The sequence below is a fragment of the Aeribacillus pallidus genome (genome assembly GCF_050478865.1).
Classification (GTDB): domain Bacteria; phylum Bacillota; class Bacilli; order Bacillales; family JACDOC01; genus JACDOC01.
In genome coordinates, this window is record NZ_JBCNBW010000005.1 from 1 (window position 1) to 57,671 (window position 57,671).

The 57,671-nt window shown below is 38.0% G+C and carries 53 protein-coding genes, 2 pseudogenes and 2 riboswitches (1 of these 57 running past the window's edge); of the genes and pseudogenes, 8 read left to right on the plus strand and 47 right to left on the minus strand.

Going from position 1 to position 57,671, the window contains the following annotated elements; genetic code table 11:
* Positions 1–154: 154 nt before the first annotated feature.
* The 4 genes from ABES52_RS01360 to ABES52_RS01375 all read right to left on the minus strand — a co-directional run bounded on the left by ABES52_RS01360 (position 155) and on the right by ABES52_RS01375 (position 4,193).
* Positions 155–802 carry a methylthioribulose 1-phosphate dehydratase gene (locus ABES52_RS01360; protein ID WP_429648167.1) on the minus strand — a complete coding sequence of 216 codons (648 nt, stop codon included), beginning with the start codon at positions 800–802 and terminating at the stop codon, positions 155–157.
* A complete protein-coding gene (locus ABES52_RS01365) occupies positions 799–1,461 on the minus strand; it encodes a 2-hydroxy-3-keto-5-methylthiopentenyl-1-phosphate phosphatase (protein WP_429648169.1) in 663 nt (220 codons plus the stop codon). Before ABES52_RS01365 ends, ABES52_RS01360 begins: the two co-directional genes overlap by 4 nt.
* A complete protein-coding gene (locus ABES52_RS01370) occupies positions 1,458–2,687 on the minus strand; it encodes a 2,3-diketo-5-methylthiopentyl-1-phosphate enolase (RefSeq protein ID WP_429648171.1) in 1,230 nt (409 codons plus the stop codon). Before ABES52_RS01370 ends, ABES52_RS01365 begins: the two co-directional genes overlap by 4 nt.
* 72 nt (positions 2,688–2,759) lie before the next feature.
* Positions 2,760–2,907: riboswitch (SAM riboswitch) on the minus strand.
* A 98-nt stretch (positions 2,908–3,005) separates the two neighbouring features.
* Positions 3,006–4,193 carry a pyridoxal phosphate-dependent aminotransferase gene (locus ABES52_RS01375; protein WP_429648173.1) on the minus strand — a complete coding sequence of 396 codons (1,188 nt, stop codon included), beginning with the start codon at positions 4,191–4,193 and terminating at the stop codon, positions 3,006–3,008.
* A 159-nt stretch (positions 4,194–4,352) separates the two neighbouring features.
* Between ABES52_RS01375 and ABES52_RS01380 the strand changes: the two genes are divergently transcribed.
* A complete protein-coding gene (locus ABES52_RS01380; RefSeq protein ID WP_429648175.1) occupies positions 4,353–5,135 on the plus strand; it encodes a carbon-nitrogen family hydrolase in 783 nt (260 codons plus the stop codon).
* Positions 5,136–5,181: 46 nt separating this feature from the next.
* Here ABES52_RS01380 and ABES52_RS01385 read toward each other — a convergent pair whose 3' ends face one another.
* From ABES52_RS01385 to ABES52_RS01395, 3 genes are all read right to left on the minus strand, one after another.
* Positions 5,182–5,760 carry a DUF2087 domain-containing protein gene (locus ABES52_RS01385; protein WP_429648177.1) on the minus strand — a complete coding sequence of 193 codons (579 nt, stop codon included), beginning with the start codon at positions 5,758–5,760 and terminating at the stop codon, positions 5,182–5,184.
* A 118-nt stretch (positions 5,761–5,878) separates the two neighbouring features.
* Positions 5,879–6,358 carry a methylated-DNA--[protein]-cysteine S-methyltransferase gene (locus ABES52_RS01390; protein WP_429648179.1) on the minus strand — a complete coding sequence of 160 codons (480 nt, stop codon included), beginning with the start codon at positions 6,356–6,358 and terminating at the stop codon, positions 5,879–5,881.
* A 12-nt stretch (positions 6,359–6,370) separates the two neighbouring features.
* Positions 6,371–8,548: a PAS domain-containing sensor histidine kinase gene (locus ABES52_RS01395; protein WP_429648181.1), complete on the minus strand. Its 2,178-nt coding sequence runs from the start codon at positions 8,546–8,548 to the stop codon at positions 6,371–6,373.
* Positions 8,549–8,982: 434 nt separating this feature from the next.
* Here ABES52_RS01395 and ABES52_RS01400 point away from each other — a divergent pair, with 434 nt between their 5' ends.
* The gene (locus ABES52_RS01400; protein WP_429648183.1) at positions 8,983–10,740 is read left to right on the plus strand and encodes a B12-binding domain-containing radical SAM protein; all 1,758 of its coding nucleotides are present in this window, start codon (positions 8,983–8,985) and stop codon (positions 10,738–10,740) included.
* Positions 10,741–10,781: 41 nt separating this feature from the next.
* Here ABES52_RS01400 and ABES52_RS01405 read toward each other — a convergent pair whose 3' ends face one another.
* The 3 genes from ABES52_RS01405 to ABES52_RS01415 form a co-directional block, all read right to left on the minus strand.
* Entirely contained in the window at positions 10,782–10,934 is a 153-nt protein-coding gene (locus ABES52_RS01405; protein ID WP_429648185.1) for a protein YkzE, read from the minus strand.
* Positions 10,924–11,088 carry a protein YkzP gene (locus ABES52_RS01410; RefSeq protein ID WP_429648187.1) on the minus strand — a complete coding sequence of 55 codons (165 nt, stop codon included), beginning with the start codon at positions 11,086–11,088 and terminating at the stop codon, positions 10,924–10,926. Before ABES52_RS01410 ends, ABES52_RS01405 begins: the two co-directional genes overlap by 11 nt.
* 107 nt (positions 11,089–11,195) lie before the next feature.
* Positions 11,196–12,551 carry a TrkH family potassium uptake protein gene (locus ABES52_RS01415; protein ID WP_429648189.1) on the minus strand — a complete coding sequence of 452 codons (1,356 nt, stop codon included), beginning with the start codon at positions 12,549–12,551 and terminating at the stop codon, positions 11,196–11,198.
* A 458-nt stretch (positions 12,552–13,009) separates the two neighbouring features.
* Here ABES52_RS01415 and ABES52_RS01420 point away from each other — a divergent pair, with 458 nt between their 5' ends.
* Positions 13,010–13,210, plus strand: a complete 201-nt coding sequence (locus ABES52_RS01420; RefSeq protein WP_429648191.1) for an alpha/beta-type small acid-soluble spore protein — start codon at positions 13,010–13,012, stop codon at positions 13,208–13,210.
* Between the two features lie 20 nt (positions 13,211–13,230).
* On the opposite strand, the gene ABES52_RS01425 is transcribed toward ABES52_RS01420, so the two are convergent.
* The 10 genes from ABES52_RS01425 to ABES52_RS01470 all read right to left on the minus strand — a co-directional run bounded on the left by ABES52_RS01425 (position 13,231) and on the right by ABES52_RS01470 (position 26,177).
* Positions 13,231–14,346 (minus strand): anti-sigma factor domain-containing protein, encoded by a 1,116-nt coding sequence (locus ABES52_RS01425; protein ID WP_429648193.1) that lies wholly within the window; start codon positions 14,344–14,346, stop codon positions 13,231–13,233.
* A complete protein-coding gene (gene sigI / locus ABES52_RS01430; protein WP_429648195.1) occupies positions 14,343–15,092 on the minus strand; it encodes an RNA polymerase sigma factor SigI in 750 nt (249 codons plus the stop codon). Before sigI ends, ABES52_RS01425 begins: the two co-directional genes overlap by 4 nt.
* Positions 15,093–15,205: 113 nt before the next feature.
* A complete protein-coding gene (locus ABES52_RS01435; RefSeq protein WP_429648197.1) occupies positions 15,206–16,375 on the minus strand; it encodes a DUF5667 domain-containing protein in 1,170 nt (389 codons plus the stop codon).
* A 211-nt stretch (positions 16,376–16,586) separates the two neighbouring features.
* Positions 16,587–17,342: a TerC family protein gene (locus ABES52_RS01440; RefSeq protein ID WP_429648199.1), complete on the minus strand. Its 756-nt coding sequence runs from the start codon at positions 17,340–17,342 to the stop codon at positions 16,587–16,589.
* A gap of 67 nt (positions 17,343–17,409) precedes the next feature.
* Positions 17,410–17,555, minus strand: a riboswitch (yybP-ykoY riboswitch).
* Positions 17,556–17,603: 48 nt separating this feature from the next.
* Positions 17,604–19,145 carry an aldehyde dehydrogenase family protein gene (locus ABES52_RS01445; RefSeq protein ID WP_429648201.1) on the minus strand — a complete coding sequence of 514 codons (1,542 nt, stop codon included), beginning with the start codon at positions 19,143–19,145 and terminating at the stop codon, positions 17,604–17,606.
* A gap of 13 nt (positions 19,146–19,158) precedes the next feature.
* On the minus strand, positions 19,159–20,253 hold the full coding sequence (locus tag ABES52_RS01450; protein WP_429648203.1) for an SDR family oxidoreductase: 1,095 nt from the start codon (positions 20,251–20,253) through the stop codon (positions 19,159–19,161).
* A gap of 80 nt (positions 20,254–20,333) precedes the next feature.
* A complete protein-coding gene (locus tag ABES52_RS01455; RefSeq protein ID WP_429648205.1) occupies positions 20,334–23,396 on the minus strand; it encodes an efflux RND transporter permease subunit in 3,063 nt (1,020 codons plus the stop codon).
* A gap of 157 nt (positions 23,397–23,553) precedes the next feature.
* Positions 23,554–24,972 (minus strand): Na+/H+ antiporter NhaC, encoded by a 1,419-nt coding sequence (gene nhaC, locus ABES52_RS01460; protein ID WP_429648207.1) that lies wholly within the window; start codon positions 24,970–24,972, stop codon positions 23,554–23,556.
* A 372-nt stretch (positions 24,973–25,344) separates the two neighbouring features.
* Positions 25,345–25,818: a GNAT family N-acetyltransferase gene (locus tag ABES52_RS01465; RefSeq protein ID WP_429648209.1), complete on the minus strand. Its 474-nt coding sequence runs from the start codon at positions 25,816–25,818 to the stop codon at positions 25,345–25,347.
* Between the two features lie 119 nt (positions 25,819–25,937).
* Positions 25,938–26,177, minus strand: coding sequence for a YueH family protein (locus ABES52_RS01470; protein WP_429648211.1), 240 nt, complete (start codon positions 26,175–26,177; stop codon positions 25,938–25,940).
* Positions 26,178–26,349: 172 nt separating this feature from the next.
* On the opposite strand from ABES52_RS01470, the gene ABES52_RS01475 reads away from it, so the two are divergent.
* Positions 26,350–27,567 carry a NupC/NupG family nucleoside CNT transporter gene (locus ABES52_RS01475; protein ID WP_429648213.1) on the plus strand — a complete coding sequence of 406 codons (1,218 nt, stop codon included), beginning with the start codon at positions 26,350–26,352 and terminating at the stop codon, positions 27,565–27,567.
* A gap of 39 nt (positions 27,568–27,606) precedes the next feature.
* On the opposite strand, the gene ABES52_RS01480 is transcribed toward ABES52_RS01475, so the two are convergent.
* From ABES52_RS01480 to ABES52_RS01535, 12 genes are all read right to left on the minus strand, one after another.
* Entirely contained in the window at positions 27,607–28,095 is a 489-nt protein-coding gene (locus ABES52_RS01480; protein ID WP_429648215.1) for a glutathione peroxidase, read from the minus strand.
* 251 nt (positions 28,096–28,346) lie between these two features.
* Positions 28,347–29,645, minus strand: coding sequence for a YheC/YheD family protein (locus ABES52_RS01485; RefSeq protein WP_429648217.1), 1,299 nt, complete (start codon positions 29,643–29,645; stop codon positions 28,347–28,349).
* Complete coding sequence (locus tag ABES52_RS01490) at positions 29,642–30,988, minus strand: YheC/YheD family endospore coat-associated protein (RefSeq protein ID WP_429648219.1); 1,347 nt, start codon at positions 30,986–30,988, stop codon at positions 29,642–29,644. Before ABES52_RS01490 ends, ABES52_RS01485 begins: the two co-directional genes overlap by 4 nt.
* Positions 30,945–32,348, minus strand: a complete 1,404-nt coding sequence (locus ABES52_RS01495) for a YheC/YheD family endospore coat-associated protein (protein WP_429648221.1) — start codon at positions 32,346–32,348, stop codon at positions 30,945–30,947. The genes ABES52_RS01490 and ABES52_RS01495 overlap by 44 nt, the downstream gene beginning before the upstream one ends.
* Positions 32,345–33,394: a YheC/YheD family protein gene (locus ABES52_RS01500; protein ID WP_429648223.1), complete on the minus strand. Its 1,050-nt coding sequence runs from the start codon at positions 33,392–33,394 to the stop codon at positions 32,345–32,347. Before ABES52_RS01500 ends, ABES52_RS01495 begins: the two co-directional genes overlap by 4 nt.
* 153 nt (positions 33,395–33,547) lie before the next feature.
* Positions 33,548–34,255: an NlpC/P60 family protein gene (locus ABES52_RS01505; RefSeq protein ID WP_429648225.1), complete on the minus strand. Its 708-nt coding sequence runs from the start codon at positions 34,253–34,255 to the stop codon at positions 33,548–33,550.
* Positions 34,256–34,272: 17 nt separating this feature from the next.
* On the minus strand, positions 34,273–34,680 hold the full coding sequence (locus ABES52_RS01510; RefSeq protein ID WP_429648227.1) for an NUDIX hydrolase: 408 nt from the start codon (positions 34,678–34,680) through the stop codon (positions 34,273–34,275).
* Positions 34,667–36,538 carry a 2-aminoethylphosphonate aminotransferase gene (locus tag ABES52_RS01515; protein ID WP_429648229.1) on the minus strand — a complete coding sequence of 624 codons (1,872 nt, stop codon included), beginning with the start codon at positions 36,536–36,538 and terminating at the stop codon, positions 34,667–34,669. The genes ABES52_RS01510 and ABES52_RS01515 overlap by 14 nt, the downstream gene beginning before the upstream one ends.
* Positions 36,531–37,658: a phosphonopyruvate decarboxylase gene (aepY, locus tag ABES52_RS01520; RefSeq protein WP_429648370.1), complete on the minus strand. Its 1,128-nt coding sequence runs from the start codon at positions 37,656–37,658 to the stop codon at positions 36,531–36,533. Before aepY ends, ABES52_RS01515 begins: the two co-directional genes overlap by 8 nt.
* Positions 37,654–39,252, minus strand: coding sequence for a phosphoenolpyruvate mutase (gene aepX / locus ABES52_RS01525; RefSeq protein WP_429648231.1), 1,599 nt, complete (start codon positions 39,250–39,252; stop codon positions 37,654–37,656). Before aepX ends, aepY begins: the two co-directional genes overlap by 5 nt.
* A 47-nt stretch (positions 39,253–39,299) precedes the next feature.
* The gene (locus tag ABES52_RS01530) at positions 39,300–40,697 is read right to left on the minus strand and encodes a Mur ligase family protein (RefSeq protein ID WP_429648233.1); all 1,398 of its coding nucleotides are present in this window, start codon (positions 40,695–40,697) and stop codon (positions 39,300–39,302) included.
* Positions 40,698–40,710: 13 nt separating this feature from the next.
* Entirely contained in the window at positions 40,711–42,111 is a 1,401-nt protein-coding gene (locus tag ABES52_RS01535; protein WP_429648235.1) for a UDP-N-acetylmuramoyl-tripeptide--D-alanyl-D-alanine ligase, read from the minus strand.
* Between the two features lie 178 nt (positions 42,112–42,289).
* Here ABES52_RS01535 and ABES52_RS01540 point away from each other — a divergent pair.
* A pseudogene (locus ABES52_RS01540) lies at positions 42,290–42,492 on the plus strand (NAD(P)/FAD-dependent oxidoreductase); the annotation flags it as partial.
* A gap of 178 nt (positions 42,493–42,670) precedes the next feature.
* Positions 42,671–43,624, plus strand: coding sequence for a peptide-methionine (R)-S-oxide reductase MsrB (gene msrB, locus ABES52_RS01545; protein ID WP_429648237.1), 954 nt, complete (start codon positions 42,671–42,673; stop codon positions 43,622–43,624).
* A 44-nt stretch (positions 43,625–43,668) separates the two neighbouring features.
* Here the strand turns inward: msrB and ABES52_RS01550 are convergent, their stop codons facing one another.
* From ABES52_RS01550 to ABES52_RS01565, 4 genes and pseudogenes are all read right to left on the minus strand, one after another.
* On the minus strand, positions 43,669–43,896 hold the full coding sequence (locus tag ABES52_RS01550) for a sulfurtransferase TusA family protein (RefSeq protein ID WP_429648239.1): 228 nt from the start codon (positions 43,894–43,896) through the stop codon (positions 43,669–43,671).
* A 24-nt stretch (positions 43,897–43,920) separates the two neighbouring features.
* Positions 43,921–44,092: pseudogene (locus ABES52_RS01555) on the minus strand (MBL fold metallo-hydrolase); the annotation flags it as partial.
* Between the two features lie 68 nt (positions 44,093–44,160).
* Positions 44,161–44,736, minus strand: a complete 576-nt coding sequence (locus ABES52_RS01560; RefSeq protein ID WP_429648241.1) for a sulfurtransferase TusA family protein — start codon at positions 44,734–44,736, stop codon at positions 44,161–44,163.
* Between the two features lie 62 nt (positions 44,737–44,798).
* Positions 44,799–45,278 carry a DsrE/DsrF/DrsH-like family protein gene (locus tag ABES52_RS01565; protein ID WP_429648243.1) on the minus strand — a complete coding sequence of 160 codons (480 nt, stop codon included), beginning with the start codon at positions 45,276–45,278 and terminating at the stop codon, positions 44,799–44,801.
* Positions 45,279–45,494: 216 nt separating this feature from the next.
* Between ABES52_RS01565 and ABES52_RS01570 the strand changes: the two genes are divergently transcribed.
* Positions 45,495–45,974 carry a peptide ABC transporter substrate-binding protein gene (locus tag ABES52_RS01570; protein WP_429648245.1) on the plus strand — a complete coding sequence of 160 codons (480 nt, stop codon included), beginning with the start codon at positions 45,495–45,497 and terminating at the stop codon, positions 45,972–45,974.
* A 57-nt stretch (positions 45,975–46,031) separates the two neighbouring features.
* On the opposite strand, the gene ABES52_RS01575 is transcribed toward ABES52_RS01570, so the two are convergent.
* From ABES52_RS01575 to ABES52_RS01625, 11 genes are all read right to left on the minus strand, one after another.
* On the minus strand, positions 46,032–46,382 hold the full coding sequence (locus ABES52_RS01575; protein WP_429648247.1) for a rhodanese-like domain-containing protein: 351 nt from the start codon (positions 46,380–46,382) through the stop codon (positions 46,032–46,034).
* A gap of 484 nt (positions 46,383–46,866) precedes the next feature.
* Positions 46,867–48,333, minus strand: a complete 1,467-nt coding sequence (lpdA, locus tag ABES52_RS01580; RefSeq protein WP_429648249.1) for a dihydrolipoyl dehydrogenase — start codon at positions 48,331–48,333, stop codon at positions 46,867–46,869.
* Positions 48,334–49,641 carry a dihydrolipoamide acetyltransferase family protein gene (locus ABES52_RS01585; protein ID WP_429648251.1) on the minus strand — a complete coding sequence of 436 codons (1,308 nt, stop codon included), beginning with the start codon at positions 49,639–49,641 and terminating at the stop codon, positions 48,334–48,336.
* A complete protein-coding gene (locus ABES52_RS01590) occupies positions 49,641–50,636 on the minus strand; it encodes an alpha-ketoacid dehydrogenase subunit beta (RefSeq protein ID WP_429648253.1) in 996 nt (331 codons plus the stop codon). The genes ABES52_RS01585 and ABES52_RS01590 overlap by 1 nt, the downstream gene beginning before the upstream one ends.
* On the minus strand, positions 50,633–51,703 hold the full coding sequence (pdhA, locus tag ABES52_RS01595) for a pyruvate dehydrogenase (acetyl-transferring) E1 component subunit alpha (protein ID WP_429648255.1): 1,071 nt from the start codon (positions 51,701–51,703) through the stop codon (positions 50,633–50,635). Before pdhA ends, ABES52_RS01590 begins: the two co-directional genes overlap by 4 nt.
* Before the next feature lie 23 nt (positions 51,704–51,726).
* Entirely contained in the window at positions 51,727–52,833 is a 1,107-nt protein-coding gene (locus ABES52_RS01600) for a Leu/Phe/Val dehydrogenase (protein WP_429648372.1), read from the minus strand.
* A 76-nt stretch (positions 52,834–52,909) separates the two neighbouring features.
* Positions 52,910–53,305, minus strand: coding sequence for a thioesterase family protein (locus ABES52_RS01605; RefSeq protein ID WP_429648257.1), 396 nt, complete (start codon positions 53,303–53,305; stop codon positions 52,910–52,912).
* A gap of 101 nt (positions 53,306–53,406) precedes the next feature.
* Positions 53,407–54,201: an ABC transporter ATP-binding protein gene (locus ABES52_RS01610; RefSeq protein ID WP_429648374.1), complete on the minus strand. Its 795-nt coding sequence runs from the start codon at positions 54,199–54,201 to the stop codon at positions 53,407–53,409.
* Entirely contained in the window at positions 54,176–55,195 is a 1,020-nt protein-coding gene (locus ABES52_RS01615) for an ABC transporter permease (RefSeq protein ID WP_429648259.1), read from the minus strand. Before ABES52_RS01615 ends, ABES52_RS01610 begins: the two co-directional genes overlap by 26 nt.
* Before the next feature lie 21 nt (positions 55,196–55,216).
* Positions 55,217–56,233 carry an ABC transporter substrate-binding protein gene (locus tag ABES52_RS01620; RefSeq protein WP_429648261.1) on the minus strand — a complete coding sequence of 339 codons (1,017 nt, stop codon included), beginning with the start codon at positions 56,231–56,233 and terminating at the stop codon, positions 55,217–55,219.
* A 301-nt stretch (positions 56,234–56,534) separates the two neighbouring features.
* A complete protein-coding gene (locus tag ABES52_RS01625) occupies positions 56,535–57,512 on the minus strand; it encodes an NAD(P)H-dependent flavin oxidoreductase (RefSeq protein ID WP_429648263.1) in 978 nt (325 codons plus the stop codon).
* Positions 57,513–57,585: 73 nt separating this feature from the next.
* Here ABES52_RS01625 and ABES52_RS01630 point away from each other — a divergent pair, with 73 nt between their 5' ends.
* Positions 57,586–57,671 carry the beginning of a gamma carbonic anhydrase family protein gene (locus ABES52_RS01630; RefSeq protein WP_429648265.1) on the plus strand. 433 nt of this gene lie beyond the right edge of the window, so only the first 86 of its 519 coding nucleotides appear in the window; its start codon is at positions 57,586–57,588; its stop codon lies off the right edge, out of view.

Sequence of the window (57,671 nt, forward strand, 5' to 3'; positions counted from 1 at the left end):
CTTGCCCGCGGAAAACGTCCGCCACAAGCGAAATGGATAAATATCAACAGTATCATTTAACAGACATTCATGCCAATTGCCATTGGCACATCGATGAATAAAATAACAGCAAAAGTTATCCACAGTTATTTTAGGGTAGAGCCTTAAAATTAAATTAAAGAGCTAATTTAGAAGAAGCAAAAGAAACGTTCGAGCGAACTTGGTGTAACGCTAATTGATATTGAAACAAAAACTCGCAAGCTTCTAATATTTTTTTTGCTTCAAACCCATTTTTGCCCCAAGTGGTAATCCCGTGATTACGAATTAACACCGCCCCTTTATCTGCTGATACGTGTTGACTAAATTCTTTCGCAAGCCTTTTTAGATCGGCATAATTATAAATAATCGGAATGGTTAACACGGCGTCTTCTTCCCACATGTCAAACGCTTTAATTAATTCTTGGCCACTAAAAGAAATATGACCTTGATTTCCGTATAATTCGGAAATCACATTGTTAGCGATGGTGTGCACGTGCAAACTGCATCCAGCATTTGTTTTCCGATAAATCTCGCAATGAATCAACGTTTCTGCTGATGGACGTAAATGCGTTTTTTCGACCGCTTTTCCAAATTCATTGACGAGTAAAAAGTCTTCATCGGTCCGCTTGCGCTTATCTTTACCGCTTGCTGTTACATAAAATAAGAGAGGGTCATCCGTCACTTTGATAGACAAATTTCCACTTGTCCCCATAAACCAATCCCGTTCCGCTAATTCATCTTTGATATCAGCTAACTCGTTCCATTTTTCTTGAAAGATGGTCATATGTTCACCTCCAACAACTGTTCAATAACATAAATACAATCAAAGAAATTTTCAAACGGGGCATGAGGAAGCTCATGCTCTCTACATTTTTCTAACAATAATCCTCTCGCTAAAACAAAATCGGCTAATTGGGCAGCTTTCCAATCGGTGATGGAATCGCCAATAACTACTCTGTAGGTTGAATTTTGACTAATGGAACGAATAAGGGACGGTTTACAACAACCGCACCCACCTAAACAATCGTCATCACATGGATACGGCCACTCAATTCGAATCGTATCTCCAGTAAAATTTCCTCGATTGCAATAAATGTTGGTAATCCCTTTATAAGGGGACAGTAACGGATTCACGAAAAAGTCGATACCTCCGCTTACAACATAGAAGGGAATATTACGTTTGTTGGTAAAGTGAACAAATTCAGCAAACCCTTCACGAATCGTAGCTTTTTCTAACAAATATTGAACAATGTCCTCTTTTAGTGACGTAGGAAGAAGGGAAAACATTTTTCCAACTCCTTCTTGTATGGACATTTGTTCGGATAGCACCGCGTTTTTTAACGATTCCCAAGAAGAAGGGGCAAATTGTTCCATGAGGGAGATTATGTTGTCCTGTTCAGTAATCGTTCCATCAAAATCACAGAATATAGCTATAGAACTCATGATGATGTCACCTCCACTGTCCCCCAAAGGGATAACGCTTCTTGCAATTCTGGATGCTCATTTGCTGCTTCCTGTAACGGCTTATTTTGCAAAACAGCCTCTATCGCTTGTCGAAACGCCCTTCCACCTCCTTGTGCTCCTTGTGGATGACCATGGATGCCACCACCTGCATTAATGACTTGATCATACCCAAAATCATGGATTAGAGCAGGTACCAAACCGGGATGAATCCCTGCCGATGGGACCGGGAATGTACGTTTATACACGTGATTTTTCACTAATTCATCTCTAATGTGGAGCGCTTCCTCTTTTTTGAGCGCAACCGAACCATATGGAGATGGAAAGAGGGAAAAATCTGCTCCGGCATAGCGCAACAACTTTCCAAGTAAAAGAGAATGGGACAAACCATAAATGAGGGAAGAAGTCAATGCTCCGCTAAAAGCAGGATGTGCCATAATTGGGACGTTCACTTCATCGTCTTCAGTTAGCTGCTGTAAAATATCCAACCCATACGTAAATACATTGAATAACAACACATCTGCCCCTAATTCAGATGCACGTCTCGCCCGGTCAATGATGTCTTTTGTCCGACCAGAAAGATGAACCGCATACCACGTTCGATGTCCTGTTTCTTCATACACATGATTTAGCACCTTCTTCCCTTCAACAATCCGCTGTTCAAAAGGCGTAAGGTCATTTTGGAACAAAATTTCATCATCTTTTACTAAGTCCACACCACCAAGCGCTTGTTCTTTTAGTTGCGACAACAGGTATGGTAAGTCGCGGCCAATCACCCCTTTAAAAATGCTCATCACAAGTGGTCGATCCAATACTTGTAACCCTTCTCGAATTTTCTTGATTCCAAAACGCGGGCCTGGGAATGACGGAAATAATTCATCCGGAAACGATACATCCACTAATTTGATTTCTCCGTCTAATGAAAGCTTCCCAAACACAGTCGTTAAGATGGAAGGAAAATCGGTCGTAATATTAACGATAGGATACCCAATTCGGACATAACCAGTTACTTTTTCTGTCTCTCCTTTCTCAAGTCCAACTTCTTCCACTGAAAGAACTTCACCTTTGTGCTTTTTCAGTTGTTCTTTTTCAAGCAAAGGTAAATTCGTCCAAGAACCAACTGTCATACCAAGTGCAATCTGTTCGGCCTTTTTCAAAAACGAACCGGGCTTTCCCCTCATTTTGTAAGTAGCAATAAGATAGGACATCTTGCTCCTCCTTTTTCAAATCAAATAAAAAAACCTCTTCGATAAGAAGAGGTTGCGTTTCTATCCACCATCTTCTTATCTCTCAGCATAACGCTGCAAGAATTAGCACCGTGCCTTGCGGATGTTACATCCGGCGCCTTAAGCGCCCCACCTCGCGATGGTATTACGGTCGGTTGCCGGGTTTCATCGGGCTCGTCCCTCCACCTACTCTTGATAAGAAATTCTTACGTATTCAATTTTCATATAATTTAAATTAATTCGAATTATGCCATCTCCTAGAAAAATTGTCAATATTTTTTTCACCAATTATCTTAATTGCTACGATTTAAATAAACGGAGTGCATCCATTCGTTCAATGGCTTCCACTAGTCGTTTTTCTTCTGCTAACAGTCCTACACGCACGTACCCTTCCCCATATTGTCCAAATCCAACTCCCGGAGCCACAGCGACATGAGCTTTTTCTAATAACAATTGGAAAAACTCCATAGAAGTATAGCCATTCGGCACATTCAGCCAGGCAAAAAAAGTGCCTTTCGGTTGAGTTACATTCCAGCCAATTTGATGAGCAGCTTCAATCAACGTATTTCTCCGTTTTTCGTACGTTTGTACCAGGTCTCTCACCGCCTGTTGGGAGGAAAGAAGCGCGTGGGCGGCAGCTTCTTGAATCGCACCGAAAAGACTCACATACATATGGTCTTGATATTGCTCAAGAGCTTGAATGACGGAGCGATTGCCAATTGCAAAAGCGACCCGCCAGCCAGCCATATTGTATGTTTTTGACAATGTATAAATTTCAATGCCAACTTCTTTCGCCCCTTCTGCCTGTAAAAAGCTAATCGGCTTTTGTCCATCAAAGCCGATCGCTCCATATGCGAAGTCGTGCACAACACAAATTCGATGCTTTTCCGCTAAGCGTACCGTTTCTTCAAAAAAGCTGAGATCAGCGGTCGCCCCTGTTGGATTGTTCGGATAGTTTAAAAACATGAGTTTTGCTTTTTCAAGTACATGAGGATTTATAAAATCAAATTCCGGTAGAAATTGAGACTCTTCCCGAAGAGGCATCAACTCGTAAGATGCTCTGGCCATCGCTAGTCCAGATAAATAGTCTGGATACCCGGGGTCCGGAAGAAGGGCAATATCGCCAGGGTTTAATAGACAAATAGGTAATTGAACGAGTCCAGCTTTCCCTCCAAAAAGAACAGCCACCTCATGTTTCGGATCGATCTTTACCCCATATTCTTGTTTGTAAAAGGTCGCCACTGCTTCTTTCAAATAATCAAATCCTCGAAAAGGTGCATATTTATGATTCAATGGATTTTGAACCGCTTCTTGCATTTTTTCGACGATATGCGCTGGAGTTGGTAAATCAGGATTCCCTTGGCCTAAATTTATGACATCATGCCCTTGGGCAACCTTTGCGCTTACTTGTTTCACTAAATTAGCGAAAAATTGCTTCGGTAATTGTTGGATTATTTGTGATGGTTCATAAATAGTCAAATTTTCCACCTTCTTCACATTCCATTCGCTATTTTAATCAAGGTAACTCTTTTGCTTTTCATTTCTAGTGAAACATGATATAACGATTGTTAAGAAATGTAAAGAGCAAAAATTTATTATTTTTATACTTTTTAAACATACTTGAAGAAAATATGAGGAGGACAGAAAGTGAACTATCGACTTGCTTTATTCCAAATGGATATCCAATTGGGAAAACCAGAAGAAAATATAAAAAAATTACAAGAAAGTCTCCCTGTAATCGTCGAACAAGGCTGTGATATATTGGTTTTACCAGAACTTTGGACAACAGGTTACGATCTTTCGAGATTGCGAAATATTGTTCAAGAAGAAGGTGCCGATGTCCGGCAAATGATTCAACAGTTAGCAAAAATATATGGTATTCATATCATTGCAGGTTCGATTCCTTTTAAAAAAGGGGAAACGATTTCAAACACGCTGCTTGTCGTCAATCGAGATGGGGAAGAAGTGAAGCATTATAGTAAACTACATCTCTTTCAACTGATGGACGAACATAAATTTTTAACGAGTGGAGATACAGACGGTCTGTTTTCTTTAGATGGGGAGACATTTGCTGGGGTCATTTGTTATGACATTCGCTTTCCTGAATGGATTCGAAAACATGTATTACTTGGAGCAAAAGCAATCTTTGTCGTAGCAGAGTGGCCTTTACCACGACTGGACCATTGGCGTACCTTACTTCAAGCACGAGCGATTGAAAACCAATGTTTTGTGATTGCTTGCAACCGGGCAGGCAATGATTCTGCTAATACGTTTGCTGGCCATTCCATGATCGTCAATCCGTGGGGAGAAGTGATTGTTGAAGCAAGCGAAATAGAACAATGCATCTATGGAACGATTGAACTAGATGATGTAGAACGCATTCGTCAAAAAATTCCGGTATTCCAAGACCGGCGTCCGGAATTTTATTAATTATAAGATCGGCTGACGTTTCTATTTGAAAGTCAGCCTTCTTCACTTATTCAAGTGTTGCCCACATTTCTTTTGGATTCAATTCATAAATACCATTTTCCCGATACATGTAATGATTAATGATGAACTCACGACGAATGGTCGCATAGTCTTCATGAAACCTCTTAATATACTCATTAATTTCTTTTTCCTCGTACTTTCTTCCTATTTCTAGTCCTCGAATGATGTGTTCAAACACGATTAATTTCTTCTTTCGCTGCGCTGGAATAGCCTTTAATTTCCCTTCTGGTGTAAAGAAATTTTGAATAACTTTTTGCTTTTCCAATTCAAGTGACGTCATATCTCTTTCCTCCTTTTGTTTGGCTAACTGGAGGAGCGCCATTCCGTGGTGCGACAGGACGGAACGGTTTAAATGGTAATAAATCGTGTTTTTATCTCTTCGTTGGAATACTAAATTCACTTCTTTGAGCTTTTGCAGATGATGCGTAATTGTTGGTGCCGTTAAACCTAATTTACCGGCAATCGCCTGACCATGTAGCGGACCATTGGCCAACAATGTAACAATTCGAATGCGTGTCGCGTCCCCGATTGCTTTAAAAAAAGCAATAGATTTACCTAGCTGCATAACACCCCTCCTATTTCGATATATATCTAATTTGACAAATATCTAATTAGATGATAATAAAAATTATTTTAATTGTAAATATTTTTCAGAAATGTTCAAGAAATAAAAAGAAAGAGGCTTACTTTAAAGCCCCTTCCAACTGTAACAATATTCGTTTTTTCTCCACTTCTTTTCCGGCGTAACCGGTTAAAGCACCATTTTTTCCAATAACTCGGTGACATGGAACGATAATCGGCAACCGATTTTTTCGATTTGCTTGGCCGACGGCTCGGACAGCTTTTTCATTTCCAATCATCTTGGCAATGTCCTTGTAACTTCGTGTTTCTCCATAAGGAATCGCTTGTAACGCTTCCCACACTTTTTGTTGAAAAGGGGTCCCTTCGAAATGTATGGGGAGCTGGAACTGTACAAGTTTTCCTTGAAAGTATAAATCTAATTGACAAATGGCTTCCTGAATGATTGAATGGGACGGTTCATATATCGCCTCTTCCAACAGTTCCTTCTCTTTACCAAAAGTAATATCAGTTACTTGATGGTCGTTGACAAAGATGTATAATTCCCCAATCGGACTTGTCATTGTTGCATAATATCGGCTCATACGAAAAACTCCTTACATTGTTCCTGAATACGGTAAATATATGTGGAACGTTGTGCCTTTTCCCACTTCGCTTTCGACTTCTACTTTTCCATTATGCTCTTTAATAATTTTATAACTAACCATTAACCCAAGACCAGTCCCTCGATCTTTCGTCGTATAAAAAGGTTCCCCTAATCGTTTGATTTTATCTTCTGGTATGCCGACACCTTCGTCTTTAATGGATACTTTTAAGTAACCGTTTTGGTCATCGTTAATTGTAATTGTAATCGTTCCACCTTTAGGCATTACTTCAATCGCATTTTTAATAATATTGATAAACACCTGCTTTAATTGATTCGGTTCACTATAGACTTGTGGTAAATTTTTTGGAAAAGAATATGAAAACTGAACATTGTGCATCATTGCTTGTGCATTTAATAGATCAATCGTATCTTTCATAATTTTCGTGACGTCGGCATGAACAAATTGAACCGCTTGAGGCTTCGCTAAAATTAAGAATTCTGTGATAATCGTTTCAATTCGCTTTAATTCTGAAGTAATCACATCAAAATACATCGAATGATCATCGTTCATCTTATTTTGAAGTAATTGAATAAACCCCTTTAAAGCCGTCATCGGATTTCGAATTTCGTGGGCAATACCGGCAGCAAGCTCTCCAACAACTGTTAACGTATCTGATTTTCTTAATTGCTCTTGCATTTCAAGTTTTTCGGTGACATCGCGAATAACCGTATAGTTTAAATTCAACATGACATTTTTTTTCGATGATATCTCTAAATGACGCGTCTCGTTTTTGGATAACTTAAACGATAATAACATATCCGCCTGGCCGTTTTTTTCTAGCTCCACTTGGTAATGCTCGAATTTTTTCTTTTGCTTCGTACTTTTCGATAACCATTCTTGCAAATTTTCCCCGATCAGTTGTTCTTTTTCTTTTTGAAAAATGCGACAAATTTCAGGGTTAACATCGACAATTTGGAACTGTTGGTCCCATAATATCATTCCATCATTTGAACCTTCAAATATTTTTCGAAACCTCGCTTCACTTTCTCGCAATTCTTGCTCCATTCGATAACGTTCACTAACGTTACGAAAAATCGTCATATTGTAGCCATCAACGGAATGCATTTTCGATGTAAATTCTAAATGTTTTCTTTGACCATTCGGCATTAAAAACAACAATTCATCACGAATAGCTCCCTTTTCGTAAAACTCTTTTTGGATGGCCGCGTATTGTTCATCTTTCTGTTCTACATAATCCCATAGTTTCTTTCCAATTAATTCGTCTAAAGGAGTTTCAAATATACGAGAGGCAGATTCATTTGCTTTAATGATGCTCCCATCATGGTCCCAAAACACAATTGCATCAATGGCTTCTTCAAATAGATCTTTAAACAATTCCTCACTTCTCTTCAATGTTAATTCAATTTGTCGCTTTTCCGTAATATCACGTAAAATGGCCATATGAAACTTGTTGTCAACAATCGGACTTGCCGAATATTCAAAAATGGACATCCCTTTGGAATGGATAACAGGAATTTCCCCCCATGATTTTTGACGTTTTTTTAATGCTAGTTTAACTTTATTTAACCGTTGATGAAATGGTCGTGGAATGTACTTTTCTAATTTTTGGTGAATCAGTTCTTCTTTTGGGACTCCAAATATACGGCAAAAAATCGGATTGGCATCGATAATTTTTCCATGATGATCGAAAATGAGAATCGCGTCAGCTGCCTGCTCAAACATTCCTGTAAACAAATTGCGATTCAATAGCCCGATTTCTTCTAATTGTTTATTAAAGGAAATATCGCGTATGAAAAATAAATAGATAGAAGGATTAAACTTCACCGCTTTAATTTTTACGTATTTAATCGTTCCGTCTTGGCCTACATATTGCGCTTCTGTCTCAGCTTTATGATTTAAACTAAGGGAATCTTTAAATTGGTGCTTGAAAACAATAGACGGAAATTGAAACAGTCGAAAAAAATTTTTTCCTTTCCAATTCGATTCTTCCAATTGGAATAATGTAGAAAATGTTCGATTTCCGGATTGAATAGAAAATTCTTCATTGGTGGATATAATTGCTTCAAAAGTTTCATCTATCATTAATTGAAAAAAGGCAAGTTCTTGTTCTTTAGAACAAACTCCTGTATTGTGCATCATACTATCGAAGAAAGAATGTTTAATCAAAACTTTCTCTCCTTTCATATCATACGAATTCTCCGTTTACTACTGGAATGATTTGTAGAACTAATGGAAACAAATGATAAATGGGAGATGATGTTTTCATCTAACTCTACTCATTTATATATTCAACTTGCTAGACACAGCATAGGAACTTTTCACATTTGGATAGATGAATGGAATAGGAAAGAGAAATCTAGTGAATTCATCCGAGGAAGTGGAATGAACTAGAAAAGAATGTTTTAACTACTGGTCCTATTCACTGCAAATAGAAGTACAAAAACCGTTTCACATACAATATTCGTAAAAAACCTTCAGATTCCTGCTGTATTTTTGGAAGAAAATCCTTGTCTGAAGTCATACATTGTACTTTTTCTTTCCGTTCGATACAATAAAATGATGGAATAACGCATGAATGAACTAAAGGAGATTATGTCGGTATGAAAGTGGTGCTTAGTACACTGAACGCAAAATATATTCATATGAACATTGCCATTCGCTATTTGAAAGCATATGCCCAACCAGATTACGAGATCGAAATTGCCGAGTATACGATTAAAGACCCAGCGATGAATGTTGTTTCCGATTTATTTTCTAAGTCTCCCGATTTGATTGGATTTAGTTGTTATATTTGGAATATCGAAGAGACAATCAAAGTTATTAAAATGTTAAAAAAAGTGAATCCAAACTTGATCATCGTCCTTGGTGGGCCTGAAGTTTCTTACGATGTTCCGGAATGGTTAGAAAGACTTCCGGAAGTTGATTTTATCGTCATTGGCGAAGGGGAAGCTACTTTTAAACAATTATTGGATGAACTTCATGGCGAAAGAAACTTTGAGCAAGTGCCAGGTCTCGCCTACAGGAAAAAGGGAAAACCGGTGATTCAACCGCAAACGAATAAACTCGACTTACGGCAAATGCCATCCCCGTTTCGATTTAAAGAAGACATTCCGCATTTATCTAAACGGGTGGTCTACATCGAAACGAGCCGTGGTTGCCCGTTTCGTTGCCAATTTTGTTTATCCTCAATCGAAGTAGGAGTCCGCTACTTTGACCGGGAAAAAATTAAAGAAGACTTACGTTATTTAATGAAAAACGGTGCGAAAACGATCAAATTTGTCGACCGAACCTTTAACATTAGCCGAAGCTATGCAATGGAAATGTTTCAATTTTTAATTGACGAACACGTCCCAGGAACCGTGTTTCAATTTGAGATTACGGCTGATATTATGCGCCCAGAGGTGATCGAGTTTTTAAACGAACATGCACCGCCTGGCCTATTCCGCTTTGAAATTGGTGTTCAATCGACGAACGACTTAACAAACGAACTGGTTATGCGCAAACAAAATTTTGAAAAGCTGGCTCGAACCGTTACGATGGTCAAAGAAGGTGGAAAAATTGCTCAACATCTTGACTTAATTGCCGGTCTTCCTGAAGAAGATTATGAATCGTTTAAGAAGACTTTTAACGATGTGTTTGCGCTTCGCCCGGAAGAACTGCAATTGGGCTTTTTAAAAATGCTTCGCGGGACAGGCCTACGTATTCGTGCGAACGAACACGATTATGTATATATGGACCACGCCCCGTATGAAATATTAAAAAATAATGTGTTAAGTTTTAAAGACATCATCCGGATTAAGCAAGTAGAAGATGTTCTTGAAAAGTATTGGAACGACCATCGGATGGATGAAACGATCGAATTTTTAGTATCAAAAGGTTTTGCTACACCGTTTGACTTTTTCCAACAGTTTGGTACGTATTGGGATGAACAAGGCTGGGCCCGAATTGGCCATCAACGGGAAGATTTATTTAAGCGTCTACATCAGTTCTTATCTGATAATCAATTTAACCAGCTAAATATTGTCGAAGGTTTAATGAAATACGATTATTTAGTTAACTCACGCTTCCGGCCTCGTAAGCCTTGGTGGGAAAAAACTTCTGCTTCTGACCAACGATCACAAGTGTATAAACAAATTGCCGAACACCCTGAACTACTCGGGGAAAAATTCGTTCAATTTGAACTGACAGAAAAAGATTTACACAAACATACGATTTTGGAAGAAATTCCGTTTGACTTAGCCCACTATTTAAATTCGAAAGAAATCATTCTAGAACCGTCCATCCTGCTTGTTTATTATGACCCATCAACCGGACAAGCCGAAGCGTTTACAAGTCAACATACCTATCTTTCCTTATAAAATAAAGGGAACTTCCAATAGTCGGAGGTTCCCTTTACCTTTTACTCTTTATTTTCAACATTTTTTTTCGTATCTTGTTTATTTTTCCTTTTTTCTTGTTGAAGAAACAGTTCATATTGTTTTACTGCATTTATATCCCCAAATTCAATTCCAAATTCTTCTCTACTTGATGTTGAGGACTTTCTATTCCTCATGTCCTGCCCTTCCCTTGTTCGAATTGCGATTCGCTCCTTTGGCTGGAGATTCACCAAGAGCAAATTCAGCAGAAAATTCTGTTTCCTGTAAATTTTTGTTTGGCGTTTTATTATGTTTTTCAGCTGCGTCAAACTGAGCTTTTCGCTTCGTCATATTCTCTACTCCTTTACTAATAAAATCATTTATAGTTTTTTCATTCACAGGCTCTTCATACGGAAAAAGCAGTCACTTCCTGAAACAGGAAATCACTGCTTCATATGTTATCCAATAATGATTCTTTCTTTTGGATAATGGTAATGAACTTTTTTCTCTTTCCCTCCGATCATGAACATGAAGGATAATATTCCTACTCTACCAATAAACATCAAAGTCATTATTACCCACTTACCTGTAGTGGAAAGGTCTTGAGTAATCCCCATTGATAATCCTGTTGTCCCGAAGGCTGAGGTTACTTCGAAAATGATAGCCACTAACGAATGATTCTCGGTAATCGATAAAATAATGACGGAAATGGCACATAAAATCATAGCTAGTAACGTAACAGCTAACGATTTTAAGATGTCGTTCTCATGAATTTCTCGCTTAAAAATTTTAATATGGCGATTGCCTCTTGCAAAGTGAAATAAAAATAGCAGATTAAGCGCAAACGTCGTTGTTCGGATTCCCCCTCCGACTGAACTTGGGGATGCCCCAATAAACATTAATCCACTCAGTAACAATTGAGTCGCCTCGGTTAGTTGATTCATATCCACTGTTGCTAAGCCACTGCTTTTCGTAGTCACAGATTGAAACAACGCATAAAAAAGTGCTTCATGCCATACTTTATCCGCAAAGAATGCCTTATATTCGAACAAATAAATAAGGACTGTCCCCAGTATAAATAAAACGAAGTAAATAAGGGTCGTTAGCTTTGTATACAGTGAAAAATGATATTTGCCATTTTTGTGACGATTCATTAAAAAGTCTTTTGTTTCAATTAACACAGGAAAGCCTATTGAACCTAAAATAATTAAAATAATCGTGACAAATTGGACAAAATAATCGTTCGCAAACGGAATTAACGATGCACCTGTAATATCAAACCCGGCATTCGTCGTGGCACTTACGGAGGCGAACAAACCATGCAAGAAGGCTTCTTTCCATGTTGAAAAATAATTCCTGAAATGAAGACCTAAAATGAGAGCTCCTATCAATTCAATCAAAATAATTATGTAAAAAATTTGTTGTAATAAATGAACGAGCCCTGATAATCGAATTTGGTTTTGATCGGTCATAATTAATCGACGTTCACGAAAGCCTATCCTCTTCCCTAACAAAAGCCAAAAAAGCGTACCGAGAGTCATTATTCCGACTCCACCAAATTGCAGGACAAACATTAAAATAAATACACCTGTTGTATTAAACGTATCAGCAACCGAAATGGTTGATAAGCCTGTGACGCTTACAGCACTAACTGCTGTAAATAATGCGTCTAAAAAAGTCCACTCCACTCTCTCTTTATGGGCAAACGGTAAACTAAGGAGACCCATGGATACAGTAATTGCTAACAAGTAATAGGATACGATAAGTTGTGCCGGTGTTAATTGTCTAAATCGTAAATGGAGACTTTTCCACATCTCTACTTCCCTTTCAATTGTATTCATTTCATTATCTTAATGAAAAAACGCCCACTTGAAAAGGGCTCAATTAAAATCATTATGAAACATGCGTGTCGAACGTAAAGCGATGTATCAAGGTAATGTATTTAATGATTGGTATCAAGAATAATGCGATAAAATTCCACAAAAAAGCCCATGACTACCAATTCAATTACACAATCAGCTGATTCCTAAAGTAGGATACGTAGGGACATTCTGAAACATTTCAAGCCAATTAAATATTCCGCTGGTATATCCTTTCATTCTCCTTTACGTCATTACGATTATGTTGACCAATTGATGAGGATTTTAACGCTTTGAACGATATGTTTTGGTTTCTTCACAAAGAATTACCAATCATGTGAACCGTATTTTTCCCCATACTACTAATAAGAGTGATACGATCATTCTTATATCAAGTAAAGGAGTGTCAATTAATGACAAGTCGAAATAAATTATTAGTTCCTGGTGTGGAACAATATTTAGATCAAGTGAAGTATGAAATTGCCCAAGAATTTGGTGTACAACTCGGCTCTGATACCGTATCAAGAGCGAACGGATCAGTCGGTGGGGAAATTACGAAACGATTAGTGAAGCAAGCTCAATCGCAACTTTCCGGTCAATACCCGCAACAATAAAAATAAAGCTGACAAAAGGGTTAATCTCCCTTCTTGTCAGCTGTTTCTATGTTTTCCTTTTGTTCTTTTTTGTCTTCTTGGCTTTCATTCTCTACTTTGTCATGCTTGCTTTTTACCTTTATCTTTTCATTCATCTCTTTTTTATCTAATCTTTGTAGCCTCTTCTGTTCTCTCTTCTCTTGTCTCTCTAGTCTCTTTTGTTCTCTTTTCTCTTGTCTCTCTAATCTCTTCTGCTCTCTTTTCTCTTGTCTCTCTAATCTCTTTTGTTCTCTTTTCTCTTGTCTATTTATTGTCTTTTGTTCTTTTTTTTCAATTTTTTCTTTCCAACGCTCTTCTTTTTGCTTCCAGTCGTTTTTCGGTGTATTGTTCTTTACTTCATGCTTTAGAGTAGGTTGAATTTCTTGCTGAATTTCTATTTGTTTCCCTTTTTCTTTATTTGGTTCTTTTAATTTTTCTTTCACAAATGAATTAGCACGATTAGAAGTAGGTAATTGAGTTTCTTTTTTTTCAACTACATATGTTGTAGGGCTTACCCCTTTTTGCACCGCTTCTTCACGTTCTTCTTTTGTAATTTGGACAATTTCAATCGGTGTTGTTGCATTTTGTTTGACTTGTTCTAATTTTTGATTTAAGTCGAGCAAAACATTTTCGTCTTTAGCAACAATAACCGATCCAACAATCACTTCTTGATTCGTCGTTAAAAATCCAAGTTCTTCGCTTTCTTCAATAATTTTTTTCGAAACTTCCAACACATCTTTATGTTTCCAATCATGAATGCGACTCAATACCGTCGAACCATCATTGTTATATGCGATTACATCAACAACTTCTAATGAGCCATTAAGTGCTAGTTCAATACTAGGATTTATGTCAATCGTTACATAAGCGTACACTTTTTGACTGGAAAAAGAGGAAAAGGCCATTACTGAAAACACGAGTACTAGGAGGGCTACAATCGGTGCCAATATTTGTACAGTAGGAAGTGAAAATCCCCATTTTTTCTCCTCATAGGGAGTAAACAAAACTTCCTTCCCAACAACATGATCAAATTCTCTCTTTCCTTTAACAAACTCCCCTGTAGGAGTTAAAACGACTATGTATTGATCTTTTAAATCTACGATGATTCCCTTTTTCATCCATCCATCCGCCCTTTTATATATTCCAATAAATACACATAATCACCCGATAAAATAAGTGCGATTGCGATAATATATTTCCTATTTCTTTCAATCGTTTTCCGACTGACGCTAACAAGTTGCTCTAATTCTTTAATTGGCAGACGTTGATGTTGAAACAAGTAATTTTTCAGATTTTCATGGGCCATTAATGTTTTTGCAACTTGAATCGCATTCATGCGGGCATCTTCATGTTTTGGTGAATTTTTTACTAAATCATCAAAAGTAAGCCCGAAACGGAGAAGATCTTGCTGGTATCGCAAAATTTCTTCCCTACGAATTTCAATTTCGCGATTTTTTTCGAATTCTTCGATCGATAATCGATCGACAAGTGTCGAAGGAGCTTGTTCATCTTGCACTTCTTTTCCGTTTATTTCTAAATGTAATGGCTGATGCTTCCCATGTTTTCGTAAATAGTCAATGACTTTTCGTTTCACAATAACTTCAGCGAAGCTTAATAGCGACGCACCTTTTGTATGCTCATACTTTTGAATGGCCTCATGGAAGGCGATGAGGCCGATGCTAAACTCATCATCACTTTCATTAATATATCGTTTACATACTTTTGAAACCGCTTTCTTTACAAAAGGTTTGTAATCTGAAAGCAATTGATTTAATAATTCATCATTTCCATTTTGAATTTCTACTGCTATTTCCTCTAGCGTTTTCTTTTTCTTTTTCTTTTTGAACAACAATAAACTTAGCATCAGCCTCACCTCACTTCCAAATGCCATTGTATCATGAATTCACAAAGGTTTGGCAATAAAGATAGCCGTATTTTTTTACGGCTATCTTTTGATGCTAAATATTTGTTGTTCTATTATTCACGCTCATCCTTTTGGTCGTCGTCATCATGTTCATCCTTTTCATGTTTTTCCCGTTTCTTTTCTTTCATTATTTCATGCTTTTCATGTTTTTTATGTTTTTCGTGCTTTTCGTGTTTTTCGTCATGTCGTTTTTCCTTCTCACGATGCTTTTCATTTACTTTCTCTATTACTTCTTCTTTTTTCTCTTTTACTTTCACTTTTACTTCTTCTTTCATTTTTGCTTTTCCAGTCTCTTTCTCCGCTTTCTTTTCTTTTTCAGTTGAGACGATTGCGTTGGTTGTTCCTTCTACTTGTTCAGTTACGTCCTTAGTCTCTACTTTTTCTTGAACTGTGTCAGTAGCTACCGTTTGTTCTTCAGTAGGATTATCAATAGCTGTTGGTGTTTCATTTACGTCAGATTGAACTTCTTTCACATCGATATCAATATCAATAATATACCCATATTTTTTATACATTTTTTGGTATGTTTTCAAAATATTTTTTTGTAAAGCTTCTTTTGCTTTTGGATTTTTCACTTTTTCCATTGCAAGGGTTAAAGCGATAATGTTGTTTCGCATCACTTGATCATATGTATCTTCTACCTCTTCAGCTGAAGATGCATCATCTGAATCTTCTTTCTCTTGAACCTCATCTATTGTAGTTGTATCATCTTCTGCCTCGTCTTCATTTTCTTCAACGGTGTCGTCTGTTGCTTCGGAATCAACATCTTCTTCTACATCTTCCTCGTTGACCATGCTTTCAGACTCTTTAAGTAAATCCATCGCAACTTGGAGTGATTCTAATGCCGCTTCTTCATTCCCTTCGCTCATTAACTTTTCAGCTTCAGCTAGCCGTTCAAAAGCAAATTTTGCGATTAATTCTGCTTCCTTCTCTTGATCAAACGTAAGAGCTAGTTGAATTTTTTCTAGAGCGATTTTAACAAAATAGAAGAAATCTCCTGGGACTAAATCTGGATTCGAAGTTTCTAATTGATCTTTTACGTCAGCCGCATCCTCCATCATTTTTGATATGTCAATCGTTTCAAAATTATCGAAGCTTTCATTTTGTTGACCATCATTCGCTAAAGTTGTTCCGTTTCCTTCTGCTTGTACAAGAACATTGGAAAAAGCAAATGTTCCCGCAACAACAAGAGCTAATGAAGATTTTTTCCATAACGATTTCATGATTTATACCACCTCAACATTAGATTTTGCGGCCGCATTCACTTATACGTTACGGAATAAACTATTTTGGTCTGGGGGTGTTATAAAAAATATTTTACAAGTTCGTTTTAATCCACCCTCAACCTTTATTTTCAGTAACGGTGCAATTCTCGAGGGGAACGAAAAGCTGTATTTTCGAACAAAATAAAAAGAGCCCTAAATCAGGCCCATTTTAGTATGATTTGCTTGTATTCATTTTTGTTTTAGAACGAAAATAGCCTCCAAATGCGATAATGGCTAGTACCGTCCAGAATATCATTTTCCATTCGAACGATTCTGGTACGTGTTCGTTAATAATGTGCAGTTGTGGATGAGATAAAGTAAGAACAGCAAGTTTTACTCCTACCCATCCGACGATAAGAAACGCGGACGTTTCGAGTCCAGGATATTTGTGCAGCAAATTGACAAATACATTAGCCGCAAATCGGATGATCACAAGACCGATAATCCCACCTAAAAACATGACTAAAAATTGTCCACCATCAATCCCACCGACGCTAAACCAACCAGTTGGTGTAAGTGTAACCGCCAAGGCAACGGCGGCAAGAATGGAATCAACAGCAAAGGCAATATCGGCTAATTCAACTTTCAACACTGTCATCCAAAATCCAGATTGGGATGAAGTTTTTTGTTCTGCATTTTTTCCGTTTTTACTCAGTAAATGTTTCATCGAGATAAACAAAAGATACACGGCACCAATTGCCTGCACTTGCCATGAGTTGACTAAAAACGAAATCAAGAACAAGGCGGCAAATCGGAAAACAAACGCACCAACTAATCCATAAAAAAGAGCTTTTTTCTGCTGCTCTTTTGGCAAATGTTTGACCATAACGGCCATTACGACAGCGTTGTCTGCAGCTAAAATTCCTTCTAAGCCAACAAGGACAAGTAAAACCCAACCATACTCCATCAACATCGTCACATCCATTTTTCCTTCCCCCAATAATGATTATTGAATTTTTGATGTACACGCATACTAGAACGTTTGTCCATGAAGGCAATATAAAAAGACCTTTGCCTTCATGGCAAAGGTCTTGCTAGACACACTGTAGTGCCAACAAAGCCGATGGGAAACTCCCATGAAATGACGACTTTGTTTTAGGTACAACTGTACCTAACGCTACTCCCCTTTGACGATCAACACGTCCTTATTAACCTATTTAAATTATACACAATGTATTCCAACTTATCAAGAGTTTTTGGTCATTTTTAACAAGGTTAGATAATCTTTTATAAAGCCAAGCCAATTTCTCTTTTCCCCGAAATAATGGCGGAAGAGAGATAAAAAGAGTTCATATTTCCCATTATACGGATACCATTGAATTTCCGAGGGTTTTGTCCCTTTATCAACCATTACTGATTTTGTATGACAAAACGTTAAAATACCGATAGTTCCATGATAACGACCGATACCGCTATGTTTCACCCCACCAAATGGTAAATGATGATTAGCAACCGAAACGATCACATCATTAATGACCACATTTCCAGCCACTAATTGCGAAGCGACACGTTTCGCTTTTTCTAAATCTTTTGACCAGACACTCGAGTTTAACCCATAATCCGATTGATTCGCTAATTGAATCGCTTCTTCTTCAGTTTCAAAAGGAATAATCGGTAAAATTGGACCAAAAGTTTCCTCATTCACAATATCCATATCCGTCGTTACATTACTTAATACCATTAACGGTAAAAACATCGTTCCATCCCATGTTTCTGGTGGTGTTCCTGTTTCTAAGGTAGCACCTTTTTGTAACGCATCTTCCACATGCCGTTTGACGATTTCGACTTGATGCAGATACGTCATCGCCCCAATGTCATCATTCGGTCCCGTTCCTCTCTTCAAGTTAGCGACTTCTTTTTTCAACATTTGGACGAATTGAGGAAGAATGGACTTATGAACAAATAGACGCTCCGTACTCATACATACTTGCCCGCTATTGGTAAATGCTCCCCAAACCGCCCCTTTCACTGCTCGTTCAAGCGGAGCATCTTCAAAGACGATCATTGGGTCTTTGCCTCCAAGTTCTAACGTTGTTGGTATTAAATGCTTTGCCGCAACTTGCTGAATGATTTTTCCGGTACGCACAGAGCCTGTAAAGAAAATATAATCCGGCTTTCCTTCAGTAAGAGCGGCGCCTACTTCTTTTCCTCCATGAACCACTTGAACGACACCATCTGGAAATCCAGCAATATGAAATAACCGTTCAATTTCCTTTCCAACGAGAGGAGTGACTTCTGATGGTTTTAACAAGACCGTATTTCCGCTTACAAGTGCACTTAGCATCGGGACCATCGATAAATTCATTGGGTAATTCCAAGGGGAAATGACCAAAACCACGCCCATCGGCATGTACTCAACATACGATTTTTTTCCCCATAACATGAGTGGCGTTTTCATTTTTTGTCGCTTTAAGACGTGTGGTGCTTCTTGTTCCAAATGTAAAATCGCATCAATCGTTGGCATCACATCAGCCGTAATGGCTTCCGTTAATGATTTTCCGGTATCTTTTGAAATCACTTGGGCAAGATGATCCATTTTTTCGGTCATTACGAGGCGTAACTTTCTAAAATAAGCTAACCGATCTTTTAAAGATAGTCGGCTCCAATCACTGAAAGCATTTCTCGCCTTTTCATAAATCGGATGAATTTCTTCCAATGGTGTTTCGACAACTTCAGAAATTTTCTCACCGGTAGCTGGTAAAATCGTTTCCATCAAGTTGGTTAACATATCGGTCTTCCTTTCATGATACATGAATATGAAGCTGTGGATTGTCATAGTTTTTTTGATAAAAGGCGACAAGAGCTGGGATAATCTCAGTAACGCTTGGGCATCTTATGGTAGTTGATTGTAAATCAGTCATCGCTTGCGTGCAGTCAAATAAGCCATTTCCAACAAAATAGTCGATAGCCTCTTTTTCTACTCGTAAATGTTTTCGAATTGCGGGTATGTGTAATACCCATTTCCCAACGAAAAGGGGAATTTTCCCGTATGGTCGTTTTCGAAGCAATTCTCTCATCAGTTGCCGATATAATTCGGAAACAGCAATTGGATTGGGATTTGTTAAATGATACGTTTTTCCGATCCCAATTGAATTTGTCCCTAGAAAATAAGCTGCATCGATTACATAATTGTAAGGAACAAGATTCGTTTCCGTTGTTTTAATACCAATTTGAGGAAGAACAGGCAAACGTCGAAGCGCAACTAACATATTTAAGACCATATACGGACCATCAAATTTTGCCGTTTCTCCCGTTTCCGAATGACCAACAACGATACTCGGACGAAAAATGGTGACCGGCAATTCGCTTTTTAACGGCTCGACAATACATTCAGCTTCAAATTTCGTTCTTTCATAATAATTACGAAAAGAGGGGGGAGTGATGAGCTCCGATTCGTAAATCGTCCCCTCTCTTGTACCAGCGACATAAGCCGTTGAGAAGTAGTTGTAACGTCTTATTTTTTTACATTTCCTTACTAATTCGTTGACATTTTCCGTTCCAGTTACATTCACTTTATATGCGATATCTTTCGGTACAGCTAAATCATAAATGGCAGCTAAATGCCAAACAACCTGTACTTCATTGACTAGCTTATCGTACACGTCCTCAGATAATCCTAATCGATTGAGCGAAATGTCTCCCTCTAGTAATATAAATTGACTGGCTGAAAGACTCAAATGCTCAACAATTTGTAAAATTTCTTTTTTGCCTTTGTCCATTAGATGTGGTTGACATAGCAAATACATTTGGACATTCGGTTGATGTTGGGCAATTTTTTTGATTAACCGAGCGCTCAAAAACCCTGGAAATCCTGTTAACAACACCGTCTCTCCCATCGATTTCCCCCTTCATCCAAACTTCCCATTACAATATATTTCCTTTAATTGCGCCTTAGTCATAGATGGGACTCAATTTTTTATGCTTTCTTCATACGTCTTGTTTCTTTATCAAAGAAACTATACACAATCGGGATGATAAATAATGTAAGGAACGTACTACTAATTAATCCACCAATGACGGTAATTCCCATTGGTTGGTTAATTTCTGTTCCTTCACCAATTCCTAATGCTAATGGAAGAAGCCCTAAAATCGTTGTTAAAGCTGTCATTAAAATAGGACGAGCTCGAACTTGAACAGCTTCGACAATAGCTTCTAAACTGTCCAGTCCAGCCGCTTTTCGCTGTTGAATGTAATCGACAATGACGATGGCATTGTTAACGACAATACCGGCTAACACAATCACCCCAATGATTGCCGAGATACTAACAGGTGTCCGGGTAACGGTTAACGCAATCGCCACACCAATAACCATTAATGGAACGGTAAACATGATGATAAATGGATACTTAAACGATTCAAATTGCGCGGACATAACTAAGTAAACTAGGACAATGGCTAATCCCATCGCTAACAACATGTCATCAATAGAACTTTCCAATAATTCACGATCCCCACCAAACGTAATCTCCGTTTCCGGTGATAAGTTCAATGCAGCAATTTTTTTATCAACTAGCCTAGAAATTTCGCCAAGGTTCGTCGTTGATTTATATTTCAACGTGAATTGCACAGCATCCTGCTGATTGATCCTCTGAATGTTCACAGGGCCTTTATCAATTTCAATGGAGGCAATTTCCTCTAACGGTACAAATTGACCAGATGAGGCTTTTAATTCGATTGCTTTCAAGGCTTCAACGTCTTTTGTAAAAGCATCATCATATTTCACGGAAATACCATGCACATTTCCTTCTTCGTCCACAATTTGTGTTGCTTGAACCCCACGGGTAATATTATTGACGGTTGTCGCCACTTGGGCTGGGACAAACCCATAGTTTAAAGCTTTTTCCCGATCAACCGTAATTTGTACTTCGTCTACTTTATTCATTACATCGGTTGTAATTTCATTTACGTCTTTTAAGTCCACTAACGCCTCATAAATTTTTTCAACCGATTCGTTCAACCGTTTTTTGTTTGTATCTTTCACGCTAAACGATAACGTTTGTGAGGCATTACCTGAGGTTGATTGCAAATTAAAGGAAAGCTCCGCGCTTGGATGTCCAGAAATCGCTGCTTTTTCCAATTGTTCTTTTACATCATCAACAAATTCAAATGTAGAACGTTCCCGCTCATCCAATGGCTTCATTTTCACATAAATTTCAGCAATATTATTTTGACTTGTTCCCCGGAATGATTCTTCTTGTGTGGAACCGATAAGGCTTACAAGTACGTCAATATCGGATTCCTTTTTTAATACGTTTTCGACTTCTTTCACCACTTGTTCTGTTTCCGAAAACGCTACACCATCCTCTAACGATACTCGTATATTGAAATAACCTTCATCGGTAGCCGGTAAAAATTGCATTCCAACCGTGGAAATTCCGTAACCCCCAGCAACTAATAACGAAAACGTAACGAACAGCACGACAAACCGATGTTGAAGTGCCCACCGTACAGAGCGTTCTAATTTTTTCAACGGCTTCGATCGTCTTCTCCGTGCTTCCTCGTTTCCTTTTAACGGTTTCAACCAACGGCTAGCAAGCATCGGAACTACAGTTAAGGCAACGACTAATGAAGCTAATAAACTAAAGGCAATCGTTAACGCAAACTCCGAAAACAGTTCACCAATTAATCCAGTGATAAAAGCTACAGGCAAAAACACAGCAACAGTTGTTAATGTGGAAGCCGTAATTGCACCGCCTACTTCTCTTGCACCATCTCGAGCCGCTACTTTTGGATCTTTCCCCATAGAAAGGTGTCGATAAATATTTTCAATAACGACAATCGCGTTATCAACGAGCATACCGATTCCTAAGGCGAGTCCACCAAGCGTCATGATGTTTAACGAAAATTTGGCGAAATACATAAGAACAAACGTGACAACCACTGAATACGGAATGGCGACTCCTATAATAATTGGACTTTTCACACTTCGTAAAAAGAAGAACAAAACAATCATCGAAAAAGCGCCACCTAAAATAAGCGCATTACCGATGTTTCCAATGGATTGCTCAATGTACTCTCCTTGGTCAAATAATAGGTCAGCTTTAATGGACTGAAAACGCTCCTCTTGTAACAGTTCATCCAATTTTTTCTGGAATTGTTTCGAAACCTCCGCTGTGTTTGCATCCGATTGTTGAAGAACATTTACTAACACAGACGGTTGCTGATTCGTACGAGTGATCGTTTCCTGTTCTTTCGATACCAACTCAACGTTCGCTACATCGTTTAACCGAATCGTTTCACCTGTGACAGGATTTTTTGTCACAATCAGATTTTCAACATCTTCAACGGTATGTAACAAACTAACGATACGTGTTGTTAGCTCTTTGTCTTGGGATAAAACCGTATTACCTGGTAAAGATATTTGATTCGCTTGAATAACATTGACAATATCACTTTGCGTTAATCCATATGTCTTTAATTGGTCTTGATCAATGAGGACCCGAATTTCTTCCGTGATTGTTCCAGACGTCGTTACACTCGCGACACCATCTACTTTGGAGAGTTCAACTGTTAATTTCTCCGCTAAATCTCTTAACGATGCCTCGTTCTTTTCTCCCCGTATGGATAATTGAATAATCGGAAATTGGGACGGATCAAATTTTAAAAAACGAGGTTTCACCTCATCTGGAAGAGGGGTTTGGTCCAACCGCTGCAACACTTCATTTTGAATATCATCAATCGATGTATCCCATGTAAACTCCATTAAAATAAAGTTCGACCCTTCTTGGGAAGTCGATTGGATATTTTTAATACCTGGTAATGTTGCTAAATTCGCTTCTAATGGTTTCGTCACTTTTTCCACAACTTCCGTCGGGCCTGCACCTGGGTAAGTAGCTACAACGACCCCTACCGGTGGACTAATATCAGGAATCAGTTTTAACGGTGTTTTCAATAAAGATACCGTCCCCAAAATTAAAATAAAAATCATTGTGACCATCGTAAAAACCGGTCGCCTAATGGAAAATTCACTTATCTTCAATTTATGTACTCCTTTCTAGCTTTGACCAATTAGTTTAATTGATGAACTACATAGTTTTACTATATAACACGGAATTTTTCTTAAGCAACTATTTCACTCCTTGTTTCGAAAAAGTTTATTTTTTCACCTTGAATGAATAAAAAAAGAGTCAAATCCGTTACGATTTGACTCCAATTGCTTTTTCTTTTACCGGTGTTGACAAGTAGGTAAGCGTCCAGCCAGTAAATCCAAAAAGGACAGTAATCAAAGGGGATAACAAGCAGAAAAACGCAAACGGGACGTATTCGAGAGTAGGTACCCCAAGGACCGATGCAATAAATACTCCGCATACCCCCCAAGGAACGAGTGGATTAATGACCGTACCTGCATCTTCTAGAACACGTGATAAGTTTTTATTGGCTAAGCCTAGTCGTTGGTAATGGGATTGGAACGCTTCACCGGTTAATAGGATGGACAAGTATTGTTCTCCAGCTAATAAATTGACCCCAATCCCTGATAAGACGGAAGCTAACACCACGGATTGGCGATTTTTTAACCATTGGTCAATTGCTTGAAGTATGGAAGGAACAATGCCCAATTTAAATAATAACCCTCCCATACTTAAAGCTAATAAGACAAGAGATATCGTAAACATCATGCTGTTAATTCCGCCCCGGGATAGTAAAGCATCGATCGCTTCATTTCCTGTTTCTGAAACGAATCCGCCGAACAATACCGAAAATAGCTGACTGATCGTTAAATGTTCATGATATATAAATGCAATAACAATGGCCGATAAACTACTTAGCGCTAACGTAAACAACGTCGGAACTTTAAAAATAGTCAATATGAACAATAAGATTAACGGAATTAGGCTATCCCAATGAACGAGTCCGCTGTCTAAGAGTGCCTGCTTCATCTCTTCCACTTTAGAAAAATTTGAAGAAATCTCTGACGGTGACATGAATACAAAAACAACGAGCGTAATAATTAATGCCGGAACTGTCGTCCAACTCATATTGCGAATATGCTCAAAAAGATCCACTTTGACAATTGATGCAGCCAGATTTGTCGTATCCGATAACGGAGACATTTTATCACCGAAAAAGGCACCCGATACAATCGCACCAGCTGTAATTGGTAACGATAAATCTAATGCGCTACTGATACCAATAAACGCCACACCAATCGTTGCCACTGTCGTTAATGAGCTACCAATACAAACGCCAACAATTGCGGTGAGGAGAAAAACAATCGCATAAAAATATTGCGGCACAATCAGTTCAAATCCTCCATACATAACTGTTGGAATCGTTCCACTTAACATCCAGCTACTGATAAGAATTCCGATAAAGAAAAAGATATAAATGGCTTGGATCCCTGATTTCGCCCCATCAACCATTCCGTCTTCTATATCTTTCAACGGTACGTTTCGAATGAATCCATATCCCATTAAAACGAGAATGGCTATCAAAATCGGAACTTGTGGAGCGGAAGAGAAGGAAAAAATACTGACAAAAATACTAAGTAATATCCAAAGAGACAACAGAATGGCTTCCCAAAGCTTCGGCGTATGAACTGGTTGAATACGAAACATGAAAGAATCCTCCTTTTTTTCGAAATAAAAAAGAGCCTCCTTCCCTTTAGGGACGAAGAAGCTCTCCGCGGTACCACCCTAATTGATGAATGTCGACATTCACCCACTCTTGCATTATCTGCCGTTACGAACAGTGTAATTCGTCCGAGTAGCTGCCTAGATTTTCACCAACCATCTAGTCTCTATGTGCTGCCCACTACACGACTACTTCTTCTGTTCAGCAAATCCATTATGAAACTTTTCCGCTTAAACGCTTTTAAACTTAAACGCTTTTAAGTGATAAAGTATGTACTTTTAATTTATCATAATTTTTTCATACGTCAAGTAGATTTAAAAAATAAAAAGGCTTTTCAGGAAGAAAGCCTTCTTTCATTAGACAATATTTTTCACAAACAGCCATTCATCTTGAATGACAATTCCATTATTAGCGACGAGAGGGATTGTCGGTTTCTTTTTTCGTGCTTCACTAACAGCATCTTTTATCACTTTCTCAAGACGGTACCCTCGTTTTTGATAAAACTCGATGGCGCGAATATTATCATTTGTTGTAATTAATTCCACTCGTTTTATTCCTTCTTTTTGTGCCATCTTTTCTAACGTTCTTAACAGCAATGAACCTATCCCTTGATTCTCAATAAGCGCGTCTAACGATACAATTTCCCAAGCATGCTTTCTTTTTTTGTACGTTAACAATCCTTGAAGTTGTCCTTCGTCATTGATGACCGCTAAAGAAGGTAAGTCAGGACAATAATATATTCCCGTTGAAACGATCATTTCACAGCCTCCCCAATGCTCTTGGAAAAAAGCTACCTTCGTTTCTTTAGGTAATTTCGTCACCACGTTCATCTCGTTCTCCTCCGCTGTAAGAAAAATCTATTTTATATATATAATAGAAGAAAAAGGTATTCTTTTTCCAGAATAAAAAGCCGTTCATTTCCTTTCTTGGAATTGAACGGCTTTTTTCTTTACATTTCTTTCGTCCACTGGTCGATGCGTAAGGCAAGAGCTTCTGCTTGTTCTTCATTCAAACGATTAGTTAATGAGTTGATAAGCTTATTAATAAGAGACTCACCAAATTCATCGTACGTAAATTGAATAGACCATTCGGCACTAGGAAATGCTACCATAAAGTATTCCTCTTTCTTATTTTCGTAAATAAATACTTTTTCTTCCTTGTTATCCATAAAAATTTTTCGGATTTTCATTACCTTGCTCCTTTCTAGTATTATCAAGGATTGACAGAGGTCATACCTCAGACGTAAGGTGTCATTGTTTGTAAAATTTGTCGAAAAAGCATTGTTAATTCCAGATTTGCATTGTAAAATAAAAAAACTGTGACGGCAAGGTTTAAATACATCATTTGGGGTGAAGACAAAAATGAACTATGTATGGGGACTTTTAGGAATTTTAGTTGTACTTGGGATTGCCTTTTTATTCTCAACGGCCAAGTCCAAAATTAAGTTACAAACAGTGCTTGGCGGTCTTGCGATTCAATTTGTATTCGCTTTCTTAGTATTAAAATGGGAAGCTGGAAAAAATGCATTGAACAAACTAACAATGGGGATTAACAACATCATTGGGTATGCCAACGAAGGGATTAACTTTTTATTTGGTGGTTTATTTGCTGAGGGTACAAACATCGGATTTATATTCGCGTTCAACGTTTTACCAGTTGTTATTTTCTTCTCAGCATTAATCTCTGTGTTATATTATATAGGTGTTATGCAGTTTTTTATTAAAATTATTGGTGGTTCCTTAGCAAAATTATTAGGAACACGTAAAGCAGAATCCATGTCTGCAGCTGCTAACATTTTCGTTGGACAAACAGAGGCACCGCTTGTAATTCGTCCATATTTAGCAAAAATGACACAATCCGAATTATTTGCCGTCATGACAGGTGGTTTAGCTTCTGTAGCCGGTTCTGTATTGATTGGATATTCTCTACTTGGTGTTCCATTAAAATATTTATTAGCCGCAAGCTTTATGGCGGCACCTGCTGGATTAGTCTTAGCAAAAATTTTCGTTCCAGAAACTGAAGAAAAAGAAGAGCCAAAAGAATTTGAAATGGAAGCGGATACGGAGTCTGCAAACGTCATTGATGCGGCTGCACGTGGGGCAAGCGTCGGTTTACAACTTGCACTTAACATCGGTGCAATGCTTTTAGCTTTCATTGCTCTTATTGCCCTTATTAACGGTTTACTTGGATGGGTTGGTGGCTGGTTCGGTTACGACCAATTATCCCTCGAAGTTATTTTAGGTTATGTATTCGCACCTATTGCCTTTGCGATCGGTGTTCCTTGGGATGAAGCAGTATTAGCCGGTAACTTTATTGGTCAAAAACTGATTTTAAATGAGTTTGTTGCTTATTCTGTCTTTGCACCAGAAATACCAAACCTTTCTGAGAAAACAGTTGCTATCGTAAGTTTTGCCCTATGTGGCTTTGCAAACATCTCTTCTTTAGGAATTTTACTTGGTGGTCTTGGAAACTTAGCGCCTAACCGCCGTGCCGACATTGCGAAATTAGGAGTACGTGCCGTAATTGCTGGTGCTTTAGCTTCTCTATTAAGCGCTGCGATTGCAGGTATGTTAATATAATAAAAAAACGCAGGGGACAAGCTACTCCTGCGTATTTTATTACATTTTGGTTGATAATAATGACTGTATCTGCCCCTCTATCTTCGCTGGGTTCGTTTGTGGTGCAAAACGATCTACGACATTTCCTTTGCGGTCCACTAAAAATTTCGTAAAGTTCCATTTAATTTCTGAGCTTAATAAACCTTTCTTCTCTTGCGTTAACCATTTGAACAATGGGTGAGCCTCTTTTCCTTTCACATTTACTTTCGCAAACATTGGGAACGATACTCCATAATTGACTTGACAAAACTCCATAATTTCATCATTTGTATCAAATTCTTGCTTCATAAATTGGTCGCATGGAAAACCTAAAACTTCAAAGCCTTGGTCTTTATATTTTTCATAAAGCTCTTGTAACTCTTTAAATTGTGGCGTAAATCCACATTTACTTGCCGTATTCACTATGAGTAACACTTTCCCTTTGTACCCCGATAAGGTCATTTGTTCTCCATTTGGTTTTTCAACTGTAAAATCATAAATCGTCGTCACCAGTTTCCACCTCATTTCTTATTTGGATTTAGCATACTTCGAACTTAATAGAAAATCAAAGATTATACACGAAAAAACAAAAAGAAATATGAATTTACTTATATAGTTTTTTCCGTTGTCACATAAATACTTTTCATTTTCGCAATTTCCTTGCCAGTTCTTTTAATCTTATTTATAAGTTTGCTATGATACCCTTATCCAGAGCCAACCTATAAAAACAAAAAAGTCCCTCATAGATGAAGGACTAAGCTTTATAAAAATCCACTAAGTGATTTGGCATATTCAAGCGGAGCAGTCACGATATTGAAATACGTTTGTTGATCTTGTATCGTTTCGGAAAGCATTTGATGTTCGTACAATGGGTCGATATCTAATAGCCATAAGTTTAAGTCTTCGTCTATCTTCATCGTGACACATAAGTCTGCGTACGTTCCATAACACTTCTCTATTAGTTGGCATACTGAATGACAAAGTGTAATTATTTCTTGTTCCTTTAAAAACACCTCTCGTTCGTTCAAGTGAAAGGCATTCCGTAAGATTTCCTGTCCCGTTAAAGAAAATTCTTCGGCACCCTTAAAATCGGAAACAATTGCTGAACAACGCCAATGCTTGGAACGATTTTTTTGTAAAAAAGCTCTCAATATATAAGAGTTCCCTTCTTCATTGATTGACGAAATAAGCGGTTGGATGAGAAATGGTTCCTCAGGTATTAACTTTGAAATAAGTACAGTGGCTTCATTTTTAGAATAGCTATATACTTTCCATTGATTTATCCATTGATATCTATTCTTAAGCTTTTTTACTTTATATTCCATACAATTGCTTCGTAAATGGATGGGTTTTAATACAACCGTTTCATGCATATTTAACATCTCATCTAACTTTTCCAAGGTCGTTAGTTGGTTCATAGAAAGTAAATGTGAAGAGATGGAGGTATAGGAGGATAGCCATTCCTCTAATTCACGATAATTCCATACATAAGAGTTCACTAGTTTTTCCCCATGTGAAGAGATAAGTTGTTCAACGACCGGTTCATCGAGACGAACTTTATTGATAAACACATCTGGTAGAGGAAATGTACTTAATTGAAAAGACGGCTGGTCACTCTTTTGATCCGGCTGATAAACATACCCTTTAACTGTTTGATTTGAAAAAGATATACTATCGGCCGCACAAATATAAAAGAGCCCACGAAGGTTCACATAGTTAACAACATAGTCTTTAAATTTTTGTATCGCATGAAGATCCATCTCTCGTTCTTCTCGAAATGCGATTAACCCAATAACGGGGCCCACATGTATGACCCGATTGGTCATGGTAACATCGTATGGAATATTTTCCGGAAAATCAAAAGGGACATGCATTTGATTGGACAAAGCGATGACATTTTTCGTTATCTCACTTGAAAGCTCGACTTCCACTTCTCGCCGCCACGAACCAATTTGCAAAATCATCCGCCGTGGAATCACATCCATATCAAAAAATACGGATTCATGGACGACGATTGCATTTTTTATTTGCATTGGAACCTTTGTAATATTTACGATCATGTTAACTCCTCCGGAAAGCCGGCTAAATTTTTTGCGTATAGAAGATTCATCCGCTTGATTTCATAAAAAAGGGGACGATTATGAATATCAAGAGCGAACAACGGACTCGGATTTAAATTATTCACCTCAAGAATCCACACCCTTTGATCATGATCAATGGCAATATCTATTCCTAAATTTCCACAGTGTACACCACATTTTTCGATACATTGGGCGGTTTTTTTTACGAGTTCTGAAATCTCCTTCCGCCAAGCAAACACTTCATTTGGTGAAAGGTTAAATATTTTTTGTAACGTTACTTCTCCTATTTCAGCCGTCCCTCCAGCTAAAATATTGGTGATAATGCTCCCTTTTTGCCCATATTTGGCCACCATGCACATATCGTTCCATTCACCTGCTTGATCTTTCACTAACACGATTCGAAAATCAATGTTCTTTCCATCAAAAGAAATTAAGTCAAGTGCTTCCTGTAAAATTACTTTTTTACCTTTAAACCGGTTGAGGAAATACTGGTCTAAATCATATACACTTTTAAATGTCATCGTATATGCCGTTCCGTCCTGAGAATATTCCAATTTCAAATTCTGTTCTCCAAGTTTGGTAACTTTATATATTCTCTCTCCCATACTTCCGTGAACAGGTTTCACAAATATTTGGTCATAACGGTTCAATGTGGCTTCTAAGTCTTTCGGTCGTTTGTACAGAACGGTATAAGGTAAAAAGGTCTTTACGTCATCGTATTGGGTTAACCATTGATACATCTCCCATTTATTGAATATATAACTGTTAAAAAAGCGTTGACCAAACACTCTTTGAAAATAGTTTCTCCATTTTTTATTTAAATAAATGGTTTTAAAGACACTCGCAGGATATGAATACACACCGCTTTCCCATTTTTTCGTGTCTGGATTATACAAATATCCTTCAATCGTGTGATCGTTCGTGTGAATCCCCTCTAGTGAAAAAGCAACAATCGCTCCTCCAATATGGTCGTAATCGTATAAGTAATTAGATAAGTATTGCACCGTTTCATCTAAACTGCTTTTTTTCGATGTTGTCAGAAGACCGAGATAAGGTCCAATGATTAGTTCATTTGCTACTCGGCGGAGTTCGTACGTTCCATTAATAGGAATCTGTAACCATTCAATTATATCAACAGATAACTTGACTTCATTTTCATTTATTTTCGAAGAGATGTTCAAGTTGATTTCTAATACTTGCATGCCAAAACGTAAAAACCATTTTTTTGAAATGGGAATGTGTTGTCGTCTAGCAGTAGTCGGATGGATCGTCAGTGCATTACGTGCCTGTAAGTCCGGAATAATTTTGTATGTTTGTTTCATTATTTTCCTCCCAGCCAAAACCGGCAATAGAAGCTGAATAAAGAATAGGTTCGTAACAAATTTGACGGTAAATTCTTTCATCTAACAATTGAAACCCTTTAAATGTCGGACGAACATTCGCTTCTATAAACCAAAAATGTTTTTGTTGATCCAACGCTAAATCGATACCGAATTCGGCAAAATGGCCGCCTGTTTCATCCATCATTTCACAAAAATGTTTCGTAATGAATTTAATTTCTTCTTCAACTTGAAAAGGGGCGATTTCCGAATCAAAAGCTAACGCAAGCGCTTCCCTTAAATGAAGGGCACTTCCCCCACTCGAAATGTTGGTAATCATTTTCCCCGGTCCGGCAAGCCGGCACTCAATTCCGCTGCAAACCCAATTTTTCCATCTGTTTTTTTGCATAACGACTCGTATATCCCACGGTCTTCCATTAATTTGCGCTAAAGGGATAAATGGCTGAATGATATAATCTTGATGTATATAGTTACCTTCAACTAAATATGATTGCAACTGAGAAATGGAAATATTTATTTCAGTAAAATTTCGATAATCTTGAATGGTTAACGTTCCATCATCATTTTTAGAGATGATGGAAATGCCTCGTCCCCTTGAAAGCTTATGTGGCTTTAAGATGACTTTTGTATATTTTGTAAGAAATGATACTAAATTTTCTGTAGTTAGGATGGCGGTTTCTGGTACATAAGAATGTAATTGTTCATTTTCTTTTAATAATTTATACATTTCCCATTTATCAAATCGCTTCTCATTAAAAACTTTCCAATTCGCTATATCGGCAACTTCCGTTACAAAATTATTTTTAGAGTTAAATCCTCTCCGATAAACAACGGATGGAAAAGGCAGTTTACCATATTCCCATTTTTGTTTGCTGTAATTATAAAACTGTCCATAAATACATTTCTCTTGCCAACTAATCGAGCAATGCCTAAATGCAATATATAGACCACCAACGTGTTCGTAAACTCCCATAGCATCTGTTAATTCTTTTAAACGGCGGTCATGATAATAGTAATGCTGATCGCCGAGGAGAAATCCGATTACAGGACCGATATGAATCATGTTATTTTTAGTGTACATTTGATAAGTAGCCGACTCTTGGAAAAGTAGTTGCTCAAACACTTGGGCGGAACATTTCAAGCGTAATGGTTGATGAAAGTGATTGCCTGAACTTTTTTCAGTTGAGGTGTACTCAGATACCTTAACCGAAAGCTCTCGTTGGCCAAACACTAGTTTTGTCTCCGTTGGCAACTGTTTGGCTATTTCATTTGGGAAATAGACCACATCACCAGAATATTCTGAATCTCTTTCTTTTAATTTCTCTAATTTTATCCATTTCATGTTTTAAGACCCTTTTCTTTGACAGATTGATCCCGTAAATATAACAGGTAGAAAAAAGCATGGTCCAATAGATTAGATTGTTCTCTATTTTCTAATTGATTGAAGGTAGACAATTCTTGATCAAACCCGGCAACATAAATGAGATAAGGAAAACCTTTTTCTTCAAGAAGAAAATCAAGCGTACAACTGCCTAAAAACGGAATATAAAAATCTAAATACTCCGCAATCTTTAATGTAAGATTGGTTAATGATTCTACTTGATGATTGGTCATATTTTGAACATTTTTTAACGAGGTGGAGATCAATTCTTGTTGTGAAAAGATTCCTTTTTTTACAACCATCAAGGGATTCGTCCATGTTCCTTCCGCCCCCTTTTGCAAATACATCCTTATTTCAAGTGGGGTTTTCTCTTTTTTCATACATGGAATCCCCTTTATTAAACGGAAATTTTTGTTATTGACCATTTTTAAAATATAAGTTTGAATGTCTTTACTTTCACAAACTTGTTCAAAATTGCCAATACAAATAATAAAATTGTTCTTCTTTGTTTTTTTAATGACTGCAGCTTTTGGAGAGACGTACGTCTTTTCAGGTAAGAGATATAAGGTATCATTAGCTTGTAACCATTCGGTTAATATAGTAGGATCTAAGGCTTCTGACGGTAGGAGAAATTGATGGGAACCTTCTAACGCTGTTAACATTTCAAAGATGATACCTTGGTCAAATCGATTAACCGGATTAATGACAGTGATGTTTTCCATTTTCCTTAACGTACGCATTTTACGAATATTTTCTTTTCTTGAAAAAAGGGCGAAGTTATAAATTAAAGGGGGAATGTCACATAGCCCTTCACGAATAGAGTTACCATCAAGAATCGTACCACGAATGTAATGATAATCTAGATTAATTCCATCGATTGAAAACAAGACGGTTTTTAATCCATGTTGATTGGAATATCGACTGAATTGTTCAAGCATGTGTTGATAAAGGTGATGCTGTTTTTTTGCATGATATAAAAAGCCCAATTGAACCGATTCTGTTTCCACAGTCTCACCCCTTCATAATTCCCTATAAGAGCATGGCATTTCAATTTTATTTTATGAATTTATTTCGTTTCAGTGTCTATCCAAATGAGTCATCCAAAATATTTTTGAAAAATAGCTTACAGATACACATCACTTTTACGTAAATCCGTTTAGCTATTGATGAGGATTGGGCATAATAATCGGCTTTTGGGGTGGGAGGACGTACCGCTTTGGAATGACTGGTCCCCGATCTTCGTGACCATCGATAACGATTCCTGGCGTCCATGACCCTTCAGGTAAAATTCGTTGAACATTATAAAAATTTCTACCATACCATCGTTTGAAGCCTGATATAATTCCGATAGCAGTTGGAGTTCCTCTTGCTGTACAAATAACAGAAGGCCTTCCTTCTAACTCGCCCATGTAAATCCCTACATGCCCAATATAAACGGTTTGATTGCTCCGCTCTTTCCACCAAGTAAAAATATCTCCCGGACGAAGATGTTCCACCCCTTCCAAGTGCCAATATTCATCAACAATCTTTTGATAAACACCGTCAACACGTTTCCCTATATCGACATACTTTTTCGCAACACCAGTCAAGTCAAATCCAAAATCGCCATAGACTAATTTGATAAACCCTGAACAATCGAGGACTCCATCAGAGTGATAAGAATTATATCCGTGTCCATATACCGTATAGCCATGCTCCATATACCATATCGCGCGTTCAACGATTTGGTCCGCTAAACTCCCTTTTATATGTTGATATCGATCACGATACTGCTTCACTTTTTTTAATTCATTATTTTTATAATCGTTATAATTCGCTTTATATTTTGCAATCGCTTCTTCTGTTGTCAAAGAGATATAAGATACCACGATTCCACCCTCTTACATTACGATTCAATAAAAAATGGATGTTCTGTCTCATTCAAACATTTTTGAATTCTCTCTTTATACGTTTTCCATTTCACCATTTGTAGGGCATCCTCGATGGAGAAAAATCCAGCATCTAACGCATCATCCCCACATGTGACCTTTCCTCTAATGGGAGTTCCAAGAAAAAGAACAGTACAGCGACTATTTTTAATATCTTGTATAACGCCACATAATTTGATAATATGAATCTCTATTCCGGCCTCTTCTTTCACTTCTCTAATGGCCGCCTCCTGAATGGATTCACCATTTTCTACATACCCACCAGGGAATTCCCATCCCCTTTTCCAATTTTTTACTAATAAAATCTCATTGTGCTCATTAAATACAGCGACAGAGGCTGCTAACCGATGTTTAGGAAATGCCATGATTCTTCTTCCTTTCAGGACAAAATCCAATCGAAAAGAGATATTGCTCTAATAGCTGAACAAATTGTTCCATATCTTTATTTGTGATGTCCCCAATATTGGCCACCCGAAACGTTGGAAGATCATGAAGTTTTCCAGGATAAATGGTTATTCCATGTTGTTGAAAAAACTGATGCATTTCACCAAAACAATAGCTAGGAATGGTTGGTTCCACTATGGCCGTAATAATACGGGAGTGATGTTCTTTATTTACCAAGTGGGTTAATCCTAAACGAGTAATACCATTAATCAGAACTTCCCAGATTTGAGAATATCTCGCATACCGATTTTCAATTCCTTCAAGGCGAGTCTCTATGATGGCTTGTTTTAACGCATAAAGTGTTTGAACGGGAGGAGTAAATCGCATCTGTTTCGTTTCCTGGAAGTATTGATACTGTGAATACAAATGGAGATAAAAATTACGGGGACGAAGCTGTTTCGTCGCTTCTAAATGGTCTTTTCTCGCAATCACAAATCCAACACCAGCCATGCCTTGAAGATTTTTATTGGAACTAGCGGCAAGATAACTTATATTCATTGCTTCCATATCAAGAGGAATAGCCGCATATGAGCTCATTGCATCCACAATCATATGAATACCATATGTTTGACAAAGGCGTCCGAGCGAAGCAATATCATTTAACAGTCCTGTGGTTGTTTCGTGATGAACAACGGCAAGATGAGTAATCTTTCCGTTAGACTGATGAATGATCTTTTCGATGGATGGAAGGTGTAAAGGTTGATCAGGCCTACTTTCGAATTCCACAAAATTCAGGCCATATGCATCGGCGATTTGGCACATTCGTTTTCCGTAGGCACCGTTATTAATAATCAAGACAGTTCCATCGCCGATTACGGAACTTAAAATAGATTCGACAACAGCTGTTCCAGAGCCTCCAAACAGGACGGTGGTATATTGATCAGTGGATGCAACGAAATTGGTTAATTCATCTGAAATAAATTGCATCACATAGCCGAATTCTTCTTCTCGCGGACAAATATCAGGAACAACTTGTGCATATTTGACAGTATCTGTCGTAGTGGCTGGTCCCGGATTTAGTAGAATTTTTCTTTGAACAGGCGGTTTCTCCCTTTCTTGATGTTTGATGTACGGATAAATGTCACGTTTTGCTTGTAATAAATGTTCTTCGTTATCAATTTCACACCAAGCTAATGGATGGATTTTGTAGACGTAAAGTGGAACTTGAGAAGAAATACCTACAAGGGCAGCTTCATAATCGAGCATCAATTGTTCCTGAAAATGTTTTTCCGCATATTCGCATATCGCATGGAATGTAGAATGGGATAGTTTCGATATTCCTACTAACGCGACGCTAGGGTTAACTAGCTCCTCTTTGTTTTTGGACATCTTTTTTAAGAAGCATTGTTCATCGGTTTCGATAAAAACCTCGTCATTCGCCCCGGTTAACCTGCTGGCCAAAATGACATCGGCACAACGATGGTTGATTAGTAGTTTAATTGCCTTTTTTTCATAGACTAAGTCACTTTCTAATAGAAGAAAGTCTTGACTAACCCGTTCTTTTAAACAATAAAGGGTGTATAAACTCCCGGTCGTTTCATACTTGTCGTTGCGAACGCAAGTAATTTGGGGATATTGTTTAGCTAGTTCTTCGTAAGCCTCAGCTAAATAACCTGTTCCAATAACAATCTCTTCAATACCTGCCTCCAATAATTTCTGGATTGATTCTTCAATAATCGGTTTATCACCGAGTTGTAAAAATCCCTTCGGCTGATGTTTCGTTCGTTCGCCCAGTCGACTACCCATCCCAGCGGCTAAAATAACGGCTGTTTTAACCATTTAAAAACACCTTCAATCGCTCTTTCACTTGATGTGGCTTTAATGTTGGACGAGCAAGATTTTTCTTTGAGCCAGGTGCTATTTTCATATAAAGAAATGTTAAGCCTTTATGTTTCTTCCAATCATTTATTTGATCAGTTAATTCTTGTAGGTTGTGAATGTAAATCGCTTTTGTATAACCGCAAGATGCTGCCACTTCAACAAAATCAACGTTGTGAGAAACTGTGCTTTGTCCTCCAGTTGAATCGTGTGCATTATTGTCCAATAAAATATGCAACATATTTTTCGGTGCATAATACCCATTTGTCGCTAAACTACCCATCCGCATCAACAACGCCCCGTCACCTTCAATGACGAACACATCTTTATCTTTCTTTGTTCGTGCCATTCCTAGACCAAGCGAACTCACACAGCCCATCGAACCAACCATATATAAATTATTCGGGGCATCTTCCACTTCAAACAGTTCCCTGCCTGTTTTACCTGTTGTTGCTAATTGGACGGTTTGCTCGTCTTTCAATGAATTAATATGCTGTAAAACTTCCCATCGTGTCGGCAGTTGATCTTCTCTTGATCGATTTACCTTTTTTACGTTGACATTTGTCCTTTGTTTTTCAATTTTAAGTGATTCCGTTGCAAACGTTCCTTTTTTCACAACAAAAAAGAATGGCTGCTGATGTTCAATACAAGTTTTCGCACGCTGTAATTGCTGTTTTGCTTCGTCCAAGTTTGATGATAAGTAATCCCACTTGATTTCCATCAGCTCTAACATTTGTGTAGTGATACGCCCCATCAATTCATGTTGGGGTTCATCTGAAAGTCCCGGTTCCCCTCTTAAACTAACAAATCCAAGCACCGGGATTTGAAACGGATAATTTAAAGAAACAAGAGGAGAAACAGCGTTCGTTAACCCGGAATTTTGCATTAATACAACTGATTTTTCTCCAGCTAATGTCGCACCAGATGCAATAGCCACCGCTTCCCCTTCATTCGTTGCTGCTACATAGTCACATTCGTTCATCGCATAGTTGATTAAATGTTTAAGAAACGAACAAGGAACCCCACTAAAAAATGTGAAACCTAACTTTTTTAATTCTTCACCAAACAGTTTTGTGTCAATCAAATAACTCACCTGCTTTTTGTAAATCACGAATTGTATCAATATCTAACCAAGAACCTTTGATATATTTCACGGCAATTTTGTGTGAAGAGCTAATGTAATGAAACAGATCGGCCATGGTCAGTTGGTGGAAATCTTCTCTTTCTGCCAAATGTTCAAGTGCTTTTTTTACAATGAGCGCCCCTTTTTTCGATACTTTCCATAACCCGATAAATTCCCCGTGGATGTCTTCTTCTTGTAGATTGTTAGACATATGGAGAAATTGAACGGTACTAGAGTATAACTTTTTAGAATAGGGAATGTTCGTGGTAACAAAATCTTTATCTTTACTGATGGTTTCGACGTCAGCATCGACGATGAGGGTGATATCGTTTAGGTCATTGAGAAGATCGTTGAGGATGTAATTTTTAAAAATAATATCTCCGTAGCTGATGATGGTATTTTCCTGTAATTGTTCTTTTGCTAGATATAATGAATACAGTTCTTTTGTTTCGGCGTATAAATCATTGTCAATAACTGAGAAATTGGCAGATGACACTTTATCTTTTGCGTATCCTCTCACTACGCAAATGTCTTTAATCCCTACTTTATGAAATTCATCGATTTGTGTAGTTAAAATCGATTTTCCACCGACTTTCAAAAGCGTTTTCGGAATCTCTTTGGTAAGCTCATCCATGTCTCCACGGCTAGCAGCTAAAATAATGGCATTTACTTTTTTTCTTGGGACCGGGAGATACTTCTTTTCTGCTTGTTGTAATTCATCTGCTCCTTGAAGTCGAAACACTTCATCGACCGGTACAACCGCTGATTCAACGGCGACTAGACTTTGATCTTGATAAATTTGACGGGTCGTTTGTTGCATTGCCGTAATCGCTGCGCGCAAATTATGATTGGCCCAAATCGCCACATTTACACCTAAATCTTTAAAAACTTGGGTCGGAACAGAATAATATTTCGTCGGGACAATGACGACCGGAAGCCTGCCGCTCCATTCTTTCATAAATGCCTCTATCTCTGAATGGTCACTTTTTTTACTATGAATTAATACCGCATCCGCTCCTGCTTGACGATACGCCTCCGCACGACGAAGAGCTTCCTGAAGTCCCCAGCCAGCAATAAACGCTTCTACTCTGGCGACCACCACAAATTCATCGTCTGCCTGACTATCTTTCATCGCTTTAATTTTTCCACAAAACTCTTCTACATCCGCTAAAGGCTGTGCCTCCCCGCTAATAAATGAATTCGTTTTTGGAAAGAGCTTATCTTCAATACATACACCGGCGATCTGTCTAGATTCTAATTTTTTTACAAGGCGTCGTGCGTTATTAAAGTTTCCATATCCCGTATCCCCATCTAATAATATAGGAATGCATGTGGCATCACTCATAAACTCTAACACATCTAACACTTGTGTCCATGACGCTTCATTGTTATCTCGTACGCCCAAAGACGCTGAGATGGATAATCCACTGGCCCAAATTCCTTTAAATCCAGCTTCTTCAACAATTTTTGCTGATATACCATTATGGGCTTCCATTAAAAAATCTAATGAACTTGAATTAATTATATGTCGTAACTGAGCTGTCTTTTTCATGTTGCCTTCCTTTCTATTCAAATATTTTTTATAAGTAGATAAAAAGACTATCGTATAATGGCCCGCTTAAACTGTTTAAAAGTGTCTTCTACCATCACACGATGAGGTAATTTTAAAAGAATCACTGCATCTGAATGGAGAAAGGATTTTACTGTTTCATAGACGTCCTTACCGTCCATACAAAAATGCACATTGTTGGTGTTCATTCCATGTTGCATTGCTACCCGACCAATTTCCTTTGCTTCATCTCCAACGATGATTAAGTGGTCTACGTTCGTGTTTACCACTTTCTCCCCCATTCGTGCATATTGTTCCATCGCATACTTTTGGTTTCCTAACTGTGGCATATACCCTAAAATGGCGATTTTTATTTTTGTACCGGATATGTCTTTAAGTACTTCAAGTGCTTCGGCCATCGATAATGGTGTTACGTTCCAAGTATCGTCAATAATGGTTACCCCACCAACCCCTTTTTGGATTTCTAAATGTTCCTTCATGTGTTCAAATGTAGCTAATCGTTCACAACATTCAGCAATTTCTATTCCTGCACTGGATGCAGCAGCAATCGAAGCTAAGGCATTGTACACATTCGATTTTCCATAACCAGGCACCAACACTTCATACTCGTTTCCTTGGTGCGTAAGGGTAAACTTCATGCCTTTATCTGTGTAACGGACATGATTGGCTTTAAAATGACATCCTTCACTCATACCAAAATAAATGACATGGTTAAAATCACTTATATCTACTACTTTTTTGATGTTCGGGTCATCGCCATTTAAAATGATGATCCCCGTCTTTTTATCAAGTCCTGTGAGAATTTCTGCTTTCGCTTTCATATAGGCTTCAGGGGTTTTGCAATCCTTTAAGTGGTACACATCAATATTTAACAAAACACGAATCGGCGGCTGGAAATATTGAATTGTATTGGCTAAATATCCTGGCGATGCTACCGGCATTTCAAACACGGCTGCTTCCGTTTGGTCATCAATCCCCAGCAAATACTTTAAATTAAGGGACCTTTGATTATTACTTAGATAGGTAGAGTGGACGTGATAATACTTTCTTAAAATATGTTTGACCATCTGTTTCGTCGTTGTTTTTCCACACGTACCGGTGATACCAATGATCGGAATATCGAACAAGTTTCGATAGTAAGTTACAAATTTCCAGTATGCATCCTCTATATGGTCCACTTGAATCAAAATACAATGGTTTTTTACTTTTCTAAAAGCATCTGGTTCGTCGGTAACTACCGTAACCGGTTGATACTTTTTAAACAATTGTTTATCGATTTTCATATCGTTGTAACGGTAGAATAACAAGGTATGGTCCTTTATTTTTTTCGGACGATACGTAACATGTTTGATGAGTGGAATTCCTGATCCATGTGTCACATTTCCGTCAATGACGTTCACAATTTCTTGGAGATATAATGGTTTCATAGAATCCCCCCTTTCATGACTCGATGATCGTACTTTTTAATTGTTTAAAAGAGTCTTGAACCATAACTCGATGAGGAATTTTTAACAAGACGATTGTTTCATTATTTAATAAAGGTTCTAATATATCCAAAATGTCTGTTCCATCCTCCGCAAAATATACATTGGTTGGATTCATGCCACATTTAAGAGCTTCCTTCGCAATTTCCTTCGCTTCTTCTCCAACAACAATCAAATAATCTACATTCGATTCCATTACTTTTCTTCCAATTCGTTCATACTCATTTTTTGCGTATTCCCCTTCTCCTAACTGTGGCATATACCCTAATAAAGCGATTTTCTTTTTTGTATCAGCTACCTCTTTTACCACTTGTAGCGCTGTTTCCATCGATAGTGGAGTGACGTTCCATGTATCATCGATGATGGTACTCCCATTGATTCCCTCTCGAAATTCCAAATGTTCCATGACTGGTTGGAAGGATGCAAGTCGTTCACACGCTTCCTTGATTTCCACTCCTGCACTACATGTGGCCGCAATAGAAGCGAGCGCATTGTATACATTATGCTTGCCGTATCCAGGGACATACACTGAATACGACTGATGTTGATGATGCAACGTAAATTTCATCCCTTTTTTCTCATAAGACACATCAGTCGCTTGAAAATGACAACCATCCCTCATGCCGAAATAAACAATGTTATTTTGGATATGGCTGACATCAATTTGACGAATGTTCTCATCATCTGCATTTAAAATCAACGTATTGTAATTTGGATCGAAATCATGCAGTAATTCTGCTTTTGCTTTTAAATAACGTTCAGGTGTTTCACATCCAACTAAATGATAGACATCAATATTTAACAAGACGCGAATTTGAGGTCGAAAATATTGAAGATAAAATAAAATATCTCCTGGCCGGTCGACCCCCATTTCAATAACTGCCGCCCCCGTATCCTCATCGATTCCTAATAAATAGCGATGATTTCTATGGCCACCATTAAAGCTCTTATAAGTAGATTGCACTTTATATCTTTTTTTAAGGATGTAGGTAATCATTTCCTTTGTCGTCGTTTTCCCGCATGTCCCCGTGATTCCAATAATCGGAATATCAAAAAGATTCCGATAATAATCAATAAAATTCCAGTACGTTTCGTCGATATTATCTACTTGGACCACCATTACTTTTTCTCCTAGATGGGTAAAATGATGCGGTTTTTCCGTCATGACCACCACTTCGTTATACTTTTTAAAGAGCTTGGAATCAACTTTCCTTTTTGTATATAAATCAATGAGCAATGTATGATGACCAATTTTATATCGCTTTGTCACCACATTCTTAATGATCGGATTTCCTTTCCCTTGGACGCATACTCCCCCAGTTTGTGCCACTATCTCGTTCAAAGTAAGCCATTTCACATCGATTCCCCCGCTTCCCCTTCTAGGTATAAGTTATTGTATACATCTAATTTGGTTGCTGTTATAGATGGACGACCAATTTTTTTCAGGAAATGATGTGTCAGTCTCACTTGAAGATTTTTTATTAATAGTCATCAATGATTGAAATGGTCATAATACCAAAAATACATAAGATTAAGTCCACCGTGAATACTATTTAGGGGCGTTTTGCGGCCTAACGCATGACGGCTAACCGATGATTGGCACATACGAAGAGTTCCCAAACTGTTATTTCTTATATGCCTATGGAGATAACGGGCTTGTTTTTAGTATGGCGTGGCCTAAATATTGCGGGACGTCATGACAAAAGGAACACATCCAGCATTCAACTTGTATCTGCGCATTTCAAGCGTAACATTAAGAAGTATCAAGCATAAGAGTGTTGATATTTCTAATTATTGGAAATTTCCCGATTTCAGGGTAGAAAGTGTACGGAGCATACCGAACGAGCTTATATTTTCATGAAACGTTCTTGGATATGGTAAACTATATTTCACAATAAGCTGAAGGGGGAAAAACAATGGCGCATCAATTAGCAACGTTTGCCGGAGGATGCTTTTGGTGTATGGTCGAACCTTTTGAGGAAAAACCAGGAATTATTTCCGTCATTTCCGGATATTCCGGTGGATGGAAAGAAAATCCGACGTATAAAGAAGTATGTAGCGGTACAACCGGCCATTACGAAGTTGTACAAATTACGTATGACCCAGAATTAATTAGCTATGAAACGTTATTAGACATTTATTGGAAAAGTATTGACCCAACCGATGAAGGAGGCCAATTTAACGACCGTGGCCAATCCTATCAAACCGCTATATTTTATCATACGGAAGAACAACGTATAGCTGCTGAAAAATCAAAGAAGCATCTTGAAGAACACGGCCCGTTTAATAAACCAATTGTCACGAAAATATTACCGGCAAAACCATTCTATCCAGCGGAAGAATATCATCAAAACTTTCATAAGAAAAACCCATTTCGTTATGCTCTTTACAAAAAAGGTTCGGGCCGCGAAGACTATTTAAAAAAACATTGGGAAGATCAAAAGAAAAAAGAAGAATTAAAAAAGAAATTAACACCGATGCAATACGAAGTCACCCAAAATAATGGAACGGAACCACCATTCCAAAACGAATATTGGGACCATTTTGAAGAAGGCATTTACGTCGATGTCGTCACTGGGTACCCGCTCTTTAGCTCCAAAGATAAGTTTGACTCTGGTTGTGGTTGGCCGAGCTTCTCGAAACCAATTCTTAAAGGGGCGATAGATGAAAAAATTGACTTAAGCCACGGAATGGTACGCACGGAAGTCCGAAGTAAAGATTCTGACAGCCATCTTGGTCACGTCTTCAATGACGGTCCAAAAGAACTTGGTGGACTCCGTTACTGCATTAATTCCGCCGCCCTTCGTTTTATCCCAAAAGAGAAGATGGAAGAAGAAGGATATGGAGATTATTTAATTTTGTTTAAGTAATAAAAATGGGAAGTCTCAAGCAGTATTGAGACTTCCCATTTGCCTTACCCTTTCTTAATCCAAAACTTCAATACCCCATTGTCTTCTTCATGTTTTAATAATTCATGACCAGTTGATTGTGCCCAGGCGGTTAAATCGTTCTTCGCACCATGATCCGTTGTGTGAACTTCAAGCACTTCCCCTGATTTTAGTTCATCCATCGCTTTTTTCGTTCTAACAATTGGTATCGGACAAGCTAACCCTTTCGCATCTACTACTTTTGTTTCTTCCATCTTAATAACCTCCATTTATTCGTTTTATTGAACCGCACAGCGATTCGGCCAATTTCCATTTCACGTTGCTTATCTTCGTCTGGATTCAATTTTTCCATGTTCGTTTGTGGTAGAAATTAGATTGAGGTGGTAAATTTTCCGTTACGGTCTTTCTAAATCCTTGTTCATCAAGAATAGTGAGTCCGTGATTTTTTTTAGAAATCACGAGCTAACTCCCATTCCCCCCTAACGTATAATTAGTTGTAAAAAATTTTTAATCGTTATTTAACGATTGATTCCACTTGTCATTCCTGTCCATTGGCTCATACCTGGAACGACATTGTACACTTTTGTAAATCCATGCTCTGTTAACTTTTGAGCGGCTAAATCGCTACGGTTCCCAGTCCGACAAACTATATAAATTTCATCATCTTTGTTTAATTCATGTACACGCTGCTCTAATTCACCCAAAGGAATGGAAATTGCGTTTGGAATATGTGTAAAAGCATACTCAGCAGCCTCTCGAACATCGAGAACAACGATTGTTTCGTTCGCTTCCAGTTTCTTTTCCAGTTCCTCATTAGTAATCACGTTTGGGTACTTTCTTTCGATCGTTTCTTCATTGGAAGACTTTCTTAAAAAATGTTTTAACACCTCTCCATCTTCCACCGTTCCTAAATATTGATGACCAGTACTTTCTGCCCATGCTTTTATATCTACTTTGGATCCTTTATCAGTTGCTTGAACTTCCAACACTTGACCTGCCTCTAATTCATTTATCGCTTTTTTTGTTTTTACAATCGGCATGGGACATGCTAAACCTTTCGCATCGACCGTTACATTGGCTTTTAAGTTTTTCATTAAATTATACCTCCTAACAACTTTACCTTATAGGGTATTTATCACCTTAAAAATTTTTTCCATTAGATAAATAAGTTGACTTGACCTTCTTCTGCATCAGCTAAGTAGGCCGCTACCCCTGCATATTCAATGCCATCTAACAGTTCCTCTTTTTTTAAACCAAGTAAATCCATCGTCATGGTGCAAGCGACTAGCTTAACCCCTTGTTCTTGGGCCAATTCGATTAATTGTGGTAATGGCATCGCATTATGTTTTTTCATAATACTTTTAATCATTTTCGGACCAAATCCTGCAAAGTTCATTTTGGATAGACCCATTTGATTGGCCCCTCTTGGCATAAGTTTAGCAAACATTTTTTCGATAAATCCTTTCTTAACTGATACAGCTTCGTCTTTCCGTAACGCGTTAAGTCCCCAAAACGTATGGAAAATCGTAACATCATGATCATACGCCGCTGCTCCATTAGCGATAATATAAGCTGCCATCGCTTTATCGTAATCACCACTAAATAAAATAATGTTTGTTTTTTTCTTTTCTGACATTGTTTAATCCCTCCTTAATTACCTATATAGGTATATAATTGTTTTAAAAAAAATATTCTAAATGAATGGATTGATTTTTATAATTACCCCTATGGGTATATTACAGAAATAAAACAATAGTGTCAACTCATTTTTTCCCTAAATTTGAGATAAAAATGAAACATATTATTCAACTTGTCGTCTATACCATTAAAAAGGAGTAAGGGAAGTATAAAAATGAAATTATTTTCAACATTTATTTTCTCTATATTTTTTCTGACTGCATGTATGAATGGAATTAATCCAAAAGAACATGTAGGGGAAATATATCGTCTGGCCTTAGACGAAATGATGGGAAAAGATACAGCATTAAATAGCCATATGAAATACATCGCTATTGATTTGGGTAATTTCGTTGAATTGAACGAACAAGATAAGAAAGAAATATTCCGTTTTTTCGAAAAAAAGTACAAAGTTAAGGTTATGGAAGCTTCATTTGCAGAACTGAAAGAAAAAGGTTTATATAATCCAGATACAATGGTCTTGGATGGTGTGCTTCTAAAACTTGATAAGGTTTATTTTAAATTTAACAAAAATATCTTATTTGAAGGTTCCAAGTATCGTTCTGGAACTGGTGCCATCGGTGTAGAAATTACCGTTTATTATCAAGATGGAAAATGGCAAATTAAAAAATCTGAAATGACTTGGATTAGCTAGATTTTTTATTATTTACACAAATAGAAAAGAGGTGATTTTTTCACCTCTTTCGCTATGTTAAGCCGCTTTGTGCTGACACTGACCATTTGTTAGCGTGTAACCCATAACGTGGAAACCTTTTTTTCGAAGGGTTCGGATACTAAGATTTTTTTCTATATGGTTGGCAGCCACGATATACACTTTGTTTTGAGATAATTGCTGACTGCTTCTTTCTAAGTAAGCAATTGGAATATTAATCGCTCCGTGTACGGGATCTTTGTATGACTCATGAAAATCGCGAACATCTAAAATGATTGAATTACCTTGCGAATGAAAAGATTGTACACAAGGAACGCCCCACACGGGAACGTATCTTTTATACATCAACATAGCCATTAAACTAATGAACAAACTCAAAACAAGAATCATCCTGTTAAAACCTCCCCAGTTAAGTTACCATAATGGAACTTCACTGACAAGGAATATGATATACCCTATTCGGTATAATAGCAACAAAAATTCACGTATTTGTATTCACTTTCTTTTGATTAATAATTTGGTACATAAAAAGATGTAAAATGTTAATGTTTAATATCTTGTTAAAGATGTTTCCGTGCATCTTCCCTAATTCAATCCATTTTTAATAAAGGCAATTTTATATCATTGTGATTTTTATCAAGTTATTCACATGAAGCGAAAGGCGGCGACTCCTGCGGGAACAAGAAGCCGCAAGACCCTTACTTGAGCGTAGCGAGGGAAGCGGCTTGCGGCTTGCCCGCGGAAGGTGTCCGCCACAAGCGTAATGTATAAATATCAGCATTATCGTTTAAAAGAGCCTTAATAAAAAAAGCTAATGGTATACAAATTAATCATGGAGCATTTGTATACCAAAAGCTTTTTAATCGAGAGCATTTTATAAGAAATGCATAGTTTGACTTACTGCTTCGTTTACCTTTGTTTTATGTTGTTGTTTATTAGGTGGTAGATGAATAGCTTCTCCCTTTAACGCTTCGACTGCTTCTAACAATCCTTCATTTATACTCGGATGTGGGTACAATGGAAACTTCATATCTACATCTCGGGCTACATTTTCCAGACCGATGATTCCACTTGAAATAAGCTCGATTGCTCCAGATCCCATCATATGAATGCCGACAACTAAGTCTGTTTTGGCATCTGTTAGCACTTTGATAAACCCTTCTTTTTGGCCAATAATAGAAGCAAATCCATTAGCCCTTAATGGAAATTGGCCAACATGAATGCATTCGTATTGTTCTTTTGCTTCCTTTTCAGTTAGTCCGACACTTGCAATCGGAGGAATCGAATGAACAATTGTCGGCATAAAGGTTAAATCTACTTCCGAATCCAAACCGGCGATCGTTTCTGCCGCTACTTTTCCTTGTTTTATCGCTTTGACAGCTAATGATGGACCCTCTGTTACATCCCCAATGGCAAAAATATTTTCTAGTGACGTCTGTCCTTTGTGGTTGACGTCAATAAAGCCTGTTTCGGTCAATTTGATCCCCAACTTGTCGATTCCTAATTCTTCTATATTGGATTTCGTACGACTTGATACAAATAAGTGCGATCCTTCGATCGTTGTCGTACTTCCTTCACTAGTAATCAATACTACTTGAACAGTCTTTAATGCGTGCTCGACTTTGTGTATGGTGCTTTTTTGATAGATTTTTATTTTTCTTTTTTTCAAGAGACGCTGAAGCTCTCGATTAATGGATGGGTCAAATGGGAAATCGTCTTCGAGAATTAAGGTAACTTTCGAACCGAAAGCATGATAACTCATGGCTACTTCTAAGGAAATATAATCATTACCATAAACCATTAAATGCTCAGGTACCGTATTTAACTGATAAATAGAAAAAGCATTTAGTATACGATCATGATCAATAGTAACAAAAGATGGAGAAACAAGTGAGGCTCCTGTCGCGATAATCACATGTTGGAAGCGATAAACATCAAAGGCAAAATGGGTTTCCACTCCGAGACGATCTTCCGACAAAAATGAGGCTTTTCCTTTAATGAATTCGATTTTATTTGCTTTACATAGTGTTTCCACACCTTGACGTAGTTGTTTTATTATATTTTGCTTATAGTTTTGTAATTTTTCTATATTCAATGACGTAGTTTTGAACTCGATTCCTAATTGTTCGAAATGCTGTTTTTCTCCTATTTGTTTAGCCGCATGCGCAAAAACTTTTGATGGGATACATCCTTGGTTAAGACAAATCCCCCCGAGCTCATTTTTTTCAATTAATGTGACGGACAAACCTAGCTGAGCGGCACGTATGGCCGCATGATATCCTCCTGGCCCGCCACCAATAATGATCACATCTCGTTCATGAGCTAGTTCACCAACAACCATCTAAACCATCTCCACAAGCATCAATTTTGGGTTTTCAATTAACTTCATTAAATAGTTTGTAAAATGGACTGCAGTTGCTCCATCAGCTACACGATGGTCAAAGGACATAGAAATATTCATCATTTGGCGGATCACAATTTCATCATGCTCCGTTACAACTGGTCGTTTCTTTGTTTTATGAAAGGCAACTAATGCAACTTCTGGATCATTAATAATCGGTGTGGCACCAATACTTCCCCCTAGTGGTCCGACATTACTAATGGTGAACGTGCCTCCTGAAATGTCTTGAATGGACAATTTATTTTCTAATGCTTTTTTTGTGAGTGCTTTTGCTTCATCATGGATTTGACGTAACGATTTCTTCTCAACATTTTTGATAACTGGCACAATTAACCCTTCATTTGTATCTACAGCAATTCCGATATGATGCTCTCTTTCTAATCGGATGACTTCGTTTTCCTCATCTAATTTCGCATTGAAAATCGGGAACTGTTTTAAGGCGAGGGAAAGGGCTTTAATAAAAAATGCTGTGGCAGATATGTTCATATTATTTTCTTTAAGTTCATTACGGAGCTGATTCAGTTCCGTCACATCTATTTCTTCAAAATGCGTACAATGAGCGATTCGATATAGAGATTGGGTCATTTTATTGGCAATTTGTTTTCGTCTACCACGGAACGGAATGATGGTTTGTTCGTGCGATTCATCTATAGGTCGAAAACGATTGTCCTCTACTCGTTGAACATTTGATGGCTTTTCGATGAATTGAGGCTTACTTTCCAGTGGCTTTGTTACTTTTCTGCTATGGTTTTGTGTTTGAATAAAACGATAAACATCTTCATCCATGATACGTCCAGCAGGTCCTGTTCCTTTAACAAGTAATAAGTCTACCCCATGATCCCGTGCAATTTTTCGAGTATAAGGTGCGGCAAGAATCCGCTGTGGTTTTTTATTCTGTTTTATGACATTCCTTTCAATTTGCTGATTTTGAGCTGAAATTGTTACTGGTATTTGTTTTTCAGTACGCTGTTGCTCACTATGAACGATATTCTCAGTTGGCTGTAATAAAAGTAAGGTTGTACCGACTTCTACGGTTTGACCTTCAGGTATTAGGATATCGTTAATAACCCCTGAAGAAGGGGCTGGAATTTCCGCAGTCATTTTGTCCGTTTGTATTTCGACCAGTGGTTGATCTGCTTTTACTTCATCTCCTTTTTTGACAAAATAATGCATGATCATCGCATCTGTCATTCCTTCTCCAATATCGTGAAGTTTGACTTCAACCACTTCCACTCCCCCCTCTCTCATTAAAACTTGACGGCTGTTTGAATCGCAGATAATACCCGATTGGGTGTTGGTAAATATTCGTCTTCATAGCTAAAAAACGGTACAGGAACATCATACCCTGTCACTCGTTGTACAGGTGCTTTTTGATATAAAAACGACGTATCATTAATGATCGCTAGAATGTCGTTCGCTACTCCCCCAGTCATATGCGCTTCTTGCACGATTACGGTTCTCCCAGTTTTTTGAACAGATTCACTAATAAGTTCTTTATCAAGCGGATAAAGGGTGCGTAAGTCAATCACATCTGCTTCAATCCCTTTTTGGGCAGCCATTTGAGCAGCTTTCATTGCCACTGGAACCATTGCTCCCCATGCAATAATGGTTACATCGTCTCCTTCCCGGAGCTTTTTCCCTTTACCGATCTCGATGACATATTTCCCCTCAGGAATTTCTTCACGAACCGATCGGTAACATCTCATTGGTTCTAGGAATAAGACAGGATCAGGATCTTCAATAGCTGCAATTAACAACCCTTTGGCATCATATGGAGTCGAAGGACAAACGACTTTGATTCCTGGCATGTGGGTAAATAATGCCTCGGTACTATCACTATGAATCTCCGGTGCCCGTACTCCTGCACCATAAGGAGCCCGTATGACCATCGGTACGGTAAAATGTCCCATCGTACGTGAGCGCATACGAGCAGCATGTGTCATGATTTGTTCATAGGCTGGGTAAATAAAACCTAAAAATTGAATTTCAACAACAGGTCGAAATCCGTTAAGGGCCATCCCGATGGCCGCTCCAGTAAAGCCGGCTTCACTTAACGGTGTATCCATTACCCGCTCTTCTCCAAATTCCGCTTGTAATCCATCGGTCGCCCGGAAAACGCCACCGTTTTTACCGATATCTTCTCCTAGTAAAACGACTTGTTGATTTTCCCGAAGCATCGTTTTTAACGCATCATTGACTGCTTGAACGAACGAAAGCGTCTTCGTATTTACGATAGTTGTCATACGACTCCCCCTCCTTTCCAAGCAAAGTAAGCTTTTTTCTGCTCTTCAATCGTCCATGTTGGCTCAGCAAATACATGCTTAAACATATTTTCGGGATCAGCTTTTGGGAAGGACTCCATTTCACGAACAGCATGATCAATTTCCTGTGTAACTTCTTCTTGTACCTTTTTTGCCCATACTTCGTCGAACCAACCTTCATTTTTCATTAAGCGTTCGAGCCGTAAAATCGGGTCTGACTGTTCCCGTCTCTTTTCGCTTTCTTCTTGATTTCGGTATTTCGTCGGGTCATCCGCTGTTGTGTGAGCTCCGTAACGCCATGTAACGGCTTCAATTAACGTCGGTCCTTCTCCGTTTCTTGCTCTCTCAAGCGCTTTTTTCGTTTCAAAGTACACAGCAAACACATCATTTCCATCGACACGAACACCGTATATATCATAGGCGAGCGCTTTTTGGGCGATGGTTTTCGATTTCATTTGGCGTGTGATGGGTACCGAAATCGCATATTGGTTGTTTTGGTTAAAAAATACGACTGGAGCATGAAAAACGCTCGCAAAATTTAATCCTTCATGAAAATCTCCTTCGGATGTTGCTCCATCACCGAAATACACAATTACTGCATTCGTTGTCCCTTTTCGTTTTTCTGCAAGCGCCGTCCCAGCAGCATGCGGAATTTGGGTAGCGATTGGTACACTTGGCGGCATAATTTTTTTCTCTTTCGGAGGAACACACCCTTCGTTTCGACCGTTCCAAAATAATAAAATGTTGGTTAACGAATGTCCAAATGTCATGGTCGCCCCATGATCGCGATAGGTAGGAAACATCCAATCTCCTTCCTCTAAGGCAAGGGCACTTCCTACTTGAGACGCTTCTTGTCCTTCATAAGGGGCATATGTTCCAATGCGGCCTTGGCGCTGTAAACTTATACACTTTCTGTCAAACGTCCGTGTTCGTATTAAATGACGGTAAAATGTCATGGAAAGCTCTCTCGTAACATGATGACGCCATTCATCTACTACAACATTTCCGTAATGATCGATGACTTGAATAAGTGGAAATTGCTTTTCCATTCTGTCCCCTCTTTCTATTAAACTTATAGGCGAATATCCCATTTCGGTCGCTTTTTATGAGTAAAGAAGTTATTTCTTGATTTACGTAGCTCAATACGTTGTTCACAAAACCGATTTGCTGCCTCAACAGTTGTCATTCGCTCATTTTCTGCTTCTTTATAAATGTTAAGAAGGGTTGTGTAAATTCCTTTTGTTTTTTGTAATACGCGCTCTTTATTCGGTTCATATAATTCATCTGCTACTTGAATTAATCCACCCGCATTTACGATATAATCAGGAGCATATAAAATGCCTTTATTTTGAAGCATCTTGCCGTGACGGATATCTAATAGCTGGTTATTTGCCGACCCCACAATGGCTTTTACTCGAAACAAATCAATTGTGTCATCGTTAACGACATTTCCAAATGCACACGGAACAAATACATCTGCATCCGTTTTATAAATTTCTTCCCCTTTCACTACCTTTACCGTTGCCCCCAGTTCTTTTGCTCGCAATATCACTTTTTGAATCGCTTCATCATTTAAATCACAAACATATAAATCCGCTCCTTCTTCAAGAAGACGAATGGCAACTTTAGATCCGACTTTGCCGAGTCCTTGAATCGCGTAAGTTTTTCCTGCCAGTCCATCACTTCCAAAGACCACTTGATTGGTCGCTTGAATTCCGTAAATGACACCTAATGCTGTTGGGACAGACGAATCGCCGCTTCCCCCATATTCTTCACTGACACCAACAATACAGTTTGTTTCTTTTAATGCATGAACAAAATCATCTGGTGTGGTCCCCATGTCCGTTCCTGTATAAAACCTACCGTTTAACGATTCCACAAATTGACCAAATGCCCGGAACAATTCTGGAGTTTTATCTTTTTGTGGATCACCTATAATTACTGCTTTTCCACCACCAAAATCTACGTCTGCTGCTGCGCATTTATATGTCATCCCTTTTGATAGACGGAGTACATCAAACAAGGCATCGTCTACTGTTTTATAGGGTTGCATCCGACAGCCGCCTAGTGCTGGGCCAAGAGTTGTATTATGAATCGCAATAATCGCTTTTAATCCTGTTTTTTCATCGTTACAAAAAATCACTTGTTCATGCTCACTCATTAGAGAGAAAATATCCATGGATCCGTCTTTCGAAAACGTTTTCATAGCGGTTTGCAACGATACCATCCTTTCTTGTTAAAACTAGAATCCCTATCTAAGACTTCTGAGTCAGAAGCATTTCTTTAATTTCTTGCTTTGGTAGGATGACTTGTTTTACTTCACCGATTCCTATTAAACGCTTTTTGTTTTTCGCCTCTACTTTTGTAATCACTACATTATTTTTCAATTCTGTTAAGGTAGCTGTAACTGTGACCACTTCTCCTTCTGTCGTGGGAGCAACGTGCTTCACACTCACTGCTGCTCCAATCCCTTCTTCGTTATCTTCTAAATATGGTAAAATAATTTTTCTTGAAGCCCATTCCATGTGATACACCATCGAAACGGTGGAATAGGCAGGATGGACGACATTTCCTTCAAATTGCGCAAACATCTCGGGTGTAACAATTGCCTCTACCGTCGCTGTTTGCCCCACTTCCATACCTGGTTTCATTCCATCTCCTCCTAAAATACAAAACACCAAATATAACATTGTTTTTACGTTATACTTTAATAATGTCATATAAATGAAGATTAAATTTAATAAAGTCACTATTAACTTAAAATAGCTCGATCACTTGCCATTTGTTCTCCACGAATTCGTTGAAATTCATGCAACAATTTTTCAACAGTTAGCTGTTTCTTTTCTTGTGCATTTACTTCAAAAATAATTTGTCCTTTATCCATCATAATAAGGCGATTGCCTAACTCAATGGCTTGATGCATATTGTGCGTGACCATTAACGTCGTTAAATGGTATTTCTCGACAATGTCTTTTGTTAATTGGGTAATTAATTCGGCTCTAGAAGGGTCAAGGGCTGCTGTATGTTCATCTAAAAGTAGAATCTGTGGTTCGGTAAACGTAGCCATTAAAAGTGACAATGCTTGCCGCTCACCACCAGATAATAATCCTACTTTTGCATTTAAACGATTTTCTAAACCGAGATGGAGCGTTTGGAGGACTTCTCGAAAAAATTCTCTTCTTTTTTTGGTGACACCTCGCTTAAAAGTTCGGGAATTTATTCGGGAAAATGCGATTGCCAGGTTCTCTTCAATCGTCATACTCGGTGCCGTCCCTGCCATTGGATCTTGAAAAACTCTCCCAATATATCGGGAACGCTGATATTCTGGTAGAATTGTCACGTCATTTCCATCAATAAACACACTACCTTCATCCGGAAATAATACACCCGAAATTACGTTCATAAGCGTTGATTTTCCTGCCCCATTACTGCCGATAATCGTTACAAAATCTCCTTTATTTAACGTCAGGCTAACATTGTTAAGGGCTATTTTTTCATCAGGTGTTCCTTCATTAAACACTTTAAAGATCTGATTTAACTGCAACATGGCTTTCATCCTTTCCGCCTTCAACACGCAAGCGGTTTAATCTCTTTTTTTCCTTTTGTTTCTTTTCTTTATGACTGCGAATTAGTTGCGGTAAGATCAGCGCTAAAATCACAATAGATGCAGTGATGAGCTTCACGTCACCTGTCTCAAGAAATTGCGCACGCAATGCTAAACTTACAACAATCCGGTAGATGACAGCTCCCCCAATAACGGCAAGCGTTGCTCTTGCGATCGTTTTTGTTCCAAATAACGCTTCCCCAATAATGACGGAGGCTAAACCGATAATAATCATCCCAATTCCCATGCCGACATCAGCAAAAGCGCCGTACTGGGCAATTAACGCCCCACTAAAGGCCACCATAGCATTCGACAAGCCTAATCCTAAAATAATAAACATGTTTGTATTTGCCGAAAAGCTGCGAATCATTCGTTTATTATTACCGGTAGCTCGTAGTGCTAAGCCAATTTCAGTTTGCAAAAACCAATCGGTAAACCACTTAAATAACAATGTTACAATCATCATAATCGTGAGAATACCCCATGTTTTTGGCAACGAACCTTCGATTCCAATGATGGTTAATAAATGATTTAAAGCTGGGTCTATGTTAAGTACACTCCATGAATCCCGGATGGTAGTAAAAACGGTTTCCTCATTTAAAAGAGGAATATTCGATCTTCCCATAATTCGTAGATTGATGGAGTATAGTGCGATCATCATTAAGATTCCAGATAAAAGGGCGTTGATTTTACCTGCTGTATGAAGCAAACCGGTGATTGAACCTGCTACAAAACCGACAAGAAGAGCGGCAACAGTTGCCAAAAACGGATTCACTCCACTGACAATTAATGTTGCCGCTGTTGCTGCTCCAGTTACAAAACTTCCGTCTACTGTTAAATCAGGAAAGTCTAATATTCGAAAGGAAAGATAAACTCCTAGCGCCATAATGGCATAGATGACTCCTGATTCAATGGATCCGAAAATGGCTGTAAACAAAAACACTCATCCTTTCAGTCATTATTCAATAAATTCTGCCATCGTTTCCCAATCAGATTTGATTTCCACACCTTGGTTTTGAGCTGCAGTTTTGTTGATAACTAGTTTTAATTTTTGTGGGAATTGCGGTTTAATTTCTGAAATTTTTTTCTCTCCTTTTAAAATGGAAACAGCCATTTCCCCTGCTTCATAACCGATATCATAATAGTCAAATCCATATGCTGCAAAACCGCCTCGCTTAAGTGAATCAAGCTCACCTGTAAATAACGGGATTTTATTGTCATTAGCCACGCTAACGACCGATTCAATTGCAGAAACCACTGTATTGTCAGTTACGATATAGAACACATCTGCTTTCCCTACTAACGATTCGGCAGCTTGTTTTACTTCTGCTGTAGTGGATACAGAAGCTTCAACGAATTGTAAATCGGTATTTTGGGCTGCTTCTTTCACTTTTTCAATCTGAGATACGGAGTTTTGTTCACCGGAGTTGTATATAAGACCAACCGTTGTGACATCCATTTGCTCGTGAATAAATTGAATCATTTTGCTAATCGCTTCTGGATGAGTGTCTGTTGTACCGGTAATATTTTCACCAGCTTGGTCCATCGAAGGAACTAACCCTGCACCGACTGGGTCTGTTACGGAAGTGAAGATGATTGGAATATCTTTTGTGGCATTTAAAGCACTTTGGGCACTTGGTGTAGAGTTCGCGAAGATGAGATCAACTTGGGCACTTACTAGGTTATTGGCAATTGTTTGGTTGTTATTCGGGTCTCCTTGCGCGTTTTGCACATCATATGTAACATTCTCGCCTTCCTTAAATCCCCCATCTGCTAATGCTTGCTTAAACCCTTTAAAAGCAGCATCTAGTGATGGGTGCTCAATAATTTGGGTAACACCAATAGTTACAGTTTTGCTGTCATTTCCAGCCTCGTCACTTGATTTTGCCGTTGAATCACTATTTCCACTACAACCTGAAACTGCTAACAAACTAATCAAAAACGGTACAGCAACTTTTTTCATGGATTTAAACATGAATATCCTCCTCTATTTCATTTTTATAAAATACTAGCAACAAAATGGTCTATTTTGTTGCTGATATAACAAAACAAAAAGTATTTGGAAACGTTTACAAAAAGGAGATTAAATTTAATGACATCACATTATTTTTAATAACGTAAAAATAACGTTATGTTAAATTTATATTATCAACCAAACATTCTGAAAGTCAATAATTTTCTAAAAATTCAATGAGTATAAAACTGATGAACAGAACGAATCGAATCGCCTCCTATTGTCTTCTCTTACGTACATTTAAGACGAAAGAACGACGTGTTCACGACAATTGGTCATTCCCTTGTAATGAATGAAATACATGATATAAATTCGTTGCTTTCTCCTTTGCTTCCTGCATAATGGTTTCAAGTAATTGTTTGACAGATGGCAAGTCGTTTATTAGACCAGAAATTTGTCCAGCATTGACAAATCCTTCTTCAAAATTTCCAGACAACGCCCCTAATCGATGATGATCTTCTGATGTATGTTCATTAAATTGCTCTAATGAAATCCCGCTTTTTTCGAACTCCAGTAATTTTTCTGCATATGGAGTTTTCATAATTCGTCGAACCCTTCCAACAGAGCGTCCTACAATAACCGTTTCATGTTCATTCGCATCTATGATTAGTTTTTTATATTTTTCATGAAATGGAGCTTCTATTGTAGCAATAAATCGAGTTCCCATTTGAACTCCTTGGGCGCCAAGAGCAAATGCCGCCAATAAACCATATCCATCACCGATTCCACCAGCAGCGACGACTGGAACACGAACTGCCTTAACAATTTGAGGAACTAAAGTCATTGTCGTAAGCTCAAGGTTCGAATTAATACCAGCTGCTTCATAACCTTCCGCCACTATGATATCGGCACCTGCTTCTTCAGCTTTTTTAGCATGCTTCACAGAAGCCGTTACAGTGATCACTTTGATCCCTTCTTCGTGACAAGTAGGAATATATGGTGCTGGGTTTCCTGCTGAAAACGAAACAACAGGTACTTGATGTTTTAACACAAGTGAAAAAATTTCTTTAAAATTCGGTGTGACACTGATAGGAATATTCACTGCAAAAGGTTTATTTGTCTTTTTTTTCGTTTCAATAATCAAATGTTCCACTTCATCCGGTGACATCGTCCCTGCTCCAATCGTACCTAATCCACCTGCTTCAGAAATCGCACTTGTTAGTTGTGAGTTACTTATATTTCCCATTCCTCCTTGAATAATTGGATATTGAATGTTTAATAAAGAACAAACATGATTCATTAAATCCCCACCTCGTAAAAAATGTGTTATATTATACTTATCATAAAATTAACACAATTTTAGGGGGATGGGAATGATTTATACGTATAATGGGAAAACACCAAAAATCGATGATACCGTTTTTATCGCTCCAGGAGCACATATTATTGGTGATGTGAC

What these genes read in the sequence shown, in the direction of transcription:
- ABES52_RS01360 (WP_429648167.1), bottom strand. Translation starts at nt 802, where the DNA reads ATGACCATCTTTCAAGAAAAATGGAACGAGTTAGCTGATATCAAAGAT.
- ABES52_RS01365 (WP_429648169.1), bottom strand. Translation starts at nt 1,461, where the DNA reads ATGAGTTCTATAGCTATATTCTGTGATTTTGATGGAACGATTACTGAA.
- ABES52_RS01370 (WP_429648171.1), bottom strand. Translation starts at nt 2,687, where the DNA reads ATGTCCTATCTTATTGCTACTTACAAAATGAGGGGAAAGCCCGGTTCG.
- ABES52_RS01385 (WP_429648177.1), bottom strand. Translation starts at nt 5,760, where the DNA reads ATGCAGCTAGGTAAATCTATTGCTTTTTTTAAAGCAATCGGGGACGCG.
- ABES52_RS01390 (WP_429648179.1), bottom strand. Translation starts at nt 6,358, where the DNA reads ATGAGCCGATATTATGCAACAATGACAAGTCCGATTGGGGAATTATAC.
- ABES52_RS01400 (WP_429648183.1), top strand. Translation starts at nt 8,983, where the DNA reads ATGAAAGTGGTGCTTAGTACACTGAACGCAAAATATATTCATATGAAC.
- ABES52_RS01405 (WP_429648185.1), bottom strand. Translation starts at nt 10,934, where the DNA reads ATGAGGAATAGAAAGTCCTCAACATCAAGTAGAGAAGAATTTGGAATT.
- ABES52_RS01410 (WP_429648187.1), bottom strand. Translation starts at nt 11,088, where the DNA reads ATGACGAAGCGAAAAGCTCAGTTTGACGCAGCTGAAAAACATAATAAA.
- ABES52_RS01415 (WP_429648189.1), bottom strand. Translation starts at nt 12,551, where the DNA reads ATGTGGAAAAGTCTCCATTTACGATTTAGACAATTAACACCGGCACAA.
- ABES52_RS01420 (WP_429648191.1), top strand. Translation starts at nt 13,010, where the DNA reads ATGACAAGTCGAAATAAATTATTAGTTCCTGGTGTGGAACAATATTTA.
- ABES52_RS01425 (WP_429648193.1), bottom strand. Translation starts at nt 14,346, where the DNA reads ATGAAAAAGGGAATCATCGTAGATTTAAAAGATCAATACATAGTCGTT.
- sigI (WP_429648195.1), bottom strand. Translation starts at nt 15,092, where the DNA reads ATGCTAAGTTTATTGTTGTTCAAAAAGAAAAAGAAAAAGAAAACGCTA.
- ABES52_RS01435 (WP_429648197.1), bottom strand. Translation starts at nt 16,375, where the DNA reads ATGAAATCGTTATGGAAAAAATCTTCATTAGCTCTTGTTGTTGCGGGA.
- ABES52_RS01440 (WP_429648199.1), bottom strand. Translation starts at nt 17,342, where the DNA reads ATGGATGTGACGATGTTGATGGAGTATGGTTGGGTTTTACTTGTCCTT.
- ABES52_RS01445 (WP_429648201.1), bottom strand. Translation starts at nt 19,145, where the DNA reads ATGTTAACCAACTTGATGGAAACGATTTTACCAGCTACCGGTGAGAAA.
- ABES52_RS01450 (WP_429648203.1), bottom strand. Translation starts at nt 20,253, where the DNA reads ATGGGAGAGACGGTGTTGTTAACAGGATTTCCAGGGTTTTTGAGCGCT.
- nhaC (WP_429648207.1), bottom strand. Translation starts at nt 24,972, where the DNA reads ATGTTTCGTATTCAACCAGTTCATACGCCGAAGCTTTGGGAAGCCATT.
- ABES52_RS01465 (WP_429648209.1), bottom strand. Translation starts at nt 25,818, where the DNA reads ATGAACGTGGTGACGAAATTACCTAAAGAAACGAAGGTAGCTTTTTTC.
- ABES52_RS01470 (WP_429648211.1), bottom strand. Translation starts at nt 26,177, where the DNA reads ATGAAAATCCGAAAAATTTTTATGGATAACAAGGAAGAAAAAGTATTT.
- ABES52_RS01475 (WP_429648213.1), top strand. Translation starts at nt 26,350, where the DNA reads ATGAACTATGTATGGGGACTTTTAGGAATTTTAGTTGTACTTGGGATT.
- ABES52_RS01485 (WP_429648217.1), bottom strand. Translation starts at nt 29,645, where the DNA reads ATGATCGTAAATATTACAAAGGTTCCAATGCAAATAAAAAATGCAATC.
- ABES52_RS01490 (WP_429648219.1), bottom strand. Translation starts at nt 30,988, where the DNA reads ATGAAACAAACATACAAAATTATTCCGGACTTACAGGCACGTAATGCA.
- ABES52_RS01495 (WP_429648221.1), bottom strand. Translation starts at nt 32,348, where the DNA reads ATGAAATGGATAAAATTAGAGAAATTAAAAGAAAGAGATTCAGAATAT.
- ABES52_RS01510 (WP_429648227.1), bottom strand. Translation starts at nt 34,680, where the DNA reads ATGGCATTTCCTAAACATCGGTTAGCAGCCTCTGTCGCTGTATTTAAT.
- ABES52_RS01515 (WP_429648229.1), bottom strand. Translation starts at nt 36,538, where the DNA reads ATGGTTAAAACAGCCGTTATTTTAGCCGCTGGGATGGGTAGTCGACTG.
- aepX (WP_429648231.1), bottom strand. Translation starts at nt 39,252, where the DNA reads ATGAAAAAGACAGCTCAGTTACGACATATAATTAATTCAAGTTCATTA.
- ABES52_RS01530 (WP_429648233.1), bottom strand. Translation starts at nt 40,697, where the DNA reads ATGAAACCATTATATCTCCAAGAAATTGTGAACGTCATTGACGGAAAT.
- msrB (WP_429648237.1), top strand. Translation starts at nt 42,671, where the DNA reads ATGGCGCATCAATTAGCAACGTTTGCCGGAGGATGCTTTTGGTGTATG.
- ABES52_RS01550 (WP_429648239.1), bottom strand. Translation starts at nt 43,896, where the DNA reads ATGGAAGAAACAAAAGTAGTAGATGCGAAAGGGTTAGCTTGTCCGATA.
- ABES52_RS01560 (WP_429648241.1), bottom strand. Translation starts at nt 44,736, where the DNA reads ATGAAAAACTTAAAAGCCAATGTAACGGTCGATGCGAAAGGTTTAGCA.
- ABES52_RS01565 (WP_429648243.1), bottom strand. Translation starts at nt 45,278, where the DNA reads ATGTCAGAAAAGAAAAAAACAAACATTATTTTATTTAGTGGTGATTAC.
- ABES52_RS01570 (WP_429648245.1), top strand. Translation starts at nt 45,495, where the DNA reads ATGAAATTATTTTCAACATTTATTTTCTCTATATTTTTTCTGACTGCA.
- ABES52_RS01575 (WP_429648247.1), bottom strand. Translation starts at nt 46,382, where the DNA reads ATGATTCTTGTTTTGAGTTTGTTCATTAGTTTAATGGCTATGTTGATG.
- lpdA (WP_429648249.1), bottom strand. Translation starts at nt 48,333, where the DNA reads ATGGTTGTTGGTGAACTAGCTCATGAACGAGATGTGATCATTATTGGT.
- ABES52_RS01585 (WP_429648251.1), bottom strand. Translation starts at nt 49,641, where the DNA reads ATGAGAGAGGGGGGAGTGGAAGTGGTTGAAGTCAAACTTCACGATATT.
- ABES52_RS01590 (WP_429648253.1), bottom strand. Translation starts at nt 50,636, where the DNA reads ATGACAACTATCGTAAATACGAAGACGCTTTCGTTCGTTCAAGCAGTC.
- pdhA (WP_429648255.1), bottom strand. Translation starts at nt 51,703, where the DNA reads ATGGAAAAGCAATTTCCACTTATTCAAGTCATCGATCATTACGGAAAT.
- ABES52_RS01600 (WP_429648372.1), bottom strand. Translation starts at nt 52,833, where the DNA reads ATGGATATTTTCTCTCTAATGAGTGAGCATGAACAAGTGATTTTTTGT.
- ABES52_RS01605 (WP_429648257.1), bottom strand. Translation starts at nt 53,305, where the DNA reads ATGAAACCAGGTATGGAAGTGGGGCAAACAGCGACGGTAGAGGCAATT.
- ABES52_RS01610 (WP_429648374.1), bottom strand. Translation starts at nt 54,201, where the DNA reads ATGTTGCAGTTAAATCAGATCTTTAAAGTGTTTAATGAAGGAACACCT.
- ABES52_RS01620 (WP_429648261.1), bottom strand. Translation starts at nt 56,233, where the DNA reads ATGTTTAAATCCATGAAAAAAGTTGCTGTACCGTTTTTGATTAGTTTG.
- ABES52_RS01625 (WP_429648263.1), bottom strand. Translation starts at nt 57,512, where the DNA reads ATGAATCATGTTTGTTCTTTATTAAACATTCAATATCCAATTATTCAA.